Source organism: Streptomyces sp. NPDC004667 (assembly GCF_040609475.1).
Classification (GTDB): domain Bacteria; phylum Actinomycetota; class Actinomycetes; order Streptomycetales; family Streptomycetaceae; genus Streptomyces.
Genome location: NZ_JBEXKC010000007.1, coordinates 1 through 55,634, shown reverse-complemented (window position 1 = coordinate 55,634; position 55,634 = coordinate 1). Strand labels below are relative to the sequence as shown.

General features: G+C 73.6%; 55 protein-coding genes (1 of these 55 running past the window's edge). 37 read left to right on the top strand and 18 right to left on the bottom strand.

Annotated elements, in window-relative coordinates; translation table 11 throughout:
- The 14 genes from ABZW32_RS06035 to ABZW32_RS05970 form a co-directional block, all read left to right on the top strand.
- Window positions 1–115, top strand: the 3' end of a protein-coding gene (locus ABZW32_RS06035; protein WP_356211735.1) for a hydrogenase expression protein HypE. It extends 944 nt beyond the left edge of the window; only the last 115 of its 1,059 coding nucleotides appear in the window; the start codon falls outside the window, past its left edge; its stop codon occupies window positions 113–115.
- A gap of 67 nt (window positions 116–182) precedes the next feature.
- Window positions 183–1,967 (top strand): nickel-dependent hydrogenase large subunit, encoded by a 1,785-nt coding sequence (locus tag ABZW32_RS06030; protein ID WP_280915524.1) that lies wholly within the window; start codon window positions 183–185, stop codon window positions 1,965–1,967.
- Window positions 1,964–2,485: a hypothetical protein gene (locus ABZW32_RS06025; RefSeq protein WP_356211732.1), complete on the top strand. Its 522-nt coding sequence runs from the start codon at window positions 1,964–1,966 to the stop codon at window positions 2,483–2,485. Before ABZW32_RS06030 ends, ABZW32_RS06025 begins: the two co-directional genes overlap by 4 nt.
- A complete protein-coding gene (locus tag ABZW32_RS06020) occupies window positions 2,482–3,132 on the top strand; it encodes a DUF5947 family protein (protein ID WP_356211730.1) in 651 nt (216 codons plus the stop codon). The genes ABZW32_RS06025 and ABZW32_RS06020 overlap by 4 nt, the downstream gene beginning before the upstream one ends.
- Window positions 3,129–3,845, top strand: coding sequence for a DUF6084 family protein (locus ABZW32_RS06015; protein WP_356211728.1), 717 nt, complete (start codon window positions 3,129–3,131; stop codon window positions 3,843–3,845). Before ABZW32_RS06020 ends, ABZW32_RS06015 begins: the two co-directional genes overlap by 4 nt.
- Window positions 3,842–5,272 (top strand): hypothetical protein, encoded by a 1,431-nt coding sequence (locus ABZW32_RS06010; RefSeq protein WP_356211725.1) that lies wholly within the window; start codon window positions 3,842–3,844, stop codon window positions 5,270–5,272. The genes ABZW32_RS06015 and ABZW32_RS06010 overlap by 4 nt, the downstream gene beginning before the upstream one ends.
- Window positions 5,269–5,865 carry a hydrogenase maturation protease gene (locus tag ABZW32_RS06005; protein WP_356211723.1) on the top strand — a complete coding sequence of 199 codons (597 nt, stop codon included), beginning with the start codon at window positions 5,269–5,271 and terminating at the stop codon, window positions 5,863–5,865. The genes ABZW32_RS06010 and ABZW32_RS06005 overlap by 4 nt, the downstream gene beginning before the upstream one ends.
- A gap of 214 nt (window positions 5,866–6,079) precedes the next feature.
- Window positions 6,080–6,475 (top strand): hydrogenase maturation nickel metallochaperone HypA, encoded by a 396-nt coding sequence (locus tag ABZW32_RS06000; protein WP_356211720.1) that lies wholly within the window; start codon window positions 6,080–6,082, stop codon window positions 6,473–6,475.
- Between the two features lie 3 nt (window positions 6,476–6,478).
- On the top strand, window positions 6,479–7,354 hold the full coding sequence (gene hypB, locus ABZW32_RS05995) for a hydrogenase nickel incorporation protein HypB (protein ID WP_356211718.1): 876 nt from the start codon (window positions 6,479–6,481) through the stop codon (window positions 7,352–7,354).
- Window positions 7,354–9,726 (top strand): carbamoyltransferase HypF, encoded by a 2,373-nt coding sequence (gene hypF / locus ABZW32_RS05990; RefSeq protein WP_356211716.1) that lies wholly within the window; start codon window positions 7,354–7,356, stop codon window positions 9,724–9,726. Before hypB ends, hypF begins: the two co-directional genes overlap by 1 nt.
- Entirely contained in the window at window positions 9,695–10,063 is a 369-nt protein-coding gene (locus ABZW32_RS05985; protein ID WP_356211713.1) for a HypC/HybG/HupF family hydrogenase formation chaperone, read from the top strand. The genes hypF and ABZW32_RS05985 overlap by 32 nt, the downstream gene beginning before the upstream one ends.
- Window positions 10,060–11,328, top strand: a complete 1,269-nt coding sequence (gene hypD / locus ABZW32_RS05980; protein WP_356211710.1) for a hydrogenase formation protein HypD — start codon at window positions 10,060–10,062, stop codon at window positions 11,326–11,328. The genes ABZW32_RS05985 and hypD overlap by 4 nt, the downstream gene beginning before the upstream one ends.
- Before the next feature lie 79 nt (window positions 11,329–11,407).
- Window positions 11,408–12,397 carry a hydrogenase expression/formation protein HypE gene (hypE, locus tag ABZW32_RS05975; RefSeq protein ID WP_356211936.1) on the top strand — a complete coding sequence of 330 codons (990 nt, stop codon included), beginning with the start codon at window positions 11,408–11,410 and terminating at the stop codon, window positions 12,395–12,397.
- Window positions 12,398–12,584: 187 nt separating this feature from the next.
- The gene (locus ABZW32_RS05970; RefSeq protein WP_356211708.1) at window positions 12,585–13,040 is read left to right on the top strand and encodes a GNAT family N-acetyltransferase; all 456 of its coding nucleotides are present in this window, start codon (window positions 12,585–12,587) and stop codon (window positions 13,038–13,040) included.
- Between the two features lie 37 nt (window positions 13,041–13,077).
- On the opposite strand, the gene ABZW32_RS05965 is transcribed toward ABZW32_RS05970, so the two are convergent.
- Window positions 13,078–13,350, bottom strand: coding sequence for a hypothetical protein (locus ABZW32_RS05965; RefSeq protein WP_356211706.1), 273 nt, complete (start codon window positions 13,348–13,350; stop codon window positions 13,078–13,080).
- Window positions 13,347–14,600 carry an MFS transporter gene (locus ABZW32_RS05960; RefSeq protein WP_356211703.1) on the bottom strand — a complete coding sequence of 418 codons (1,254 nt, stop codon included), beginning with the start codon at window positions 14,598–14,600 and terminating at the stop codon, window positions 13,347–13,349. Before ABZW32_RS05960 ends, ABZW32_RS05965 begins: the two co-directional genes overlap by 4 nt.
- A 368-nt stretch (window positions 14,601–14,968) precedes the next feature.
- Here ABZW32_RS05960 and ABZW32_RS05955 point away from each other — a divergent pair, with 368 nt between their 5' ends.
- Together ABZW32_RS05955 and ABZW32_RS05950 are read left to right on the top strand one after the other, a co-directional pair.
- On the top strand, window positions 14,969–16,960 hold the full coding sequence (locus ABZW32_RS05955; RefSeq protein WP_356211933.1) for a discoidin domain-containing protein: 1,992 nt from the start codon (window positions 14,969–14,971) through the stop codon (window positions 16,958–16,960).
- A 151-nt stretch (window positions 16,961–17,111) separates the two neighbouring features.
- The gene (locus ABZW32_RS05950) at window positions 17,112–17,771 is read left to right on the top strand and encodes a TetR/AcrR family transcriptional regulator (RefSeq protein WP_356211701.1); all 660 of its coding nucleotides are present in this window, start codon (window positions 17,112–17,114) and stop codon (window positions 17,769–17,771) included.
- Here ABZW32_RS05950 and ABZW32_RS05945 read toward each other — a convergent pair.
- From ABZW32_RS05945 to ABZW32_RS05925, 5 genes are all read right to left on the bottom strand, one after another.
- Entirely contained in the window at window positions 17,737–19,137 is a 1,401-nt protein-coding gene (locus tag ABZW32_RS05945; RefSeq protein WP_356211699.1) for an NADP-dependent succinic semialdehyde dehydrogenase, read from the bottom strand. The genes ABZW32_RS05950 and ABZW32_RS05945 overlap by 35 nt on opposite strands.
- Before the next feature lie 110 nt (window positions 19,138–19,247).
- Entirely contained in the window at window positions 19,248–20,765 is a 1,518-nt protein-coding gene (locus ABZW32_RS05940; RefSeq protein ID WP_356211697.1) for an ATP-binding cassette domain-containing protein, read from the bottom strand.
- Entirely contained in the window at window positions 20,762–21,571 is an 810-nt protein-coding gene (locus ABZW32_RS05935; protein WP_356211930.1) for an ABC transporter permease subunit, read from the bottom strand. The genes ABZW32_RS05940 and ABZW32_RS05935 overlap by 4 nt, the downstream gene beginning before the upstream one ends.
- A gap of 200 nt (window positions 21,572–21,771) precedes the next feature.
- Entirely contained in the window at window positions 21,772–22,791 is a 1,020-nt protein-coding gene (locus ABZW32_RS05930; protein ID WP_356211694.1) for an ABC transporter permease, read from the bottom strand.
- Window positions 22,779–24,335: an ABC transporter substrate-binding protein gene (locus tag ABZW32_RS05925; protein ID WP_356211692.1), complete on the bottom strand. Its 1,557-nt coding sequence runs from the start codon at window positions 24,333–24,335 to the stop codon at window positions 22,779–22,781. Before ABZW32_RS05925 ends, ABZW32_RS05930 begins: the two co-directional genes overlap by 13 nt.
- Window positions 24,336–24,648: 313 nt before the next feature.
- Here ABZW32_RS05925 and ABZW32_RS05920 point away from each other — a divergent pair, with 313 nt between their 5' ends.
- The 6 genes from ABZW32_RS05920 to ABZW32_RS05895 all read left to right on the top strand — a co-directional run bounded on the left by ABZW32_RS05920 (window position 24,649) and on the right by ABZW32_RS05895 (window position 31,348).
- A complete protein-coding gene (locus ABZW32_RS05920) occupies window positions 24,649–25,644 on the top strand; it encodes a TauD/TfdA family dioxygenase (RefSeq protein ID WP_356211689.1) in 996 nt (331 codons plus the stop codon).
- Between the two features lie 31 nt (window positions 25,645–25,675).
- Window positions 25,676–26,707: an ornithine cyclodeaminase family protein gene (locus tag ABZW32_RS05915; protein WP_356211687.1), complete on the top strand. Its 1,032-nt coding sequence runs from the start codon at window positions 25,676–25,678 to the stop codon at window positions 26,705–26,707.
- A gap of 128 nt (window positions 26,708–26,835) precedes the next feature.
- A complete protein-coding gene (locus ABZW32_RS05910) occupies window positions 26,836–28,194 on the top strand; it encodes a Y4yA family PLP-dependent enzyme (RefSeq protein ID WP_356211927.1) in 1,359 nt (452 codons plus the stop codon).
- A 30-nt stretch (window positions 28,195–28,224) separates the two neighbouring features.
- The gene (locus tag ABZW32_RS05905) at window positions 28,225–29,253 is read left to right on the top strand and encodes a cysteine synthase family protein (RefSeq protein WP_356211685.1); all 1,029 of its coding nucleotides are present in this window, start codon (window positions 28,225–28,227) and stop codon (window positions 29,251–29,253) included.
- Between the two features lie 3 nt (window positions 29,254–29,256).
- Window positions 29,257–30,672: an MATE family efflux transporter gene (locus ABZW32_RS05900; RefSeq protein WP_356211683.1), complete on the top strand. Its 1,416-nt coding sequence runs from the start codon at window positions 29,257–29,259 to the stop codon at window positions 30,670–30,672.
- A gap of 85 nt (window positions 30,673–30,757) precedes the next feature.
- Window positions 30,758–31,348, top strand: a complete 591-nt coding sequence (locus ABZW32_RS05895; RefSeq protein WP_356211681.1) for a hypothetical protein — start codon at window positions 30,758–30,760, stop codon at window positions 31,346–31,348.
- Window positions 31,349–31,390: 42 nt separating this feature from the next.
- Here the strand turns inward: ABZW32_RS05895 and ABZW32_RS05890 are convergent, their stop codons facing one another.
- On the bottom strand, window positions 31,391–32,200 hold the full coding sequence (locus ABZW32_RS05890; RefSeq protein WP_356211678.1) for a LysR family substrate-binding domain-containing protein: 810 nt from the start codon (window positions 32,198–32,200) through the stop codon (window positions 31,391–31,393).
- A gap of 58 nt (window positions 32,201–32,258) precedes the next feature.
- Here ABZW32_RS05890 and ABZW32_RS05885 point away from each other — a divergent pair, with 58 nt between their 5' ends.
- Window positions 32,259–32,663: a DUF5997 family protein gene (locus ABZW32_RS05885; RefSeq protein WP_356211676.1), complete on the top strand. Its 405-nt coding sequence runs from the start codon at window positions 32,259–32,261 to the stop codon at window positions 32,661–32,663.
- A 95-nt stretch (window positions 32,664–32,758) separates the two neighbouring features.
- Window positions 32,759–33,358: a DinB family protein gene (locus ABZW32_RS05880; protein WP_356211673.1), complete on the top strand. Its 600-nt coding sequence runs from the start codon at window positions 32,759–32,761 to the stop codon at window positions 33,356–33,358.
- 85 nt (window positions 33,359–33,443) lie between these two features.
- On the opposite strand, the gene ABZW32_RS05875 is transcribed toward ABZW32_RS05880, so the two are convergent.
- Together ABZW32_RS05875 and ABZW32_RS05870 are read right to left on the bottom strand one after the other, a co-directional pair.
- On the bottom strand, window positions 33,444–34,133 hold the full coding sequence (locus ABZW32_RS05875) for a response regulator transcription factor (RefSeq protein WP_356211670.1): 690 nt from the start codon (window positions 34,131–34,133) through the stop codon (window positions 33,444–33,446).
- Window positions 34,130–35,326 carry a sensor histidine kinase gene (locus ABZW32_RS05870; RefSeq protein ID WP_356211667.1) on the bottom strand — a complete coding sequence of 399 codons (1,197 nt, stop codon included), beginning with the start codon at window positions 35,324–35,326 and terminating at the stop codon, window positions 34,130–34,132. The genes ABZW32_RS05875 and ABZW32_RS05870 overlap by 4 nt, the downstream gene beginning before the upstream one ends.
- A gap of 186 nt (window positions 35,327–35,512) precedes the next feature.
- Between ABZW32_RS05870 and ABZW32_RS05865 the strand changes: the two genes are divergently transcribed.
- From ABZW32_RS05865 to ABZW32_RS05855, 3 genes are all read left to right on the top strand, one after another.
- Window positions 35,513–36,430 carry an ion transporter gene (locus tag ABZW32_RS05865; RefSeq protein WP_356211665.1) on the top strand — a complete coding sequence of 306 codons (918 nt, stop codon included), beginning with the start codon at window positions 35,513–35,515 and terminating at the stop codon, window positions 36,428–36,430.
- Window positions 36,431–36,517: 87 nt separating this feature from the next.
- The gene (locus ABZW32_RS05860) at window positions 36,518–37,255 is read left to right on the top strand and encodes a molybdopterin-dependent oxidoreductase (RefSeq protein WP_356211663.1); all 738 of its coding nucleotides are present in this window, start codon (window positions 36,518–36,520) and stop codon (window positions 37,253–37,255) included.
- Window positions 37,239–37,865, top strand: a complete 627-nt coding sequence (locus tag ABZW32_RS05855) for a cytochrome b/b6 domain-containing protein (protein WP_356211660.1) — start codon at window positions 37,239–37,241, stop codon at window positions 37,863–37,865. Before ABZW32_RS05860 ends, ABZW32_RS05855 begins: the two co-directional genes overlap by 17 nt.
- Window positions 37,866–37,907: 42 nt before the next feature.
- Here ABZW32_RS05855 and ABZW32_RS05850 read toward each other — a convergent pair whose 3' ends face one another.
- A complete protein-coding gene (locus ABZW32_RS05850; protein ID WP_356211658.1) occupies window positions 37,908–39,476 on the bottom strand; it encodes a hypothetical protein in 1,569 nt (522 codons plus the stop codon).
- 265 nt (window positions 39,477–39,741) lie between these two features.
- Between ABZW32_RS05850 and ABZW32_RS05845 the strand changes: the two genes are divergently transcribed.
- Both ABZW32_RS05845 and ABZW32_RS05840 read left to right on the top strand, forming a co-directional pair.
- Window positions 39,742–40,707 (top strand): fibronectin type III domain-containing protein, encoded by a 966-nt coding sequence (locus ABZW32_RS05845; RefSeq protein WP_356211656.1) that lies wholly within the window; start codon window positions 39,742–39,744, stop codon window positions 40,705–40,707.
- 172 nt (window positions 40,708–40,879) lie between these two features.
- The gene (locus ABZW32_RS05840; protein WP_356211654.1) at window positions 40,880–42,901 is read left to right on the top strand and encodes an NB-ARC domain-containing protein; all 2,022 of its coding nucleotides are present in this window, start codon (window positions 40,880–40,882) and stop codon (window positions 42,899–42,901) included.
- A gap of 143 nt (window positions 42,902–43,044) precedes the next feature.
- Here ABZW32_RS05840 and ABZW32_RS05835 read toward each other — a convergent pair whose 3' ends face one another.
- Entirely contained in the window at window positions 43,045–43,230 is a 186-nt protein-coding gene (locus tag ABZW32_RS05835; RefSeq protein ID WP_100661028.1) for a DUF5999 family protein, read from the bottom strand.
- A 155-nt stretch (window positions 43,231–43,385) separates the two neighbouring features.
- On the opposite strand from ABZW32_RS05835, the gene ABZW32_RS05830 reads away from it, so the two are divergent.
- A complete protein-coding gene (locus ABZW32_RS05830) occupies window positions 43,386–43,808 on the top strand; it encodes an SRPBCC family protein (RefSeq protein ID WP_356211651.1) in 423 nt (140 codons plus the stop codon).
- 109 nt (window positions 43,809–43,917) lie between these two features.
- Here ABZW32_RS05830 and ABZW32_RS05825 read toward each other — a convergent pair whose 3' ends face one another.
- A complete protein-coding gene (locus ABZW32_RS05825) occupies window positions 43,918–45,147 on the bottom strand; it encodes an acyl-CoA dehydrogenase family protein (protein WP_356211649.1) in 1,230 nt (409 codons plus the stop codon).
- Window positions 45,148–45,343: 196 nt separating this feature from the next.
- On the opposite strand from ABZW32_RS05825, the gene ABZW32_RS05820 reads away from it, so the two are divergent.
- Complete coding sequence (locus ABZW32_RS05820; protein WP_356211646.1) at window positions 45,344–45,988, top strand: TetR family transcriptional regulator; 645 nt, start codon at window positions 45,344–45,346, stop codon at window positions 45,986–45,988.
- Here the strand turns inward: ABZW32_RS05820 and def are convergent.
- Window positions 45,985–46,542 (bottom strand): peptide deformylase, encoded by a 558-nt coding sequence (gene def, locus ABZW32_RS05815; RefSeq protein ID WP_356211643.1) that lies wholly within the window; start codon window positions 46,540–46,542, stop codon window positions 45,985–45,987. The genes ABZW32_RS05820 and def overlap by 4 nt on opposite strands.
- Before the next feature lie 123 nt (window positions 46,543–46,665).
- Here def and ABZW32_RS05810 point away from each other — a divergent pair, with 123 nt between their 5' ends.
- From ABZW32_RS05810 to ABZW32_RS05785, 6 genes are all read left to right on the top strand, one after another.
- Entirely contained in the window at window positions 46,666–47,904 is a 1,239-nt protein-coding gene (locus tag ABZW32_RS05810) for a MurT ligase domain-containing protein (protein WP_266837476.1), read from the top strand.
- Between the two features lie 30 nt (window positions 47,905–47,934).
- Window positions 47,935–48,663 carry a glutamine amidotransferase gene (locus ABZW32_RS05805; RefSeq protein ID WP_100661023.1) on the top strand — a complete coding sequence of 243 codons (729 nt, stop codon included), beginning with the start codon at window positions 47,935–47,937 and terminating at the stop codon, window positions 48,661–48,663.
- Between the two features lie 198 nt (window positions 48,664–48,861).
- Window positions 48,862–49,890, top strand: a complete 1,029-nt coding sequence (locus ABZW32_RS05800) for a 6-phosphofructokinase (RefSeq protein ID WP_356211640.1) — start codon at window positions 48,862–48,864, stop codon at window positions 49,888–49,890.
- Between the two features lie 92 nt (window positions 49,891–49,982).
- Window positions 49,983–50,951, top strand: coding sequence for a cytochrome c oxidase assembly protein (locus ABZW32_RS05795; RefSeq protein WP_356211637.1), 969 nt, complete (start codon window positions 49,983–49,985; stop codon window positions 50,949–50,951).
- A gap of 32 nt (window positions 50,952–50,983) precedes the next feature.
- Window positions 50,984–51,142: a hypothetical protein gene (locus tag ABZW32_RS05790; protein ID WP_167456808.1), complete on the top strand. Its 159-nt coding sequence runs from the start codon at window positions 50,984–50,986 to the stop codon at window positions 51,140–51,142.
- Between the two features lie 65 nt (window positions 51,143–51,207).
- On the top strand, window positions 51,208–51,918 hold the full coding sequence (locus ABZW32_RS05785) for a lysophospholipid acyltransferase family protein (RefSeq protein WP_356211636.1): 711 nt from the start codon (window positions 51,208–51,210) through the stop codon (window positions 51,916–51,918).
- A 29-nt stretch (window positions 51,919–51,947) separates the two neighbouring features.
- Here the strand turns inward: ABZW32_RS05785 and ABZW32_RS05780 are convergent, their stop codons facing one another.
- From ABZW32_RS05780 to ABZW32_RS05765, 4 genes are all read right to left on the bottom strand, one after another.
- Window positions 51,948–53,612, bottom strand: coding sequence for an alpha/beta hydrolase (locus ABZW32_RS05780; protein WP_356211633.1), 1,665 nt, complete (start codon window positions 53,610–53,612; stop codon window positions 51,948–51,950).
- Between the two features lie 193 nt (window positions 53,613–53,805).
- Complete coding sequence (locus tag ABZW32_RS05775; protein WP_356211631.1) at window positions 53,806–54,597, bottom strand: urease accessory protein UreD; 792 nt, start codon at window positions 54,595–54,597, stop codon at window positions 53,806–53,808.
- Window positions 54,594–55,280 carry an urease accessory protein UreG gene (gene ureG, locus ABZW32_RS05770; protein WP_356211628.1) on the bottom strand — a complete coding sequence of 229 codons (687 nt, stop codon included), beginning with the start codon at window positions 55,278–55,280 and terminating at the stop codon, window positions 54,594–54,596. The genes ABZW32_RS05775 and ureG overlap by 4 nt, the downstream gene beginning before the upstream one ends.
- A gap of 48 nt (window positions 55,281–55,328) precedes the next feature.
- On the bottom strand, window positions 55,329–55,634 hold a 306-nt coding region (locus tag ABZW32_RS05765), incomplete at its 5' end, for an urease accessory UreF family protein (protein WP_356211626.1).

Sequence of the window (55,634 nt, the reverse complement as noted above, 5' to 3'; positions counted from 1 at the left end):
GTACGGAGCGGTGGTCCGCCGGCTCCGCGCGATCACGGAGCACACCGTCGACCAGGAGCCGAAGTGGCGCCAGAGCGGCCGGACGCTGACCACGGGCTACCGCCCGCCCTGGTGAGATCCGCCGTCTCCCCCCGCACCCAGCGCACCAACCCCCGCACCGAAGAAGGGTCACGGCAGAAACGATGACACCGAAGACGAAGGCGGCCGGAGACGGCAGCGGCCTGGTCGAGATGGCCTGGGATCCGATCACCCGGATCGTGGGCAGCCTCGGCATCCACACGAAGATCGACTTCAAGCAGAAGCGGGTCGCGGAGTGCTACAGCACCTCGTCGGTCTTCCGCGGCTACAGCGTCTTCATGCGCGGCAAGGACCCCCGCGACGCGCACTTCATCACCAGCCGGATCTGCGGGATCTGCGGTGACAACCACGCCACGTGTTCCGTGTACGCGCAGAACATGGCCTACGGGGTGAAGCCTCCGCACCTCGCCGAGTGGATCATCAACCTCGGCGAGTCGGCGGAGTACATGTTCGACCACAACATCTTCCAGGAGAACCTGGTCGGGGTCGACTACTGCGAGAAGATGGTCCGCGAGACCAACCCGGGCGTCCTGGAGAAGGCGGAGCGCACCCCAGCCCCGCACGCCGGCGAGCACGGTTTCAAGACCATCGCCGACATCATGCGCTCCCTCAACCCCATCGAGGGCGAGTTCTACCGCGAGGCCCTCCAGGTCAGCCGGTACACGCGCGAGATGTTCTGTCTGATGGAGGGGCGCCACGTGCACCCCTCCACCCTCTACCCGGGCGGCGTCGGCACCATCGCCTCCGTGCAGCTCTTCACGGACTACATGAGCCGCCTGATGCGGTACTGCGAGTTCATGAAGCGGGTCGTGCCGCTCCACGACGACCTGTTCGACTTCTTCTACGAGGCCCTGCCCGGGTACGAGGAGGTCGGCCGCCGGCGCGTGCTGCTGGGCTGCTGGGGCGCGCTCAACGACCCCGAGCACTGCGACTTCACGTACGCCAACATGACCGACTGGGGACGGAAGATGTTCGTCACCCCGGGCGTGGTGGTGGACGGCAAGCTGGTCACCAACGACCTCACCGAGATCAACCTCGGCATCCGCATCCTGCTGGGCAGCTCGTACTACGACGACTGGGAGGGCCGGGAGCAGTTCGTCACGCACGACCCGCTCGGCAACCCGGTCGACCCGCGGCACCCGTGGAACCAGCACACCATCCCGGCCCCGCAGAAGCGGAACTTCGACGACAAGTACAGCTGGGTGATGTCGCCGCGCTGGTTCGACGGCAAGGACCACCTCGCGCTGGACACCGGCGGCGGCCCCATCGCCCGCCTGTGGTCCACCGCCCTGTCCGGGCTGGTGCAGACGGACTACGTGCAGGCCACCGGCCACAGCGTGGTGATCACCCTGCCGCGCACGATGACCAAGCCCGAGACCCGCTTCGAGTGGAAGATCCCGAAGTGGTCCAACGCGCTGGAGCGCAACCGCGCCCGCACGTACTTCCAGGCGTACGCCGCCGCGATCGCGCTGCACTGCGCCGAGAAGGGCCTGGCGGAGGTCCGCGCCGGACGCACCCAGACCTGGGAGAAGTTCGAGGTCCCGGACGAGGGCCTGGGCGTCGGCTTCACCGAGGCCGTGCGCGGGGTGCTCTCGCACCACATGGTGATCCGCGACGGCAAGATCGCCAACTACCACCCGTACCCGCCGACCCCGTGGAACGCCAGCACCCGCGACACCTTCGGCACCCCGGGACCGTACGAGGACGCGGTGCAGAACACCCCGATCTTCGAGGAGAACTCCCCGGAGAACTTCAAGGGCATCGACATCATGCGCGCGGTGCGCAGCTTCGACCCGTGCCTGCCCTGCGGCGTGCACATGTACGTGGGCGGCGGCAAGACGGTCAAGACGATGCACGTGCCCACCGGTCTGAGCGGACTGGGCGGATGAGCGCCGCCCTGGACGCCCGGCAGGCGGGCGCACGGGTGGAGGAGGTCCTGGAGGGCCTGGCCTCCGACGGGGACCGGCGGGCGTGCGCGGCCGCCGAGGAACTGGTGCGCGTCCTCATGGACTTCTACGGCGCCGGGCTCGCCCGGATCGTGGAGCGGCTCGGCGGGCAGGCGCTCTCCCCGGTGCTGGACGACGAGCTCGTGGCGAGCCTGCTCTCGCTGCACGACCTGCACCCCGAGGACGTGGAGACGCGGATCGGGCGGGCCCTGCTCGCCGCCGGGGACACGGTGGAGCGGGTCGCCTTCGACGGGACCACCGGGCTGCTGCGGGTACGCCCCCGGGCGGCGGCCTCCGGCTGCGGGTGCGGCTCCCCGGAGGACTCCGCCCGGGTCCTGGAGGAGGCGCTGGCCTGCTTCGCGCCCGAGGTGACGGCGGTGGAGACGGAGGCCGCCCCGGCCCCGCAGCAGCCCCTGCTGCAGATCTCCGTCCGGCCGCACGCCCCGGTGCGGGTGCCGTGACGGGGCCCGGCCTCCTGACGGGCGGCCCCCGCGGCCTGCGCCGGTTCACGGGCCCCCGTCCGCCCCGCCCCGAGAGCTGCGAGCTGTGCGGGACCGCGGTGGCCGGGGACGGCCACCGCCACCTCGTGGAGACCGAGAAGCGGTCGCTGGTGTGCGCCTGCACCGGCTGCGCGCTGCTGTTCGACCGGCCGGGGATCGTGACGGGCCGGTTCCGCGCCGTCCCCGTCCGGTACCTGGCCGATCCCGCGCACCGGCTCGACGACGGGGCCTGGGAACGCCTCCAGATCCCGGTCGGCGTGGCGTTCTTCTTCCGCAACGCCGCTCTCGACCGGCTGGTCGCCCTCTACCCGAGCCCGGCGGGGGCCACCGAGAGCGAGCTCGACCCGCAGACCTGGCAGGACGTGCTGGGCTCCGGCCGGCTGTCCGCGCTCCTCGAACCCGACGTGGAGGCGCTGCTGCTGCGCCGCACGGAGGGCCGCACCAGCTGCCATCTGGTGCCGATCGACATCTGCTACGAGCTGGTGGGGCGGATGCGGCTGCTGTGGCAGGGCTTCGACGGCGGCGCCGAGGCCCGGACCGCGCTGGACGCGTTCTTCGCCGAGGTCGAACGGCGCGCCAGGGTGCTCGCTCCGGGGCCGGTGTCATGACGGCCGCCACGGAGTTCGCCTTCACCTGCACCGGGGTGCGCGCCGACCCGTACGCCGCGGGCCCCACCCTCGTCTTCCGGCTGCGCGTCGACGCGGGGGCGGGGGTGCGGGTGCACGCGCTGGCCCTGCGGGTCCAGTTGCGGATCGAGCCGGCGCGGCGCGGCTACTCGGACGCCGAGGCCGAGGGACTCGCCGACCTCTTCGGGGAACGTTCCCGCTGGGGCAACACCCTCCAGCCGGTGCAGTTCGCCCAGGTGTCGGTGATGGTGCCGAGCTTCACCGGGGAGACCGAGACCGACCTGGTCGTCCCCTGCACCTACGACATGGACATCGCGGCCACCCGCTACTTCAGTGCCCTGGAGGACGGCGAGGCGCCGCTCCTGATGCTCTTCTCCGGCACCGCCTTCACCGGCGCGGGCGGTTTCCGGGTCGAGCCGGTGCCCTGGGACCGGGAGGCCCCGTACCGGATGCCGGCCACGGTGTGGCGGGAGATGGTCGAGCAGCACTTCCCGGGCTGCGGATGGCTGCGGCTGCCCCGCGACACGATGGCGGAGCTGCTCGCCTACCGCTCCCGGCACGCGCTCGCCTCCTGGGAGGCGACGGTGCGCTCGCTGCTCGACTCGGCCGCCGGGGCCGTCCCGGCCGCCACCCCGCCCCCGCCGCTGCGGCTGGGGACCGTACTGCCGCGCGTCACCGAGAGGACCGCTCCGTGACCACCACCACCGAGCGGGACACCCGCTTCGACACCGCCCGGCACGTGGCGGACGCCGTCCTCTTCGAGGGCTACGTGCTCTACCCGTACCGGGCCTCGGCGGCCAAGAACCGGCTGCGCTGGCAGTTCGGGGTCCTGGTACCGCCCGCCTGGGCCCCCGCGCACGGCGAACACGCCTTCCAGCGGACCGAGGTCCTGATGGAGCCCCGCGGCGAGGCGACGCTCCACCTGGAGCTGCGCTTCCTGCACGGCCGGCGCCGCACCGTCCAGCGGCTCCACCTCGACGGCACCTACGCCGACGTCGGCGAACTGCACCTGCCCGACCGGATCCTGGTCCCCTGGGACGAGGGCACCGAGGAACGGGTCGTCCTGGCCGTCCCCGTGGCCTCGCTGGCCGGTGAGGGGGTCGTGCTCCCCTTCGCCCGGCCGGCCCGCGAGGAGAGCGAACCGGTGCTGGACGGCTCGGGGCGCGCCGTCGGCCGCCTGCTGCTGCGCACCGAGGAGGCCGAGGGCCGGGTACGGCTCTCGGCGACCGAACTCGACGGCCCCTACCGGGTGCTGAAGCTCACCGCAGTCGTGGAGAACACCAGTGCCTGGACCCCCGCCGACGGGGACGGGGCCACCCGCGAGGCGGCCCTGCCGCGCTCGCTCGTCGCCACCCACCTCCTGCTGGGGCTGGACGCCGGCTCCTTCCTGTCGATGACCGACCCGCCCGAGTGGGCCCGGGAGGCCGTCGCCGCGTGCGACAACCGGCACACCTGGCCGGTGCTGGCGGGCGGCGACGGCCGCTGCGACGTGGTCCTGTCCTCCCCGATCATCCTGGAGGACCATCCCGCGATCGCGCCGGAGAGCGCCGGGGCGATGTACGACGCCCTGGAGATCGACGAGATCCTCGCGCTGCGCACCGCGACCCTCACCGAGGAGGAGAAGCGCGAGGCGCGCGGTACGGACGCCCGCGCGGCCGCCGTGATCGAGCTCGCCGATTCGATGCCGCCCGAGGTCCTGGAACGGCTGCACGGCGCGGTGCGCGGGCTGCGGGAGGTCACCGGCCCGGACGCCTTCGACGGGCTCTCCGACGGGCCGTCCACCCTGACGGAGATCCCGGACGGGGAGGCCGTGTTCCGGCCGGAGGCCCCCTGGTGGGACCCGGCGGGTACGGATCCGGCGCCGGAGCGGATCCCGGTCGAGGGGGTCCTCGTGGGACCCGGCAGCCGGGTGCTGCTGCGGCCGGGCCTGCGGCGCACCGACGCCCAGGACCTGTTCCTCCAGGGCCGCCGCGCCCTGGTCGAGGCCGTCCTGCACGACGTGGACGGCGGGGTGCACCTCGCCGTCACGGTGGAGGGGGACCCGGGCGCCGACATCCGCCGGGAGCAGGGCCGGTTCCTGTACTTCCGGCCCGACGAGGTCACCCCGCTGGAGGAGGCGTGAGCGGCGCGGTCCTGATCGCCGGCATCGGCAACGTCTTCCTCGGCGACGACGGCTTCGGCGTCGAGGCGGTGCGCGCCCTGTCGGCGCACCCGCTGCCGGCGCACGTGGAGGCGGTGGACTTCGGGGTGCGCGGGGTCCACCTGGCCTACCAGCTACTGGACGGCTACGACACGCTCGTCCTGGTCGACGCCACCGCGCGCGGCGGCGCCCCCGGCACGCTCTACCTGATCGACGCGTCCGCCGGGGAGGCGGGCCCCCTGTCCCCGGGACCCGACTCCCCCGGCTCCCCCGGCGCCGCCGTCCTCGACGGCCACCACATGTCCCCCGACACCGTCCTGGCCCTGCTGGGCACGCTGTGCGCGGGCACCGGAGCCACCCCGCCCCGGCGGACCCTCGTCGTCGGCTGCGAACCCGCCCTCGTCGAGGAGGGCATCGGGCTGAGCGACCCGGTGGCCGCCGCGGTGCCGCAGGCCGTACGGATGCTCCTGGACCTGCTCCGGGAGGAGGAACCGCAGGGGGCGGCGGCCGAAGCCGTCGGCACCGCCACCGCCACCGCCCACCCGAACCGCCGTGAACTGAGGAGAACCCCATGAAGAAGGCCGTCATCGGCGGAGCCGCCGCCGTGGCCCTGGTCGCCGTCCTCGCGCAGGTCCTCCCCGACCTCAAGCGCTATCTGCGCATGCGCTGCATGTGAGCCCCGCTCCGCCCCGGCGCCCGAATGGCGTACGGGGCGTGCGGCGCACCGGCGTGCCCGCCCGTGCCTCCCGCGTCCGGCCGGTGTAATGAGCCCCGGCAGGACGGAGTCCGATGCACGAGATGTCGATCGCCATGGCCGTCGTGGGCCAGGTGGAAGAGGCGGCCCGGGCGGGCGCGGCGAGCGCCGTGCGCCGCGTGGAGCTCCAGGTCGGGGAGCTGGCCGGTGTGGTGCCGGACTCCCTGGCCTTCTGTTTCGAACTGGCCTGTGCCGGCACGGTCCTCGAAGGCGCCGAACTCGTCACGCGGTCCGTGACGGCCAGCGCCCGCTGCGCGGACTGCGCCGGAGCGTGGGCGGTGGGCATGCCTCCCGACCTGTGCTGCCCCGTCTGCGGACGGGCCACCGAGGTGGAACTGCTCACCGGGCGCGAACTGCGCATCCTCAACGTGACCTGGGAGGACGCCCCGGGCGCGGCCTCCTGCCGCGAACCGATCCCCGAGGAGGCCTGAACCATGTGCCGAGTGGTCGATCTGCAACAGGCGGTGCTCGCCAAGAACGACGGGGCGGCGCGCGCCCTGCGCACCGAACTCGCCTCACGGGGAACGGCGGTCGTCAACCTGCTGTCCAGCCCCGGCAGCGGGAAGACGGCCCTGCTGGAGCGGGAGCTGTTCCTGGCCCGGGAACGGGGCGTGCCCGTGGCGGCCCTGACGGCCGATCTCGCCACCGAGAACGACGCGCTGCGCCTGGCCCGTTCGGGCGTACCCGTCAAGCAGGTGCTCACGGACGGGCTCTGCCACCTGGAGGCCTCGATGCTCGGGCGCCACCTGGACGGGTGGCTGCCGGAGGAGACGCGGCTGCTGTTCGTGGAGAACGTGGGGAACCTGGTCTGCCCGGCCTCGTACGACCTCGGGGAGTCGCTGCGCGTGGTCCTCGCGTCGGTCACCGAGGGCGAGGACAAGCCGCTGAAGTACCCGACCGCCTTCGGGCTGGCCCAGCTGGTCGTGGTCACCAAGACCGACATCGCGGCGGCCGTCGAGTTCGACGAGGCGGCCTTCCGCGCCAACGTCCAGCGGGTCAACCCGGGGGTGGAGGTGCTGTTCACCTCGGTCCGCGCGGACGAGGGGACGGGCCTCCTGCTGGACCGGGCCCTGGCGGTCGGGGCGGGGGCGCGGGCGCACGCTCCGGTGATGGCCCGGCAGCGGATCGAGGCCGGCCACCACGGCCACGGACACGAGCACGGGCCGGGGCACACCCACGACCACGACCACGACCACGACCACGACGATCACGATCACGATCACGGTGACCACGGCCAGGGTCACGATCACGGACACGGACCCGGACACGGACACGGTCAGCCCGGCCCCGCCGTGGCCCAGACCCGCTGATGGAGTCCCCGGAACGCCGGAGGGTCACCGTACGGGGCGTGGTCCAGGGAGTCGGCTTCCGGCCCTACGTCTACACCCGCGCCACCGGCCTCGGCCTCGCCGGTCACGTCACCAACACCCCGGAGGGCGTGGTCGCCGAGGTGGAGGGCTCCGCCGCCGCCGTGTCGCAGTTCTGCGAGCGGCTCGCGGCGGACGCCCCGCCGCTGGCCGTGGTGGACGCCGTCGACCACCGCCCGGTCCCCCTCACCGGCGGCGCCGGCTTCACCATCATCGCCTCCCGCTCCGGCGGCCCGGCCCGGACCCTGGTCTCCCCCGACGTCGCCACCTGCGCGGACTGCCTCGCCGAGCTCGCGGACCCGGCCGACCGCCGCCACCGCCACCCCTTCATCACCTGCACGCACTGCGGGCCCCGCTTCACCATCGTCACCGGGCTGCCCTACGACCGGGCCCACACCACGATGGACCGCTTCCCGATGTGCGCCGACTGCGCCCGCGAGTACGCCGACCCGGCCGACCGCCGCTTCCACGCGCAGCCCGTCGCCTGCCCGGCCTGCGGGCCCCGGCTGCGGCTGCTGACCGGGCGGCCGCCGGGCGGGGAGACCACCGCCGATCCCGTCGCGGGCGCCCGCGCGCTGCTGGCCGCGGGGGCGGTCCTGGCCGTGAAGGGGCTCGGCGGCTACCACCTGGCCTGCGACGCCACCCTGCCCGGTGCCGTCGCCGAGCTGCGCCGCCGCAAGGACCGCGGGGACAAGCCCTTCGCGCTGATGGCCCGGGACCTCGCCGACGTCGAGGCCCTCGCCCACCTCGGCCCCGAGGAGCGCGAGCTGCTCACCGGCGGCGTGCGGCCCATCGTGCTGCTGCGCCGCCGCCCCGACGGCGCCCCGCTGCCGGGCGTCGCCCCCGGCAGCCCCGACCTGGGCGTGATGCTCCCGTACACCCCCCTGCACCACCTGCTGCTCGGCCTGGCCGGGGACCCGGAGGGACCGCGCCTGCTGGTGATGACCAGCGGGAACCTCTCGGGCGAGCCCATCGTCACCGACGACGCCGAGGCACTGGAGCGGCTCTCCGGCCTCGCCGACGCCTGGCTGACCCACGACCGGCCGATCCACGTGCCCTGCGACGACTCCGTCGTCCGGGTCTGCGACGGCGAGCCCCTGGTCCTGCGCCGCTCGCGCGGGTACGCGCCGCTGCCCCTGGCCCTGCCGCTGCCGGTCCCCGCCACCCTCGCCGTGGGCGGCGACCTCAAGAACGCCTTCTGCCTCGGCGAAGGACGGCGGGCCTGGCTGTCGGCCCACACCGGCGACATGGACGACCTGGCCACCCGGTACGCCTTCGAGCGGGCGGAGCGGCAGCTGGAATCCCTCACCGGGGTGACCCCCGCGCTGCTCGCCGCGGACCGGCATCCCGGTTACCGCTCCGGCCGCTGGGCCCGCGAGCAGGCCGGCGACCGCCCGCTGGTCCCCGTACAGCACCACCACGCGCACGTCGCCTCCGCGCTCGCCGAACACGGCCTCGACGGCTCCCGGCGGGTGATCGGCGTCGCCTTCGACGGCACCGGGTACGGGGACGACGGCGCCGTCTGGGGCGGGGAGGTCCTCCTCGCCGACTACGCCGGATACACCCGCTTCGCGCACCTGGCCTACGTACCGCTGCCCGGCGGCGACGCGGCCGTGCGGCGGCCCTACCGGATGGCCCTGGCCCACCTGTGGGCCGCCGGCCTGGACCGGGCTGCGGACCTGCCCTGCACCGCGGCCTGCCCGCCCACCGAACTGCGGGTCCTGGAAACCCAGTTGGAGCGCGGCCTGAACTGCGCCCCCACCTCCAGCATGGGACGGCTCTTCGACGCCGTGTCGTCGCTGGCGGGCGTCTGCCAGCACGCCGGGTACGAGGCGCAGGCCGCCATCGAGCTGGAGGGCGCCGCGTTCGGGGCGCCCTCCTCCGGTCCCGGCTACGCCTTCGGCGTGCGGGTGCCCGGGGCCGGTGCGACCGGCCCGGTCATCGCCGATCCGGCTCCCGTACTGGCGGCGGTGGCGGCCGACGTACGGGCGGGGACCGGCAGGCCGGTGATCGCGGCCCGCTTCCACGCCGGCGTCGCGGACCTCGTCGGCACGCTCTGCGGACTCGCCCGCGACCGGCACGGGCTGGACACGGTGGCCCTCACCGGCGGGGTCTTCGCCAACACCCTGCTCTCCTGCGCCTGCGCCCGACTGCTGCGCGGACGGGGGTTCACCGTCCTGCGGCACCGCATGGTCCCGCCGGGCGACGGCGGGCTGGCGCTGGGCCAGCTCATGGTGGCGGCGGCCGGACACGTCACGCAACACCCACAACGAGGAGAAGCCCATGTGCCTGGCGGTACCCGGCAGAGTGCTTGAGATCGGGGAGAGGGACGGCACGCGCATGGCGACCGTCGACTTCGGCGGCGTGCAGAAGGAGGTCTGCCTGGAGTACCTGCCGGACCTGCGGGTCGGCGAGTACGCCATCGTCCACGTGGGGTTCGCCCTCCAGCGGCTGGACGAGGAGTCCGCCCTCCAGACCCTCGAACTTTTCGCGCAACTCGGAATGCTCCAGGAGGAGTTCGGCGACCCCTGGGAGCAGGCGGCCCAGGCGGGTGAGGGCGACTGGCCCTTCGCCGACGACCCGGCGGCGCCCGTCGCACGGCAGGCCACGGCCCACGGGACCGACGTACGGCAGGAGGAGGCACCGCGGTGAAGTACATCGACGAGTTCCAGGACCCGGCACTGGCCCGCCGGCTCCTCGACGAGATCCGCTCCACGGTGACCCGGCCCTGGGCGCTGATGGAGGTCTGCGGCGGCCAGACCCACACCATCATCCGGCACGGCATCGACCAACTCCTGCCCGATGAAGTCGAGTTGATCCACGGGCCCGGCTGTCCCGTGTGCGTCACGCCGTTGGAGGTCATCGACAAGGCGCTGGAGATCGCCTCCCGCCCCGGGGTGATCTTCTGCTCCTTCGGGGACATGCTCCGCGTCCCCGGCACCGGCCGGGACCTGTTCCGGGTGCGCGGCGAGGGCGGCGACGTACGGGTCGTCTACTCACCGCTGGACGCCCTGCGGATCGCGCGGGAGAACCCGGGGCGGGAGGTGGTCTTCTTCGGCATCGGCTTCGAGACCACCGCCCCGCCCAACGCCATGACCGTGTACCAGGCGCGCAGGCTCGGCATCCGCAACTTCAGCCTCCTGGTCTCCCACGTGCGGGTGCCCCCCGCGATCGAGGCGATCATGCAGTCGCCGAGCTGCCGGGTGCAGGGCTTCCTGGCCGCCGGACACGTGTGCAGCGTGATGGGGACGGGCGAGTACCCGGAGCTGGCGGCGCGCCACCGGGTGCCGATCGTGGTCACCGGCTTCGAGCCGCTGGACATCCTCGAAGGCGTGCGCAGGACCGTGCTGCAGCTGGAGCGGGGCGAGCACACCGTCGACAACGCCTACGCCCGCGCGGTGCGCCCGGAAGGCAACCCGGCCGCGCTCGCCATGCTGGAGGACGTCTTCGAGGTCACCGACCGGGCCTGGCGGGGCATCGGGGTCATCCCGCGCAGCGGCTGGCGGCTGTCGCCGCGCTACCGGGAGTTCGACGCCGAGCACCGTTTCTCGGTCACCGGCATCACCACCCGGGAGCCGGCCGAGTGCCGCAGCGGGGAGGTGCTCCAGGGGCTGCTGAAGCCGCACGAGTGCGAGGCCTTCGGCGGTGCGTGCACCCCGCGCAACCCGCTGGGCGCCACCATGGTCTCCAGCGAGGGCGCCTGCGCGGCGTACTACCTCTACCGCCGCCTCGACCTGCCCGCCGCCGTACCGCGGGCGGCCTCTGGCGACGCACCGGCCACCGCGCCCGGCGACGCGCCGGATCCCGCGCCGGATTCCGTGCCCGATCCGGCCCCGGACACGCGGCCGGACCCCGCGCCGCAGGCCGTGCCGGCCGCCGCTTCGAAGACCTCGCTGGAGGCGAGCCCCGTTGCCTGAGACCGCACCGTCCGAGACCGTCCTCGACGTCACCGGCTGGACCTGTCCCGCCCCCCTGCGCGACCACCCCCGGGTGGTGATGGGGCACGGCGGGGGCGGCGCGCTCTCCGCGGAACTGGTCCAGCACCTGTTCGCCCCCGCCTTCGGCGGCGAGGCGCTGGACCGGCTCGGGGACTCGGCGGCCGTCTCGCTGGGCGGCGTACGCCTGGCCTTCTCCACCGACTCCTACGTCGTGCGCCCGCTGTTCTTCCCGGGCGGGAGCATCGGGGACCTGGCGGTCAACGGCACGGTCAACGACCTGGCCATGAGCGGCGCCCGCGCGGCCTACCTGTCCTGCGGGTTCATCCTGGAGGAGGGGGTCGAGATGTCCGTGGTGGCGCGCGTGGCCGAGGCCATGGGCGCGGCCGCGCGGACCGCGGGCGTGGAGATCGTCACCGGGGACACCAAGGTCGTCGAGGCGGGCCACGGGGACGGGATCTACGTCAACACCGCGGGGATCGGGCTGATCCCGCAGGGGGTGGACCTGCGCCCGCAGCGGGTGGTCCCCGGCGACGTGGTGATCGTCAGCGGCGAGATCGGCCTGCACGGCGTCGCGATCATGAGCGTCCGCGAGGGCCTGGAGTTCGGCGTCGACATCGAGAGCGACTGCGCGGCCCTGGGCGGGCTCGTACAGAGCATGCTCGCGGTCACCCCGGACCTGCACGTCCTGCGCGACCCCACCCGGGGCGGCCTGGCGGCCTCCCTGAACGAGATCGCGGCCGCCTCCGGCACCGGGGTCGTCCTCCACGAGGGCCGCGTCCCGGTCCCGGAGGCCGTCGCGAACGCCTGCGCGATCCTCGGACTCGACCCGCTCTACGTGGCCAACGAGGGCAAGCTCGTCGCGTTCGTGCCCCGCGAGCACGCCGACGCCGTCCTCGACGCCCTGCGCGCCCATCCGCTGGGCCGGAACGCGGCGGTGATCGGCGAGGTCGTCGCCGATCACCCGGGCCTGGTCGTGGCGCGGACCGGACTCGGCGGCACCCGGGTGGTCGACCTGCCGGTCGGGGAGCAGCTGCCGCGGATCTGCTGAGGGATCCCGTGCGCCCCGCGCACCCCCTGCGGGCCCCGCCGACCTGTCCACGGCGGCGGGCTCGCGGCCGGCGTTTCGACACGGTGGCAGGCCCGCGCGGCGCGCGGCTCCCGCATGATCGGTTGCCTCGGCGGAGGAGGACCCCTCCGCCCGCGCACCCGCCCCCGATCACAGGAGCCGCACCGCCATGTCCGACATCACCGTCCGCGCCGTCCGTCCCGGGGACTTCGACCAGTGGCGTGCCCTCTACCGCGGCTACGCCGACTTCTACCGCGTGGAGCAGACCGAGGAGGCGGCCGAGACGGTGTGGGCGTGGGTGAACGACCCCGGGCACGAGGTCGGCGCGCTGGTCGCCGAGGACGCCTCGGGCCGCCTCCTGGGGCTGGCCCACTACCGGCCCTTCGCCCGGCCGCTGTCCGCGACGGTGGGCTGCTTCCTGGACGACCTGTTCGTGGCCCCGGAGCACCGGGGCTCCGGGGCCGCCGACCTGCTGCTGGGGGCGCTGCGCGCGCTGGCCGGGGAGCGCGGGTGGAGCGTGGTGCGCTGGATCACCGCCGACGACAACCACCGGGCGCGCGCCAAGTACGACCAGGTGGCCACGCGGACGATGTGGGTCACGTACGACATGGCTCCCGGCAACTGACCCGCCTCTGCGCGGCCGCGTGTCGGCGCGGTCGGCGCTAGCCGGCCGCGTCGTCGCAGGCGGGGCAGACCCGGTCGGCGTACCGCGGCGGGTACCAGGGGGCGTCCGGGTGTTCGGCGGGCCGCCAGGGGGCCGTCTCCATGGCGAAGGTGTCCCGGCCGCACAGGGTCCTCGGCCCGCGGACGGAGGTCCGGCCCGGGGCCGCGGGCGCCGCGTGCACCCGCAGCGGGGGGCGTTCGTCCCCGGAGGCGGAGTCCCCGGGCGGGGAGTCCCCGGAGGGGTACTCGTACACCACGACCGTCTCGCTCATGACTCGACGATAGGCGGTCCCGCCCCGGCCCGCGTGCCCGCGCCGGGGGCGGGGTCCGGGACGGCCTCCGGGCCGGGCCACCGCGCGCCGCGGTCGGCCGCCGGGAGCAGCGCCACGGCCAGCAGGGGGAAGGCCGCCGCCAGGGCGAACGCGGCGACGTAGCCGTGGCCCGCGACCAGGGCTCCCGCCAGCGGCGGTACGAGCACCACCGCGGCGTGCTGCGCCATCCCGTGCACCCCCAGGACGCGGCCCGCCCAGTCGGGGCCCGCGTATTCGGCGACCGCCGTGTTGTGCAGCCCGTTGGTGCTCACCGTGAGCCCACAGGCCAGCAGCAGCGCCACCGGCGCGGCGGGCGAGTCCCAGGCGGTACCCGCCGCGAGCAGGCCGAGGTCGACGACGGTGGCCGCGGCCAGGGCGCGCATCGGAGCGATCCGGCTGCCGGACCGGTCGGACCACCAGCCGGCGAACAGCCGCACTCCGGCCCCGGCCAGGTTGGCCACGGCCAGCACGCCGGCGGCCGCGCCGACGGACCAGCCGCGCGCCTGCGTCAGGAACAGCAGGGAGAACCCGGTGACCACGAACTGCGGCACGCACAGCAGTCCGGCCGCCGCGTGGATCCGCCAAAGGTAGCCGCCCCGGTAGGGCGCGGGCGTCCGGGTGCCCTCCCGCTTCACGGGGCGCGGCGGATCGACGGCGCGCAGGGCGATCGCCGCCCCGGCCGCCCCGCACAGCGCCGCGCAGAACCCGAAGGCCCCGGCCAGGCCCGCGAGGTGGGCCAGCGGTGGGAAGACCGCGGCGGCCAGCGCGGTGCCGAGCGGCTGCGAGGCCTGCCGCACCCCCATCGCGATACCGCGCCGGGCGGGCGGGAACCAGCCGATGACCAGGCGGCCGGAGGCGGAGTTGACGGAGCATCCGGCGGCGCCCGCCAGGACCAGCAGCGCGCCCAGCGGGACCGCTCCCCGGACGGCGGCGGCGCCGGCCAGGGCCCCGGCGGCGGCGAGCAACCCGGCGGTCAGGGCCAGCCGCTCGCCGTACCGGTCGGCGACGGCTCCCCAGCCGATCAGGCCGAGGAGGATCCCGAAGACCGGGCAGGAGACGAGCAGCCCGGCGCCGGCCAGGGAGAGCCCCAGCTCCTCCTGGAGGGCGGGGAGCAGGTAGGGCAGCCCGTAGAGCGCGGTGGTACCGGCGGTCTGACCACCGGTACCCAGGGCGAGCATCCTCCAACTGCGGGGTATTCGCTGGGCGTTCATGCGGCCACATTACGTTCGTGTCGGCATTCGAGACAGATCGTTTCGAATGCCGGGACGCTGGCGGAACCCCCGAGCTCCGCGCCGTGCCGGGGCCGGCGGTCCCGTCCGCACCGGCCTGGAGGGTGGCCGGAGCCTCATCAGGTCATCTGTCCCGGACTCTTGACTCCTCTCGCGCCACTCGCGATTCTCGACGCACCGTTGTGCGGGGCATGACAATTCATGCCCGGAATTCGACCGCGCCCCACCGCCGACCGAAGACACGAGTGATGACCTTGACCCCTCACCCTCGCTCTCCACGCCCGCCGCGGCCCCGCCGCAGGCGCCGCCCCTTCGCACTCCTGTCGCTGCTCCTCGCCGCCGTACTGGCCATGGTGCTGGGGCCCGTGCCCAGCTCCTCGGCCGACGCCGGCTGGTGGACCCCGACCGCACGCCCGCAACCCGACGCCGACATCAACGTCACCGGCGAGCCCTTCAAGGGCACCGACGACCAGGGACGGGTCCGCGGCTTCGTCGACGCCCACGACCACATCATGGCCAACGAGGGCTTCGGCGGCCGCCTGATCTGCGGCAAGGCCTTCTCCGAACTCGGGGTCGCCGACGCGCTCAAGGACTGCCCCGAGCACTACCCCGACGGCTCCCTCGCCGTCTTCGACATGATCACCAAGGGCGGGGACGGCAAGCACGACCCCGTCGGCTGGCCCACCTTCAAGGACTGGCCCGCCCACGACTCGCTCACCCACCAGCAGAACTACTACGCCTGGATCGAGCGCGCCTGGCGCGGCGGCGAGCGCGTCCTCGTCAACGACCTCGTCACCAACGGCGTGATCTGCTCGGTCTACTTCTTCAAGGACCGCGGCTGCGACGAGATGACGGCCATCCGCCTGGAGGCCCAGAAGACGTACGACATGCAGGCCTACATCGACAAGATGTACGGCGGCCCCGGAAAGGGCTGGTTCCGGATCGTCACCGACTCCGCCCAGGCCCGTGAGGTGGTCAAGCAGGGCAAGCTGGCCGTCGTCCTCGGGGTGGAGACCTCCGAGCCCTTCGGCTGCAAGCAGATCCTGGACGTCGCCCAGTGCAGCAAGGCGGACATCGACCGCGGCCTGGACGAGCTGTACGGACTCGGCGTGCGCAGCATGTTCCTGTGCCACAAGTTCGACAACGCCCTGTGCGGCGTCCGCTTCGACGAGGGCGCGCTCGGCACCGCGATCAACGTGGGGCAGTTCCTGTCCACCGGCACCTTCTGGAAGACCGAGCAGTGCACCGGCCCCCAGCACGACAACCCCATCGGCCTCGCACCGGCTCCACAGGCCCAGAAGGAGCTCCCGGCGGGCGTCTCGGTGCCCTCCTACGCCGACGGCGCGCAGTGCAACTCGCGCGGGCTGACCGACCTCGGCGCCTACGCGGTGCGCGGCATGATGAAGCGCAACATGATGCTGGAGATCGACCACATGGGCGTCAAGGCCGCGGGCCAGGCCTTCGACATCATGGAGTCCGAGTCCTACCCCGGCGTGATCTCCTCGCACAGCTGGATGGACCTGGGCTGGACCGAGCGGCTGTACAAGCTCGGCGGGTTCGCCGCCCAGTACATGAGCGGATCCGAGGGCTTCACCGCCGAGGCGGCCCGGACCAAGGCCCTGCGGGACAAGTACAACGTGGGCTACGGGTACGGCACCGACATGAACGGGGTCGGCGGCTGGCCGGGTCCCCGCGGCGCGAACACCCCCAACCCGGTCCGCTACCCCTTCCGCACCGCCGACGGCGGCTCGGTCGTCGACCGGCAGACCGCCGGCTCGCGGACCTGGGACATCAACACCGACGGGGCCGCGCAGTACGGCATGGTCCCCGACTGGATCGAGGACATCAAGCAGGTCGGCGGCCAGGGCGTGGTCGACGACCTGATGCGGGGCGCCGAGTCCTACCTGCACACCTGGGGGGCCACGGAGAGCCACCGGGCCGAGGTCAACCTCGCCTCCCGGACCCCCGCCTCGGCCAGCTCCACCGAGTGGTGGAACCCCTTCGTCGACTACTCGCCGGGCAAGGCCGTCGACGGGGACACCGGCACCCGCTGGGCCAGCGAGTGGAACGACGACCAGTGGGTGCAGTTCGACCTCGGGTCGACGCACACGATCCGGCGCGTCACCCTCGACTGGGAGGCCGCGTACGCGAAGTCGTACCGCATCGAGGTCTCGCCCGACGGCAGCAACTGGCAGACGGCCTGGTCCACCACGACCGGCGACGGCGGGGTGGACACCGCCCGGTTCGCCGCCACCCCGGCCCGCTACGTGCGCGTCCACGGCGTGCAGCGCGGCACCCAGTGGGGCTACTCGCTCCATGAGGTGGGCGTCTACGGCGGCTGACGCCAGGCGGGGCCGGACGGCCGGGTCCTCCCGGCCGTCCGGCCCCGCCGCGTTCCCCGCCGCGTTCCCCGCCGCGTTCCCCGCCCCGCAGCCGTATCCGTAGTCGTAGCCGTAGCCGAACCCGCACGCGTACAGCACCGAAAGGACCCCCATGGCCCGGATGCCCTCGGCCGAGCGGCGCCGCCAGCTGACCGAAGCGGCGATCCGCGCGATGACCCGCGACGGCGTCGCCCGGACCACGACCCGCTCCATCGCCGCCGAGGCGGGGGTGTCCCTGAGCGTCTTCCACTACTGCTTCGCGTCCAAGCAGGCCCTCCTCGAATCCGTCATCGAGGCGATCACGGCCCACTACATCACGGTGGTGCGGGAGGCGATCCGCCCGAAGCCCACCCTGCGCGAGACGGTCCGGGCCGGCTTCCAGGCGTACTGGGACCACGTCTGCGACCGGCCCGGCGAGCACATGCTGACCTACGAGCTCACCCAGTACGCCCTGCGCCGGCCCGGGTTCGAGCACCTGGCGCGCCGCCAGTACGAGCTGTACTGCGAGACGTACGAGGAGCTGCTGGGGCAGCTGGGCCGCGACATGCGGCTCGCACCGCGCGTGCCGGTCACCGTGCTGGCCCGCTACCTGGCCGCCATGACCGACGGAATGACCCTGAACGCCCTCGTGCTCGGGGACGCCAGGGCCACGGCCGACCTCCTCGACCTGGTCACCGACCACGTCGTCGGCCTGATGGAACCGGTGGACGCGCCGCCGGGCGGCGCCGACCACCCGCTCAGCGCGGATCCGCTGCCCGCCACACGGTGGTGATGTTGCAGAACTCCCGGATGCCGTGCCCGGACAGCTCCCGCCCGTACCCGGAGCGCTTGACCCCGCCGAAGGGCAGCGCCGGGTGGGAGGCGGTCATACCGTTGACGAAGACACCGCCGGCCTCCAGATCGCGGGCGAAGCGTTCGAGCTCGGCCTCGTCGCGGGTCCACACGTTGGAGCTCAGGCCGAAGGGCGTGTGGTTGGCCCGCTCCACCGCCTCGTCCAGGCTGCCCACCCGGTACAGGGTGGCCACGGGGCCGAAGGTCTCCTCCAGGTCGATCCGCATGGCCGGGGTGACGTCGGCCAGGACCGTGGGCTCGTAGAACCAGCCGTTCGGCAGACCGGAGGGGCGTCCGCCGCCGCACAACACCGTGGCCCCCTGCCGGACGGCGTCCTCGACGAGCTCCTCCACGTCCGCGCGCCCCGCCTCGGTGGCCAGCGGGCCGACGTCGGTGGACGCGAGCATCGGGTCGCCGACGGTCAGGGCGGCCATGCCGGCCGTGAAGAGCCGGGCGAACTCGTCGTAGACGTCGGTGTGGACGATGAACCGCTTGGCGGCGATGCAGGACTGGCCGTTGTTCTGCACCCGGGCGGTCACGGCGGTGCGGGCCGCGCGGGCCACGTCGGCCGAGGGCATCACGATGTACGGGTCGCTGCCGCCGAGTTCCAGGACGGTCTTCTTCACCTCGTCCCCCGCGACGGAGGCGACCGCGCGGCCGGCCGGTTCGCTGCCGGTCAGCGTGGCGGCGGCCACCCGAGGGTCGCGCAGGACCGCCTCGACCGCGGCCGAACCGATCAGCAGGGTCTGGAAGCAGCCGCGCGGGAAGCCCGCCCGTTCGAAGAGGTCCCCGAGGTACAGGGCCGTCTGGGGGACGTTCGAGGAGTGTTTGAGCAGACCGACGTTGCCTGCCATCAGGGCGGGCGCGGCGAAGCGCACGACCTGCCAGAGCGGGAAGTTCCAGGGCATCACGGCGAGGACGACGCCGATCGGCCGGTAGCTCACCCGGACGGCCGCGGCTCCCGCGTCGGCCACGTCACCGTCGGCGGGCCGCTCGTCGGCGAGGAGGGACTCGGCGCGGTCGGCGTACCAGCGCATCGCCTTCACGCACTTGAGGGCCTCGGCGCGGGCCGCGGCGAGGGGCTTGCCCATCTCGATGGTCATGGTGCGGGCGATGTCCTCCGCCTCGGCCTCCAGGAGGTCGGCGGCGCGGACGAGCAGCGCGGAGCGTTCGGCGAAGGTGGTGCGGCGGTAGGAGGCGGCGGTCCGTGCGGCCTCGGCCAGGGCGAGCTCGATGCCGTCGGCGTCGAGCTCGTCGAAGGTCAGCAGCGTGATGCCGGTGGTGGGGTTGACGGTGGCGATGGGCATGGTCCGGCCTTCCTGCGAGGGAACCCCCACCGACCCTCCCCCGCGGCCGGCCGCCGCGCAACGCGTGGATCGGCCGGCCGGCCCAGGCGGGGAGGTCGGCAGGAGGGACGTCACCGCCCGGCCAGGACCACCTCCGTGGGACCGGCCGCGGACAGCCTGCCCGCCTCCAGCAGGTGTGCGGTCCGCGTGTAGGCGGCGACCAGGTCCGGCTCGTGGCTGACCAGGACCACCGTCATCCGCCGTTCGGCCCGCAGGCGACGCAGCAGCTCCATGACCGCGACGGAGGTGTCCGGGTCCAGGGCCGAGGTGATCTCGTCGCACAGCAGCACGTCCGGCTCGGTGGCCAGGGCGCGGGCGAGGGAGACCCGCTGGCGCTGCCCACCGGACAGCTCGGCCGGGTAGCGGGCCGCGAACTCGGCGGGCAGTTCCACCTGTTCGAGGAGCCGGGCGACCGCCGCGGTGCTACGGGGACCCCGCGGCGGCCCCCCGTGCAGCCGCAGGGGCCGCGCCAGGGCGGAGCCCACCGTGCGGGCCGGGTTCAGCGCGTCCAGCGGGTTCTGCGGGACCAGCTGCACCCTGCGGCGGTGCTCCCGGGCACGTCGGCGGGCCGTGGCGGCGAGCGGGGCACCGTCCAGGGTGAGCGTGCCGGAGTCGGGGGCGTGGAGCCCGGCCAGTACGCGCAGCAGGGTGGTCTTGCCGGAGCCGGAGGGGCCGACGACGGCCGTGGCCGTGCCGGGTTCCGCGTCGAAGTCCACGGCGTCCAGGGCCCGGTGGCGCCCGGCCCGGTGTGCGAAGGCCACGCCGACCCCGCGGGCGCGGAGCCCGCCCGCGGGCCCGGCGGGCACCGGGGCGGCGGACGGGGCGGACCTCGGGGGCGTCACAGGGGATCGTACGGACGGGGGCCGGGGCCGGGAGCCCGGCTGCGGCTGCGGCGGGCCCGGGAGCCGGACCACCCGGTCGGCGCAGGCTTCGACCAGTTCGGGGTCGTGGCAGGCCATCACGACGGTCAGCCCGCGGGCGGCGGCCAGTTGCCTCAGCAGCACGCCGATCTCGTCGCGCAGGGCGGGGTCCAGCCCGGCCGTGGGCTCGTCCAGCAGCAGCAGCTCCGGCTCGCGGGCCAGCGCCCTGGCCAGGGCCACGCGCCGCTGCTGCCCGCCGGAGACGGCGGTGGGCCGGCGCTCGGGCAGGCCGTCGTCGACGGGGAGCCGGCATTCGCGCAGCAGGGCGAGGACGGCCGCCGCGCCCGGGTCGACGGCGGTCTCCGCGACGATCCGGCGGATCCGCATGCGGGGGTTGAGGGCGGAGCCGGGGTCCTGGCCGACGTAGGCGATCCGGGTACGGCGCAGCAGGCGCAGTTCCCCGGCGCCGAGGGAGACCGGCTCGGTCCCCAGCACCTCCAGGGTTCCCGCGGTGACGGCGGCGCCCTCGGGGAGGTGGCCGGTCAGCGCGCGCAGCAAGGTGGTCTTCCCGGACCCGGAGGGGCCGGTCAGGGCGGTGATCCGGCCCGCCGGAACGGTCAGGGAGACCGGCCGCAACAGGACCGGCCCGCCCGGGACGCCGATCTCCAGGCCGCGGACCACGGCGGCGGGGGCTTCGGAGGTGTCGGGGCTCTGGTCGAGGTCGCTCACGAGGTGGTGACCGCCTTGCGGGAGGAGCGGGAAGGACGGGAGGCACGGGAGGAGAGGGAGGCCGAGGCGAGGTTGAAGCTGATGGCGAGGACGGCGATGGCGAGGCTGGGGGCGAGCACGGCCCAGGGGTTGAGCAGGATGCCGGGCGCGTTCTCACGGACCATCAGGGCCCAGTCCGCGGCGGGGGGCTGCGGGCCGATCTGGAGGAAGCCGGCCATCGAGATGACGTACACGGCCTCCACGAACCGCAGGCCGAACAGGGCGAGCACGGTGGAGCGCAGGTTGGGCAGCAGCTCGCGCAGGGCGATGTAGGACAGCCGCTCTCCGCGGGCGGTGGCGGCCTCCACGTAGCCGGCGCGGGCCAGGGGCGCCGCGGCGGAGGCGACGATGCGCACGGCGTACGGGGTGCCGAGGACCACCGCGGCCGCTATGACGGCCCACCGGCCGCCGCCCGGCCAGGCCAGGGCGATGAGCATGATGCCGAGGACCGGCGGGAGCAGGATGAGGACGTCGGCGGCGCGTTCCACGGCGCGGCCGAGCGTGGGGTGCAGGACCGCGAAGCAGCCGAGCACGGTGGCGAGCAGGGTGACGACGACGGCGATGAGGAGGGCGCCGCCGATCAGGGCGCCGCCCCCGTGGAGCAGCCGGCTCAGCACGTCGCGCCCGAGCTGGTCCCCGCCCAGTACGGCTCCGTCCCCTGCGGCGGCGTAGGGGGCGGTGATCGGGCTGTCGAGGGGGTGCGCGGCGAGCCACGGCCCGGTGAGGGCCAGCAGCACCAGGAGCAGGCCGGGGGCGATCCGGCGCAGGGTCCGGCCGCGGGCCCCGCCACCGGCCGGGCGCCCGCCCGGATCGCCGACGGCACCGTCCCGGAAGCCCACGGGAACACCTGGGGCGGGGGCGGGGGACACGTCGGCGGAGGTGCCGGCAGGCGGATCGGCGGGCACACCGGCGGCGGTACCGGCCGGCACGTCGGCTGGGGTGTCGGCGGGGGTGTCGGCGGCTGCGGTCACGGGCGGTCTCCCAGGATGCGGTCCCGCAGCAGGTCGGCGGCCAGCAGGACGAGGCTGATGGCGGCGCCCGCGCAGGCGACGACGCCCGCGATGAGCGGGGTGTCGCGGCTGCTGACCGCCGAGGCCAGGACGCTGCCGACGCCCGGGTAGTTGAAGAGGGTCTCCACCACGACGGCGCCGCCGAGCAGCATGCCGGTGGAGGTCGCGATGCCCGTGGCGATCGCGGGGACCGCGCCGGGCAGCGCGTGGCGCAGGACGACCCGGTGCACGGGCAGCCCGTCGAGGTGGGCCGCCTCCACGTGCGGGGTGCGGGCCTGGTCGGCGAGGGCCCCTCGGACGATCCGGGTGTTCCAGCCGGTCTGCGGGATCACCAGCGCCAGGACCGGCATGACCAGCATGGTCCAAGAGCCGGGCGCTCCGTCGGCGCCGGTGACGGTGACGGCGGGCAGCCAGCCGGTCCACAGGGCCAGGACGAGGAGGAGCCCGACGGCGACGACGAACTCGGGTACGGCGAAGGCGGCGGTGGCGGCGTGCGAGACGATCCGGTCGGTGAGCCGGCCGGGGCGGCAGGCGGCCCAGCAGCCCAGGGCGAGCGAGGCGAGGACGGTGAGGAGGAAGGCCGTGCCGCCGAGCAGGAGGGTGTTGGGGAGCGGGTCGGCGAGGAGGTCGGTGACCTTCTGCCCGCGCGCGCTGGTGCCGAGGTCCCCGGTGGGCAGGGCGGTCATCCAGTCGGCGAAGCGCTCCCAGACCGGGCGGTCGAGGCCGAGCAGGTGCCGGCGGGCCGCGACGTCGGCGGCGCTGTCCCCCCGCTCGGAGCTCGCGCTCGCCGCGTCGCCGGGCAGCAGCTCGACCGCGGCGAACACCAGGGCCAGCAGGAGGACCAGCATCAGGGCCCGGCGGGCCACCGCGGCCGCGAGGCGCAGCAGGGGGCGGACGCGGCGCGCCGCACCTGCCTCCCCCGGGGTTCGGGGGGAGGCAGGTGCGGGGTCCGGGGCCGGGCGGCTCAGGCCAGCCACGCGTTCTCCAGCTGGACGCGGCCGTAACCGGGCAGCGTGGGCAGGCCCTTGACCTTGGCGGCGGCGAGGTCGATGCCGTCGGCCATGCCCCACAGGAGGTAGCCGGAGCGCTCGTGCTCGATCTGCTGGAGCTCCTTGAGGGCGGCGGCCCGCTCCTTCTCGTCGACGGTGGCGGTCGCCTTGCGGTAGGCGGCGTCGAAGGCGGGGTCGTTCCAGCCGGCCTCGTTCTGCCCGGCCTCGGAGACCATGGTCTTGGAGGCGAAGAAGACCACGGAGTCGTTGGTGCCCCAGTAGGTCGTGTAGAAGTCGCCGGTCTTCCAGGTCTTGTCCCAGAAGGCCCCGGACTCCTGCTTGACGACCTCGACCTTGATTCCGGCCTCGCGGGCCTGGTTGGCGAACAGGGTCGCGGACTCGGCGAGTCCGGAGACGTCCTCGGTCGTGACGAGGGAGTAGGTCTTCGAGAGGTCGAAGTTCGCCTCGGCGAGGAGCTTCTTGGCCTTCTCCAGGTCCCGCTTGCGCTGCGGGACGTCCTTGGCGTAGGCGGGGTCTCCGGTGCCCATGATGTCGTTGGCGACGGTGCCGTAGCCGGAGAGGACCTGCTTGACCATGGCCTCGCGGTCGACGACCAGGCGCACGGCCTCGCGTACGCGCGGGTCGGCGAAGGGGCTGCCCGGCGCGGCGCGCATGACGATCGGCATCGCCATGTCGTTGGGGCGGCGCAGGACCTGGATGTCCTTGCGGGTCGCGGCGGTGCGGGCGGCGACGGCGCCGGCGTTGGAGGCCACGTCGATCTGACCGGCAAGCAGGGCGTTGGCCATGGCCTGCGGGGTCTCGAACATGGTGACCTCGATGGCGTCGAGGCGCACGGTCCCGCCGTACCACTTGTCGTTGCGGACCAGGCGGGCGTTGCCGCCCCGGTACCAGTCGAGCTTGAACGGGCCGGTGCCGGGGGCCTTGTCGAGGGCGTTGTCCGGGGTGTCCTTCTTCATCACGAAGGTGGCCAGGCGCGTCAGCAGCGGGAAGTCGGCGTTGGCGTAGTCGGAGACGATGACGACCGTGTCCGCGCCGTCGGCGGTGATGCTCTCGGGACCCTTGACCCCGGGCAGGCGGGCCGCGCCGGAGGGGGTGGCGCGCAGCCGGCGCAGCGACCAGACGACGTCCTCGGCGGTGACCGGGGTGCCGTCGTGGAAGGTGGCGCCCCGGGCGAGCTTGAAGCGCCAGGTCTTGAGGTCGGCGGAGGGCTCCCAGGAGGCGGCGAGGCGGGGCACCGTGTTGGTCTTCGCGCCCGGCATGGCGAGGGTGTCGAAGACGAGGGCGATGACGAGGTAGTCGCTCTCGTTGGCCTGGGTGCCGTGGGGGTCGCGGGTGATGGCTCCGGCGCGGCCGAGCGCGCCGATACGGAGCGTGCCGCCGCTCTTGGGCGCGGCGTCCCCGCCGGCCTTCCCGTCCGTGGTACCGCCGTCTCCCGAGGAGCAGGCGGCGAGCAGGGCCGCCGCGCCCATCGCCCCGCCGGCCCACAGCACTTGACGCCTGTTGATGTCCACGTACGCCCTCGTTCCGCTGAAGCAACTGAGTGAATGCTTAGGTTTGCCTACCCTAATAACAACCACCCCCGCAAGTTACGGTCCGCGATGGGATGCATGTCCGAATATCGATCCCAGGTGACCAGCAAGTAAGGTTTGCCTTACCTCACTTCGGTGCTAGCGTTCGAAGCGTTCCCCGGTTCCGCAGGTTTCCGAACGGGCTCCAACTCCCTTTCATTTCTTGCCAGTTGACGCTCCCCGCCATCCCTTCGGGAGAGAGCGCACCCAGAGAACCGGGCTCCCCCTGCCATCCGAAGAAACGGATCTTCTCGCCATGAGCACGGCAGCCGCCCCCGTCCGTCAGCTCGATGCCCCCACCGTGGCCGAACTCCGTCGGGCCGCGGAGGAACTCCTCGCCGAGTTCGGTACCTCCGCCACCAGCCCCCGGCTCCTGGCCCGCGTCCGCGAAGTGGCCGACGGCTTCGGCGAGGACCTGCGCCACCAGTGCCGCCCCGTCGACACCGCCGACGGACTGTTCGTCCTGCGCGGCCTCGACGTCGACGACGCGGCCATCGGCCCCACTCCCCCGGGATGGGCGAGCGCCGGTGACAGCGGAGCCGTGTACGACCTCGCCCTCCTGCTGCTCGCCACCGTGATGGGCAACCCCATCGCCTGGGAGGGCCAGCAGGACGGCCGCTTCGTCCACAACATCGTTCCCTCACCCGGCCACGAGAGCGAACAGACCGGCGCCAGCAGCTCGGTCCTGCTCAGCCCGCACACCGAGGACGCCTTCCACCCCGGCCGCGCCCACCTGCTGATGCTCGGCTGCATGCGCAACCACGACCACATCGCCACCACCGCGGCGAGCGTCCGCCTCACCCGTCTCACCGACGCCGACGTCGACGTCCTCACCCGGCCCGTGGTGCCGATCCTGCCCGACGACGCCTACGCCGAGGCCCAGGGCTACGCCGACCAGGCACCACCGCCCGTCCCCGCGCTCTTCGCCACCGAGGACGGCATGACCCTGCGCTTCGACCCGGCGTACACCCCGCTGGAGGAGGCCGACGAGGCGTACCGGTCCTCGTACGGCCGGCTCTCCGAGGAACTGGCCCGGGTCTCGGTCGCCGTCAGCCTCAGTCCCGGCGAGGTCCTGGTCGTCGACAACGACCTCGTCGTGCACGGCCGCGTCCCCTTCCGGGCCCGCTACGACGGCACCGACCGCTGGCTCAAGCGCGCCTCGGTACGCGTACCCGGCCGCCACACCCGTCCCGACGCCGAGGCCGGCGAGCACGGCTACGGCCAGAGCGCCCTGGAAGCACACGCGAACTGACCACCCGCCCCGCACCCGGAGGACCGACCCCATGACCGACACCAACCCCGGCACCGCTTCCGCACCCGCCCCGGCCACCGCGGACGACCGGCACCTGCGCGTCCTGTCCACCACCGACCTCGCCGGGATCGACATATCCCTGGCCGACGTGGTGGAGACGGTGGAAGGCGCCTACCGCACCCTCGACGCCGGCCTGTCCGACAACCCCCGCAAGCTCACGGTCAAACCGACGGACGGGCACTCCGTCTCCTACGCGATGCTCGGCCGCGACGGCTCCCGCGACGTCGTCGCCGTCAAGACCTCCTACAAGCACGGCCTCGACAAGGGCCGCGAGGAGCAGCACTACTACACCGCGCTGACGCTCTACGACGACGCCACCGGCCTGCCCGTCGCGATGATGGACTGCTCCCGCATCGGCTCCCTGCGCACCCCCGCCGTCTCCGCGCTGCTGGCCCGCGAACTCGCCGCTCCGGCGGCCCGCAGCGCCCTGGTCATCGGCACCGGCACCCAGGGCCGCCTCGCCCTGCCGTTCCTGCTGACCACCCTCCCGGACCTGGACCGGCTGATGCTGTCCGGCACGCACCCCGAGGGCATCGCCGCCGTCCGCGAGCGGCTGCGCGCCCACTTCCCCGACCGGGACGTGGAACTGGTCACCGACCTGAAGGCGGCCGCCGCCGACGCCGACGTCATCGTCGCCACCGCGGGCGGCCACACCCCGGCCGCGGTGGAGGCGGGCTGGCTCCGGCCCGGCGCGCTGGCGGTCCTCGTCGGCCACGGGCTGGCGCCGTCCACCCTGCACGAGGCCGACCGGGTGATCGCCACGAGCGAGGCGCAGATGAACGTCACCGGCACGGACATGGCCGACGCCGACGGCGGACTCCCGCCGGTGGACGGCGAGTTCCCTGCCGTGCTCGCCGGGCGGAGCAGGGGACGGACCGGCGCCGACGAGCGGATCTTCGCCTACAACAGCGGTCTCGTCGTCACCGACATCGCCCTCGGACACCGCTTCGCACAGCTCGCGCTCGCCCAGGGCCTGGGCACGGAGGTCGCGCTGTGGGCGTGAACGGCACGACGGCGACGGACGGTTCCGCCACGGGGAGCGGTTCGGCCACGGAAACCGGTCCCGCGACGGGTCCCGATCCCGCCGCCGGGGCGGCCGGTCCCGCCGCGACCGGCGCCGCCCCGCCCACCCTGCCGGTCCTGCCCGACGCGGCCACCGAGCGGGTGCTGGCGAGCGGACTGCTGCCCGAGCTCGCCCACGCCTTCGGCGGCCCGTTCCACTTCCTGCTGCCCGAGGCCTTCGACACCAACCTGCGGGGCATGCGGGAGGCCCTGGCCTCGGCCGGGGTCGACGGGTTCGTGTACTTCGCGAAGAAGGCCAACAAGGCCGCCGTCTTCGCCGAACGCGCCGCGGCCGGCGGGGCCGGCGTGGACGTGGCCTCCGTCGGCGAGCTGCGCGAGGCCCTCGGCCACGGCGTGCGGGGCGAGCACCTCGTGGTCACCGGGCCCGCGAAGGACCCGGCGCTGCTGGACCTGGCCGTCCGGCACGGAGCGCTGATCGCCGTCGACGCCCTGGACGAACTCGACGCGCTCGTCGCCCTCGTCGCCCTCGTCGACGGACAGCCCGCCGGGCGGATCCGCCCGGCCCGGATCCTGCTGCGCTGTCTGCCGCCCGGTCAGCCCCACAGCCGCTTCGGGCTCTCCGAGCCGGAACTGGCCACGGCCCTGGACCGCTGCGTACGGGCCGGGGGCGCCCTGCGCATGGAGGGGTTCTCCTTCCACCTCTCCGGCTACGCCCTCCAGCCCCGGGCCGACCTCGCGGCCCGGCTGGTCGGCCTGTGCCTCGCGGCGCGGGTACGGGGCCTGGAGGCGAGCCGGATCAGCATCGGCGGCGGCCTGCCGGTCAGTTACACCGACGCCGACAGCTGGCACGGCTTCCTCGCGGAACAGCACAGCGGTCACTACCACGCCGCGAAGACCTTCCGCACCGGCGACTTCTACCCCTACCACTCCCCCGTCGCGGGCCCCGAGGCACTGGCCGCGCTCCTGGCCACCCGCCCCGAGGGCCACGGGCAGCCGCTGTCCCGGCTCCTCTCCGACTCCGGCGTCCTGCTGCTCCTGGAGCCCGGACGGGCCCTGCTCCACCAGGCCGGAGCCACGGTCTTCCGCGTCCAGGGCGTCAAGGAACGCGCGGGCTACCGGATCCTGACCGTCGACGGCACCAGCCTGAGCCTGTCCGAACAGTGGTTCAACAGCGAGTACCTGCCCGACCCCGTCCTCCTCCCCCAGACCCCCCGGGCCGAGCGGGGGACGTTCCCGGCGAGCGTCGGCGCGGCCACCTGTCTGGAGTCGGACCTGCTCACCTGGCGCAAGATCCCCTTCCCTAGCCGCCCCCGCACCGGTGACCTGCTCGTCTACCCCAACACGGCCGGCTACCAGATGGACTCCAACGAGTCCCCCTTCCACGACCTGCCGCTGCCCCCGAAGGTCGTCATGGAACGGACCGGTCCGCCGCGCCCGCGCTGGCGCCTGGACCGCCACTTCACCTGACGTCCCCACCCCCACCCACTGGAGTCACCGATGCCCGGAGCCCTTCAGCGCCCCGCCGTGGTATCCCGCGTATCCGACCTCGTCGGGTACACCCCCCTGCTGGAACTGGCCTCCACCGGGACCGGCAGCCGCCTGCTGCTGAAACTGGAGATGTTCAACCCGACCGGCACGGCCAAGATCCGCATGGCCCGCGCCATGGTCGACGCCGCCGAGGCGGCGGGCGAACTCCGGCCCGGCGGCAGGATCGTCGAGTCCACCTCGGGCAACACCGGCCTGGGCCTGGCGGTCATCGCCGCCGAGCGCGGCTACGCCTTCACCGCCGTCGTGGACCACCACGCCTGCCCCGACAAACTGCGGGGCATGAAGGCACTGGGCACCGAGCTCGTCTACGTCGTCGACGACGGCACCGAGGAACTCGCCACCGCGGCCCGCGAGGAACTCGCCGAGGACATGGCCCGCGGGCAGGACAACACCGTCTTCACCGAACAGCACAACAACCCGGCGAACGGTGTCGGATACTTTCCCGTGGCCCACGAACTCCACGAGGCGCTCGGCGGACGGATCGACGTCCTGATCGGCGCGGTCGGCACCGGCGGCGCCCTCTGCGGCACGGGCCGGGAGCTGCGCACCCTCATGTCCGGCTTCACCGTCATCGGCGTCGAGCCCAAGGGCTCCATCGCCTTCGGCGGCCCGGCCCACGACTACTACCAGTCGGGTACCGGCACCCCGGAGGGGGCCGAGATAGGCGCCCTCGTGGACTTCGACCTCATCGACGAGGGGGTCAAGGTCGGCGACGTCGAGGCCTTCGCGACCTGCCGCGCCGTCGCCCGTACCGGGCTCCTCATCGGCGGCTCCGCCGGAGGCGTGGTCCACGAGGCCCTCAGCCGGCTGCCCTCCCTGCCCCCGGGCACGACGATGGTCGCCCTCGTCAACGACGGCGGAGAGAAGTACATGGACACCGTCTTCAACGACGACTGGATGCGGGCCCGCGGCCTCCTCGACCCCGAGGCCGAACGGGAAATCGAAGAGCTCCTCACCAAACTCCGCGGGAACCGGTAAACCATGCTCACCACGCTCCTCCGCGACAGCCGCGCCCTCGGGGTCCTCGCCGTCCCCCTGATCCTCACCCAGCTCGCCCAGGTGGCGCTGACCACGACCGACACCGTGATGATGGGGCTCCTGGGCACCCGGGAGCTCGCGGCCGGCGGTCTGGCCATCGTCATCTTCAACCAGCTCCGCACCATGGGCGTCGGCCTCGTCACCTCCGTCGGCAACCGGATAGCCGCCGCGGACGCGCGGGCCGAACGGGCGGCCGAGGGGGGCGACGACACCGCGCGGGGAAAGGCCGCGGACGACGAGGTGCGGGACATCGTCCGGGCGAGCCTGGCCGTCGCCACGCTCGCCGGCGTCATCGGCGCCGTCCTCATGATCCTCATCGGACAGGCCCTCGGCCTGCTCGGCCAGGACGCGGACGTCGTCGGCCCCGCCCGGACGATGCTCCTCGCCCTCGCGCCCGGGCTGCTGCCCTGCCTGTGGTTCCAGGCCGTACGCCAGTTCACCGTCGGCATGCGCCGCCCGCAGGCCCTGCTGCGGATCACCATCGCCTCGGTCGCGGTCAACGCGGGCCTCAACTGGGTGCTGATCCACGGCACGTTCGGTCTGCCGCGGCTCGGACTCACCGGTATCGGCATCGCCACCTCGACCGTGTACCTGCTGTCCTTCCTCGCCCTCTTCGCCTCGGCGAAGCGGGACCAACGGCTGGCACCCCTCCTGACCCTCGACCTCACCAGGGCGAACCTGGCCACCGTCAGGCAGCTGGTCGCCCTGGGCGTCCCCATCGCCGCCACCTACGGCTCCGAGGCCGGGTTCTTCTCGCTCACCGCGCTCATGGCCGGCTCCTTCGGACCCGAGGCCCTGGCCGCGCACACCGCCGTCAACCAGCTCGTCTACATCGTCTTCCAGGTCGCCGTCGGCCTCTCCCACGCGGCCTCCCTCAACGTCAGCCGCGAGCTCGCCCTCGGCCACCACGACGACGCCCGGCGCATCAAGAACACGGCGCTGGCCTGCGCCGCCGCCGTCATGGCCGTCGTCGGACTGCTCTACCTGACGGTTCCCCGGCTGGTCCTGGCGCCCTTCCTGGACTCCGGTTCCGACGCCGGTCAGGCGTCGGCCATCGCCGCCCAGCTCCTCGTCGTCACCGCCTTCCTGCAGTTCTTCGACTGTGCGCAGAACATCGGCGTGGGGCTGCTGCGGGGCCTCGACGACACCCGGAGCGGCTTCCGCATCACCCTCGTCGGCTACTGGGCCGTCGGACTGCCGGCCTCCTGGATCCTCGCGTACGCACTGGATCTGGACACCCTCGGCATCTGGCTCGGCCTGCTCACCGGCCTCGCCACCACGGCCGTCCTGCTGCTGCGCCGCTACTCCCGCTCCCTCACCGCCCATGCCCTGGCCCACCCCGCACCGGCCACCTGCTGAGACCGGGGTCCCCCGGGACCTCTCCCGGTCGCACAATGGGAACGGGGGACCAGGCCGGACGGACACGGCGGGAGGCACGCACCCGGTGGACGAACAAGAACAGCACGCGTCGGGCGACCGCAGGCAATGGGCGGCGGCCGTGCTGGCGGGCCTGGGCACGGCCGAGGACATCGACCGCACGCTCACCACGGCGCTCGACCCGCACCCGGACCTGGGCGCCGAGAACAGCGTCCGCAGGGCCCGCGCCGTCCACGCGGCGGCCCTGGGCCTGGGGCCCGCCGGATGCGCCGCCGCGGCGGGGATCCCGGAGCCGATGCTGGCCGGCTGGCGCGCCCATGACCCGGCCTTCGACGCGGCCCTCGCCGCGGCTTCCGCCCTGGCCGAGGCGCACCGGGTCGGGGCGCCCGGCAAGGTCGGCGGTTTCGGCCTGCGCCTGCTGCTCCAGTCCGTGGCCAAGGGGGTGCACGCGGGGACCGCCGCGGCGATCGTCGGCCTGCGTTCCGACCAGCTGCTGCGGCTGCGCCGGGCCAACCCGCAGGTGTCTGCGCTCCTCGACGCGGCCGTCCAGCAGGCGAGGGGCCTGCGCGGGAACGACCGCCGGCCCCGGCGCGGGCACGCCTACCGGCTGGTGCACGTCAGCGACGCCGCACCCCCGGAGGAGACGGCGCGGCACTGAGGAGACGGCGCGGCGCTGAGGAGACGGCCGGACGGCCCGGCGTCAGGGACGGCGGCGCGGCTTGCCGCGCTTGGCGGCCTTGGGTGCGGCGGAGCCGCCGCGGGGGTTCTTGCCGGACGTCTTCCCCGTCGGCTTGCCCGCCGCGCCGCCCGGCTTCCCGCCGGTCCGGCCCGCGCCCGACTTGCCCGCGCCCGACTTGGCCGCACCGGCCTTGCGCTGCTTGGGCTGGGGCGGCGTCGGCGGACGCCCGCGGGTGCTGTTCACCGTCCGTCCCCGGACGATGCCGATGAACTCTTCCACCAGATCGGTGGTCCGCTCCTCGGGCCAGGACAGCGCGATGCGCGACTCGGGGGCGTCGGTGACCGTCCGGTAGGTGAGGTCCTTGCGGTGGTGCAGGCGGGCGAGGGACTGCGGAACGACGAGGACGCCGATGCCCGCGGCGACCAGCTCGATCGCGTCGGCCGTCGTGGCGGGGCGTTCGAAGGCGGGACGGCCCGGGAGGGTCTCCCAGCCGAGGACGTCGTCGAGGGGGTGCAGCACGATCTCGTCGGCCAGGTCCGCGGTCGACACCTCCTCCACGGCGGCCACCAGGTGGTCCTTCGGGATCACCACCACGGTCGTCTCGGTGTAGAGGGGGATCGCGCTGAGGTCGGCCCGGTCCACGGGCAGCCGCACGAATCCGGCGTCGGCGCCGCTGCCGCGCAGCGTGTCGAACGCCTCGGCGGCGGACACGCCCACGAGGGTCAGCGGGACGTCGGGCAGCCGCTCGTTCCAGATCCGCACCCACTTCGTGGGCGTCACTCCCGGGACGTAGGCGAGCCGGAACGAAGGGGGTACATCCGAGCCTGTCACTCCGCCAGGTTACCGGTCGTGGTCGGAGGTGGCGCACACGCTCGATACCCTTGACATCATGACCTCGCACCAGAGCACCCAGACGATGAAGCCCGCGACCGCGGCGAAGAAGCTGGGTGTGTACCTCGAAGCCACCCCCGCAGAGTTCCAGGAGGGTGTGGTTTCGCGCTCCGAGCTGAACGCACTCCAGTCCGAGCCGCCCGCGTGGCTGGTGGAGCTGCGCCGCAACGGCCCGCACCCGCGTCCCGTCGTCGCGTCGAAGCTCGGCGTGTCCATCGCCGGTCTCGCGCGCGGCGGGGTCACCGAGGCCCTGACCACGGAGCAGATCGAGGCCATCAAGCAGGACAACCCCGAGTGGCTGCAGAAGGAGCGCGCCACCCAGGCCGACGTGCGCAAGGAAGCCGTGCGCATCAAGGAGAAGAACGCCCAGAAGGCGCAGAAGCAGGCGGGCGACTCCCAGTAGGCCCCGCGGCCCCGGGAGCCCCCGGGGCGCGGGACGTCGGCGGCACCCGCCGATATTCCGGTGCCCGCCGGGCCCCCCGCCGCAAGACTGGCCCGATGATCACATCGGATGCCAAGAAGGACCTGCAGACCTACCTCCAGGACGCCCGCGAGGTCCTGCTGTGGAAGCTCGACGGACTGTCCGAGTACGACGTCCGTCGGCCCGTGACCCCGACCGGCACCAACCTGCTGGGCCTGGTCAAGCACGCGGCCGGCGCCGAGGCCCTGTACTTCGGCGCCACCTTCGGGCGGCCCTTCGAGGCGACGGGCCTGTGGATCACCGGCGACGCCGAACCCAACGCCGACCTGTGGGCCACGGCCGACGAGACCCGCGAGCAGATCACCGGCCTCTACCGCGCGGCCTGCGCGCACGCGGACGAGACGATCGGGGCGCTCGGCCTCGACGCCGTGGGCCGGGTGCCCTGGGGTGCCCGCGGCGAGGTGACGCTCCACCACAGCCTCGTCCACATGATCGCCGAGACCGACCGGCACGCCGGGCACGCGGACGTCCTGCGGGAGCTCATCGACGGCACCACCGGTCTGCGGACCGGGAGCGAGAGCCTGCCGGAGCGCGACGCGGCCTGGTGGGAGGCCCACCGGGCCCGGGTCGAGCGGGCGGCCCGGGAGGCCGGCCGCCGGGACGGCTCGGCGCGCTGAGCAGGGCCCGCCCCGAGCACGGCCCGCCCTGAGCACGGCCCACCCGCGAGCACGGCCCGCCCGTGGCCCCGCCGGGCGCGGCGGCTCAGCCGGGCGGTGCGACCAGCCCCGCCTCGTAGGCCGTGATCACCAGCTGGACCCGGTCCCGGGCGGCCAGTTTGCTGAACAGCCGTGCCACGTGGGCCTTGGCCGTGGCCACGGAGATGAACAGTTCCTCGGCTATCTCGGTGTTCGACAGGCCCCGCCCGACCAGGACGAGCACCTCCCGCTCCCGGTCGGTGACCCCCGTGAGCGGGTGCTCCGGCCTACGCGGAGGCCGCTCCCCCGCGCCGGCCCCCGGCTGCGGGGTCCGGACGAAGTCCGCGATCAGCCTGCGCGTGACCCCGGGGGCGATCAGGGAGTCCCCGGCGGCCACGACCCGGATGGCGGCGAGGATGTCGTCCAGGGCCATGTCCTTGACCGCGAACCCGCTCGCACCGGCGCGCAGCGCCCCGTAGACGTGTTCGTCCTCGTCGAAGGTGGTCAGGACGAGGATCCTGGGCGCGCCCGGCCGCGCGGTGATCCGCCGGGTGGCCTCGATGCCGTCCATGCCGGGCATCCTGATGTCCATCACCACCACGTCGGGGACGTGTTCGGCCGCGAGGGCGACGGCGTCCGCGCCGGTACCGGCCTCGGCCACCACCTCCAGATCGGCGGTGTCGGCGATGAGCACGCGCAGCCCGGAGCGCACCAGCGGCTGGTCGTCGACGAGCAGCACGCGTACGGGAGCGGTCATCGGGCCGCCTCCGTCGCCAGGGCGGGCAGCGGCAGCTCGGCCGCGACGCGGAAGCCGCCCTCGGGGCGGGGGCCGGCGCTGAAGCGGCCGTGGAGCAGGCTGACCCGTTCGTACATGCCGGTGATGCCGAAGCCGGTCTTCCCGGCGCGCGCGGACGTCCCGCGGCCGTCGTCGAGGACCTCCACGCGCAGTTCCTCCGCCGAGAAGTCGAGGCCCACCCGGGCCCGGGCACCGTCGCCCGCGTGCCGGACCACGTTCGTCAGCGCCTCCTGCACGATGCGGTACACCGACAGGTCGATGTCCGGCGGGAGGTCGCGCCGCTCGCCCGTGGTGCGTACGTCGACCCGCACCCCGGAGTCGGCCAGCGAGGCCGCGAGGGCGTCGAGGTCGGCCAGGCCGGGCGCGGGCCCCGTCGGGACGTGGCCGCCGCCCCCGTCGGACTGGGCCCGGCGCAGGGCGACCAGGGTCCGGCGCAGGCCCGCCAGGGTCTCCCGGCTGGTGGCCTCGATGGCGTCCAGGGCCTTGCGGGCCTCGGCCGGCTGGGTCTCGATGACCCGGCTTCCGACTCCCGCCTGGATGGCGATCACGCCGATGCTGTGGGCGACCATGTCGTGCAACTCCCGCGCTATGCGCAACCGTTCGGCGGTCAGGGCCTCCACCACCGCCGACTCGCGCAGTTCGGCGCGGTGTTCGCGGCGCTGGCGCAGCAGCAGGCCGGCCAGGGCGCAGGCGCCCAGCGTCAGGACGGTGACGAGCAGGTTGCCGGTCATCTCGTACGGGCCGTGGGACAGGCCTTGGACCGCGGCCAGTTCCAGGAGGGCCACGACGGCTCCGGCGACGGCCGCGGCCCGGCGGGAGCGGGTGGCCACGACGATCCCGAAGACGATGGCCACGGGAACGTAGACCAGGTGGCGGTCGGGCATCAGGTCGCCCCGCTGGGCGCCGTAGGCCACGAAAGTGGCGGCGGTCAGGGTGAGGGCCAGGGCCGCGAGGGGCCGGCGCCGCAGCAGGCCCGCGAGCAGGCTGAGCGCCAGGGTCAGGACGCTCGCCCTGAGCAGTCCGCCGGCGTAGGGGGTCCCGCCGATGAGCAGCAGCGCGGTGAACGCGTAGAGGAGCGCCCCGCCCCAGTCCAGGAGGGCCGAGCCGGGTGCGCGGCCCGTCGTCGGGGGCGCGCTCTGCGTTGTTCTGTCCATGTCGCGACAGTAACGGCGGCTTCCCGCCGGGGCATCGGCCCCCGGACGTACGCCCCCGGGCGGGGCCCGCTTCGTTGAAACCCGTTCGGCCGTGGGGCGTTAGAAGGGCGGAGCGGCGCGGGCGCACGCCCCGCGCCGGTCGGGCCCCTGCCCATTCGAGTGCGACGAACGAGTACGAGGAGCGAGATGAACCAGCCGACGCCGGCCGGACCCGGCCGCAGGAGACTGGCGGCCCACTGCCGGAGGATCGCCGAGGACCCGTCCTTCGGGATGGCCGTCTTCGCCGTGATCCTGCTCAACGCGGGACTGATGGGCGCCGAGACCTACAGCGGGCTGGCCGACGCGCACCGCCAGGTCCTGCAACTGGCGGAGACCGGCTGCCTGACCCTGTTCACCCTGGAGATGCTGCTGCGCCTGGGCGCGTACGCGGACCGGCCGAAAGCATTCTTCCGGGACCCCTGGAACATCTTCGACCTGCTGATCGTCGCCTCGGCCTTCCTGCCGTTCCTGCGCGAGAACACCACCGTACTGCGGCTGCTGCGGCTGGCCCGCGTGCTGCGCACCGCCCGGTTCCTGCCCCACCTGCGGATCCTGCTGCTGGCCGTCGGGCGCAGTCTGCCGGGCACGGCCAGCTTCCTGTTCGTCGGGGCGCTGGTGCTCTACGTGTACGCGATGGTCGGCTGGGTCTGCTTCGCGCAGTCCGACCCGGGCCACTACGGGTCGATCGGGCGGGCCATGCTCACCCTGTTCCTGCTGACCACCCTGGACGGCCTGACCGATGCCGTCCGGGCCGGTCTGGAGATCTCCCGGTTCAGCATCGTCTACTACGCCTCCTACGCGCTGCTCGCCTCCTTCGTGCTGGTCAACGTCCTGATCGGTGTGGTGCTCAACTCGCTCGACGAGGCGCGGGAGATGGAGGAGGCCGAAGCCCGGGCCCGGGAGCGCGCGGCGAACGGCACGGATCCGGCCGACGAGGTCCGCGACCGGATCGCCGCGGCCCGCCTCGCCCTGGACGACCTGGAGGCGAGCCTCTCCCGGATCGGCGCCACCCCCGAACCCCTCCCGGAACGCGAGCGGGAACGCCGGCTCGAATCGGCCGTCTAGCGCCGGGGCCCGCCGGGATGTGACGGAAGTCTGACGGACGGCCGCCGCGCCTGGCGTCCGGACCCGTGCCGGTGGTCGAATCGTCGGGTGAGCACGGATACGCGTACGCAGGACCCCGACGGGCACGGTGCCCCCGTCGGGCGGCGGCTGCTCCTCGGCACCGTCGCGGCCGGCGCCGCCGCGCTGGTCGCCGCGCCCGCCCTGCGCCGGGGTGTGGAGGCCGGGCTGGGGGCGGCGGCCGACCGGGATCCGACCGGGCTGACCGGGCTGCTGCCGAACGGGGGCGGGTTCCGGTACTACTCGGTGGCCGCGTCCGTGCCGGAGCGCGGGGCGGCCGACTACCGGCTGCGCGTCGACGGCCTGGTGGAGCGGCCGATGACCTACGACCTGGCGGCGCTGCGCCGGCTGCCGCAGACCCGGGTGGTCCGCGACGTGCAGTGCGTGACCGGCTGGCGGGTCCCCGGCACCTCCTTCGAGGGGGTCCCGGTGATGCGCCTGCTCGACGCGGCGGGGGTGCGGCCCGAGGGCCGGGCCATCCGGTTCACCTGCTTCGACGGGACGTACACCGAGAGCCTCACCCTCCCGCAGGCGCGGCGCGACGACGTCATGGTGGCCCTGAGCATGCAGGACCGTCCGCTGGAGCACAGCCACGGCGGGCCGGCCCGGCTGTACGTGGCGCCCATGTACTTCTACAAGTCGGCGAAGTGGCTCTCGGGCATCACCGTGACCCGCGAGGCCGAACCCGGCTACTGGGAGGAGCTCGGTTATGACGTGGACGCCTGGGTCGGCCGGTCGAACGGACGCGACGATGCCCCGACCGTCTGAGGCCGGGCCGTCCGGCCCGCACGGGCGAGTGCGGCGGTTCACCCCGGCCGAGCGCTGGGTGCACCGGGTCACGGCCGCCCTCATGGGGCTCTGCCTGGTCACCGCCGGCTGCCTGTACCTGCCGCCGCTCGCCGAGCTGGTGGGGCGCCGGCACCTGGTGGTCACGGTCCACGAGTGGGCCGGTCTGGCGCTGCCCGTGCCCGTCCTGCTGGGGCTCGCCTCGCGCGCCTTCCGCAGCGACCTGCGGGTGCTGAACCGCTTCGGCCCGCACGACCGGGTCTGGCTGCGCTCCGCGCTGCGCCGCCGGGGACCGCGTCCGGCCGGGAAGTTCAACGCCGGGCAGAAGCTCTGGGCGGCCTGGCTCGCCGGGGCGGTGCTGGTGATGCTGGGCACCGGGCTGCTGATGTGGTTCACCCGCCTCGCACCGCTGCTGTGGCGGACCGGCGCCACCTTCGTGCACGACTGGCTGGCCCTGGCGCTGGGGGTCGTACTGGCCGGGCACATCGGAAAGGCCCTGGGCGATCCGGAGGCCCGGCGCGGGATGCGCACCGGTTTCGTCGGGCGGTGGTGGGCCGACGCCGCGCATCCGCTGTGGCGGCCCGGGGACTGAGCCCCCGCCGTTCGGGCGGGGGCCGGTCCGGGCGGCTCCGGGTCAGCCGCCGTCGCGGACGGCGACGATGCCGTTGAACACGCCGACGTAGGCGGTGCCGTCGGGGCCGAGGGTGATCGGCGCCCAGTTGTTGTCGTACAGCGGCCCGGTTCCGGTCAGCTGCCGCCAGCGGCGCTCACCGGTGCGGAAGTCCACCGCGGTGAGGTACCAGGCGTCGATGCCCCAGAAGTTGGGCTCCTTCTCGTAGAAGTAGAGCAGCCCGTTGCCGGTGGAGAGCTTGGGGACGACGGAGGGCGAGCGGATCGCGCTCTGCCACACCGTGTCGCAGCCGCTGCCGTCGGCGCGGACGTCGATGCGGCTGACGCCGCCGGTGACCGACTTGCCGAGGAGCAGCGAGGTGGGGTTCTCGTAGCCGTAGTTGTTCTCGACGACGATGCTGTTGCCCCAGGTGATCAGGGAGTTGTCGGTGGTCGAGGCGCCGGAGCCGAAGACGGGCACCTTGCAGACCAGCCGCCGGTCGGCGGGGACGTCCGCGCCCCGCCGGTAGACGAGGACGTTCATCCGGTCGTCGGCGTTGTCGGTGATGGCGACGTAGCCGTTGCCGAAGAGGTCCGGGGTGGTGCCCGAACCCTGGTTCACGGAGCCGGGCTTGGTGCCGGTCCCCCGGTCGTACGTCTGGCGCCACTGTGCCTCGGGGGTGCCGTCGGCGGTGGCGCGGAAGCTGTAGAGCGCGTGGTCGGTGACGATGGAGACCCCGTCCTCGGCGACCGAGAAGGAGTTCTGGATCTCCTCGTCCTCCAGGCGGATCGAGCGGATCGCGCCCGTGCCCGGGTCGACCGTGCCGACGCGACCCTGGCGGGTGACCCACCAGATGCGGCCGTTCCAGTCGGGCATGACGGAGGTGACCGGGTCACAGGTGCCGCTGGGCCACAGGTTGGTCCAGCTGACGCAGTCGTGGGGCACCTGGCCGGTGAGGTCCCAGTCGTTCTCGACGGTGAACTTCCAGCTGCCGTCGGGGTTCTGGCTGTGGGCGAGGCGCAGGACGTGCTGGCGGGAGTCGGCCAGCACGGCCCGGTCCTGGTTGTCCAGGTAGAAGTAGGCGCCGCCGGAGGTGTCCTTGAAGATCTTCGCGAAGTCGAGGGAGGTGACCGCCTCGACCGTGGAAGAACGCTGCGGGAGCTGGTACTCCGCGAGCGTGGCGAGCGTACGGGGCTCCAGGAGCTTGACCTTGAAGCCGGAGAAGGTGCCGCAGACGGTGACGAGGCGGCCGCCCGCGTCGAAGGTGGCGGTGGCGCACTCACCGCCGAGGGCGGCGATCTTCTCGCTGGTGACCTGCGGGTTCTTGCCGAGCGGGCCGGACCAGGGAGAGGTGGCGCTGCCGGCCGCGTCGGAGTGCATGCCGCTGCGGCCGTTGGGCGCGAGGAAGGGATGCTGCGGCGGTGCTTCGCCGGGCAGCGGCGCCGCGGCGGCGGGGCTCCCCTCGTAGTGGCTGACCAGGCGGTGGCCGGGGGCCTGGGGGATCTCCTCGGCATGGGCCGGGGAGATCCCGCCGATCACCGTCAGGGCGGCGATGGCGGGGACCACGGCGCAGTTCAGCGCTCTTCGGAACATCCGGTCATCCTCCTTTTTCCACAGTGTTGTTGACATTGCGTCTGACATCGCGCCGCGGCCAGACGCTAGATCGCACTGCCCGAGGAGTCCATGGAAGAGCCGGATGATTCACGAAGGCGCAACAGTCGATCATCTGGCCGCGCTCTCGCCCCGGGGGGGGGCCGTTCGGCCACGGCACGGGTCTTGCCCGGTCGGGGCCGCGCATGCCATATATGTCTAGACCTTTACGAGGTCACCGTGGCAAGGAAGCGCAGGAAGGCCCCCCGTGCGACGCACCGCTCCCCCGCACCCCCTCCCCCTGACCCTCGCGCTGTGCCTGGCGGCCGGCGCGCTGGCCGGGTGCGGCTCCGGCGACACCCGCCCCCCGCACTCACCCGCCGGGCTCACCGCCCAGGCGGGCAGCGCCACTTCGGTCCATGTGATGTGGGAGTCGGCCGCGCCCGCCGACGGGGTCACCGGCTACCAGGTCTTCCAGGCCGGGCAGCTGGTCAAGGAACTGCCGGCCGACCGGACGATGGTGGACGTGACCGGGCTCGCCCCGCGGACGGCCTACGACTTCACCGTCCGCGCCCGGGACGCCGCCGGGAACCGCTCCGCCCCCAGCGCGCCCGTACGGGCCACCACCCCGGCGGCCCGGCCCGAGGACCGCGTGCCCCCCACCGCCCCGCCCACCACCACCGGCCGCGCCGAGGGCCCCCGGACGGTCCGGCTCGACTGGACCCCGGCCACGGACGACACGGGCGTGACCGGCTACGACGTCTACCAGGGCGGCGTCCGCATCCACACGGCCGGCCCCGCCGAGCGGGGCACCTCGCTGACCGGCCTGCAGCCGGGCACCGCCTACTCCTTCACCGTCCGCGCCCGCGACGGCGCCGACAACTCCTCGCCCGACGGCCCCGCCGTCGCCGTGACCACCCCGGCCGACCCCGACCGGGCCCCGGACACCGCGCCCGGCGACCTCACCGCGACCGCCTCCCCCGGCGCGGTCGACCTGAGCTGGAACCCGCCGGACACGGGGCGCCCCACGAGCGAGTACCAGCTCTACGTCAACGACCGGCCCGTCACCGTCATCCAGTTCGGGGCGGGAGCCGTACCGGCCGGCCGCGCCTCCTACCGGATCGACACGGCCGAACCGGCCGGGACCTCCTGGACCCTGAAACTCCGCGCCCGCCTGCCCGACGGCAACTGGGGAGCCTTCTGCGAAGAGCGCCGGATCACCCTCGCCGGCTGAGGCGGCCGACGTCGGCCGGCCCGCCGTCACCCGCACGGCGCACGGCGATCCGAAGCGAACGGCCGTGCCGTGAAAGAAGATCGCGCACAATACATCCGTGTTCGGTGAGTACTCGGTCAACGACAATCAGGCAGACTCCGCGGGTGTCGGCCCTGCGCCAGACTCTTGCGCCGTGCCGGGAAATCTGCCGCCGGACGTGGCGAGCTTCGTCGGTCGCGAGGGTGAACTCACCCTGCTCGACCGTCTGTTGGGCGAACGAAGACTGATCACCCTGACCGGGGTCGGCGGCGTGGGCAAGTCCCGCCTCGCCCGCCGGGCCGTCGGCCGGGCCGCGGACCGGCGCGACGGGGTCTGGTGGGTACAGCTCTCGCCGCTGCGCGACCCCAGACTGCTCACCACCACGGTGGCCCACGCCGTCGGTCTCGCCGACCACTCCGCGCAGCCCCTCGACGAGGAACTGTGCGCGTGGATGGCGGACAAGGAGATCCTCCTCGTCCTCGACACCTGCGAACACCTCGTCTCCGAGGTGCGGCACCTGGCGGGCGAACTCCTGCAGTCCGCCCCGGGCCTGACCGTGCTGACCACCTCCCGGGAGCGGCTGGGCTCCCCCGGCGAGCGGGTCGTCGAGGTCCGCCCGCTGCCCTCCGAGGGCCCCGACAGCGACGCCCTGGCCCTCTTCCGGGCCCGCGCCCTGGCCGCCGCCCCCGAGGCCGCCGCCGCCGTCTTCGCCGACCCGGACCGCACCCGCACCGCCGCCGAGGTCTGCCGCCGCCTGGACGGCATCCCGCTCGCCCTGGAACTGGCGGGCGCCCGGCTGCGGTTGTGGACGCTGGAGCAGATGGCGCAGCGTCTGGGCGCCCGCTTCGAGGTGCTCGCCGACACCCGGGCCGCGCGCCTGCCCCGGCACCAGACCATGCGCACCGCGATCGGGTGGAGCCACGAGCTGTGCGAGCCCGTGGAGCGGCTGCTGTGGTCCCGGCTGTCGGTGTTCACCGGGGACTTCGACGTGGCGGCCGCCCGGGCCGTGTGCTCCGGCGGGCCGCTGGCCCCGGGGCGGGTGGAACGGGTCCTGGAGGGGCTGGTCGCCAAGTCCGTCGTACGCCGCTCCCGGGAACGGGGGGCGGGCGCCCGCTACCTGATGCTGGACACGATCCGCGAGTTCGGCCACGACTGGCTGGTGGAGCTGGGCGAGGTACGGTCCGTCGCCGACCGGCACGCCCACTGGTACGCCGCGCTGTCGCAGGCCGCCGACGAGGGCTGGATGGGGTCCGGCCAGGTGGACTGGTACCGCAGGATGACCGCCGAGCACGCGCAGCTGCGCACCGCCCTGGAGCACCTCCTCGCCGCCGACCCGGCCGCGGCCCTGGAGATGGCCGGAGCCCTGTGGTTCTTCTGGTTCGCCTGCGGGCACGTCCACGAGGGCCGGCGCTTCCTGGAACGGGCCCTGGACGAGGCACCGCCCGGGGGCGCCGCCCGGGCCCAGGGGCTGTGGGCCCTCGGCCTGACGATGCTGCTCCAGGGCGACCTGGACCCGGCCCGGGAGACCGGCCTGCGGTGTGCCCGCGCGGCCGCCCCGCTCGGCGACCCGGAGCCGGAGCTGCGCGCCGCCTACCTGCGGGCCGTGTCGGTCCTGATGCCGGGCGACCCGACGACGGCGATCGCGCTGGCAGGGCCCCGGGCGCGGGCGGGCCACGGCGGCCGCACCAGCGGCGCGGGCTGGCTGCTGTGCCGGCTGGCCACCGGGTACGCCCTGTGCGACCTGGGGCGCTACGAGGAGGCCGCCGAGGAGGCCCGGGGGCTGCGGGAGTCCTGTGCGGAGCTGGGCGAGCGCTGGCTGAGGGCGTACGCGGACTACGTCCTGGCCGTCGCGGCGCTGGGGCTCGGCCAGTACGGGGAGGCGGCCCGGCACGTGCGCGCGATGCTCTCCGGGAAGCGGCTGCTCGGCGACCGCTTCGGCATCGCGCTGGGCCTGGACGTGCTCGCGGCCGCGGTGGCGGCCCTGGGCGACGGGGAGCTGGCCGCGCGGCTGCTCGGCACCGGGCACGCCTGGTGGCGCACGGTCGGCCGCCCGCAGATGGGCTCGCCCTCGCTGACCGCCCTGCGGGACCAGGGCGAACGGCAGGCGCGGGCCGCGATCGGCGACGCGGCGTACGAGACCGCGTTCCTGGGCGGTACTGAGGCGTCCACCGGCTGATCGCCTTCCGGTGGACGCCGTAATGCCGGGGCTCCCGTCAGTACGGGAGGGGTCTGCCCGACGGTGTGCGCAGGTCCAGGTCTCGTGGGGCGGGCTTGGGGACGGGCTTGCGGATCAGCTGCTGGCGCATGCTGCCTCCTCGCTCAGACCAGGGCCGGCCGACGGGGTTCCACCGTCCGGCCTTCGGGGAGCAGTTCACCGGTGTCGTCGAACACCACCACGCCGTTGCAGAGCAGGCTCCAGCCCTGTTCGGGATGGGAGGCCACGACGCGCGCGGCCTCGTGGTCGGCGCTGTCGGCGGGCGGGCAGGGGGGCTGGTGGGAGCACATGGCGCACCTCCTCGCAGTGTGGGGCGGGAGGGCCGGTGGTCACCCGGTCGAATCCGCGATCCACGGTGGCGGTGAGTATTGCCGATCGCCGCCCCCGGACGGAACCCATATTCGAGGTCCAGTTCAGGGTGTGTATGCCCGCTTACCATGCGCTCATGCCCGTCATCCGGATCATTCGCCGCAGCCCGCTCGCCCCGGCCGACGCCTGGAGGCGGGTGACGGACTGGGAACGCCACGGCGCGCAGGTCCCGCTGACCCGGACGATCATCTGGACCGCGCCGCCGACGCGTGCCGGAACCCGCTTCACGGCCCGCACCGGAGTGGCCGGAATCACCTTCGACGACCCGATGGAGGTCGTGCGCTGGGAGCCGCCCCGGCTCGTCCGGCTCGAAAAGCGCGGCCGGGCGGTGACGGGCTGGGCCGAGATCGAGGTCCGGCCGGGCCCCGGCGGGGGCTCCGAGGTCCTCTGGCGGGAGGAGCTCCGCGTACGCGGCCTGCCCCGCCTCCTGGACCCCCTCACGGCCCGCGCGGCCCACGCCCTCTTCACCCGCGCCCTGACCCGCCTCCTACGCCCCTGAGCCCCGGCCGCGCCCCCGCGAACCCGGCCCCACGGGCCCGTACGCCACGGCGCCGCGGGCGCCCGGGTGCCGCCCCGCGGCCCCGGGGCGGCACCCGGGGCCGGCGCGGCTAGCGGATCGGCATGCCGGAGAGCGTGCGGGCGATCACCAGGCGCTGGATCTCGCTCGTCCCCTCGAAGATCGTGTAGATGGCCGCGTCGCGGTGCATCCGCTCCACCGGGTACTCCCGGGTGAAGCCGTTGCCGCCGAGGATCTGCACCGCCTGCGCGGTGACCTTCTTGGCCACCTCGCTCGCGTACAGCTTCGACATCGAGCCCTCCGCCGCGGTGAACGGCCTTCCGGCGACCGCCATCCAGGACGCGCGCCACACCAGCAGCCGGGCCGCGTCGATCTGCGTGCGCATGTCCGCGAGCTGGAAGGCCACGCCCTGGTTGTCGATGATCGGGCGGCCGAACTGGGTGCGGGTCTTCGCGTAGTCGAGGGCGACCTCGTACGCGGCGCGGGCCGTGCCGACCGCCATCGCCCCGACCGCGGGCCGGGAGGCCTCGAAGGTGGCCATCGCGGCGTTCTTCACCCGCTCGCCGCCGCCGGCCGCCGCCCGCTCGCGGGCCCGCGCCAGGCGCTCGTCGAGCTTCTCCTTGCCGCCGAGCAGGCAGGACCCGGGCACCCGTACGTCCTCCAGGACCACTTCCGCGGTGTGCGAGGCGCGGATGCCGTGCTTCTTGAACTTCTGGCCCTGCGAGAGGCCGGGCGTGGCCGGCGGCACGATGAAGGAGGCGTGCCCCTTGGTGCCGAGCTCCGGGTCGACCACGGCGACGACGATGTGGACGTTGGCTATGCCGCCGTTGGTCGCCCAGGTCTTGGTACCGTTGAGCACCCACTCGTCCTTGGCCTGGTCGTACACGGCCCGGGTGCGCATCGCGCCGACGTCGGATCCGGCGTCCGGCTCGGAGGAGCAGAAGGCGGCGACCTTCACGTCGTCCGGGGTGCCGTACATCTGCGGGATCCAGGTGCCGATCTGCTCCTCGGTGCCGTTGGCGACGACGCCGATGGCCGCGAGTCCGGTGCCCACGATCGACAGGGCGATGCCCGCGTCGCCCCAGAAGAGCTCCTCCATGGCCATCGGGACGCCGAGGCCGGTGGGGTCGAAGAACTGCTGGGCGTAGAAGTCCAGGGAGTAGATGCCGACCTTGGCGGCCTCCTGGATGACGGGCCAGGGAGTCTCTTCGCGCTCGTCCCATTCCGCGGCCGCGGGCCTGATCACGTCCGCGGCGAAACCGTGGATCCAGTCGCGGACCTGCTTCTGGTCCTCGTTGAGCTCCATGGTGAACTCCGCCATGTCCCCTCCAGCTGTCTCACACCGCCACCGGCAGACCCACGTCCGCGAGTTACTGCGGGTAACCTGAACAATGGCCACAGTGTGTTACCGGCCGGTAAGCACTGTCAAGCGACGCCGATTCGATCGCGAGGGTGTGCGGGGTGTTACGTTGCGTGGGCGTCACGCACCATCGCAAGGGCGGGGAGAGAAACACGTCATGCACACCACTGCGCAGGCCGGTGAGCCGGGAGCGGCCGAACGCCGTCGGCGGGAGCTTCTGGAGGCGGCGGACCGCGTCGTGCTGCGGGACGGCCCCAAGGCCTCGATGAACGCCATCGCCGCCGAGGCGGGCATCACGAAGCCCATCCTCTACCGGCACTTCGGCGACAAGGCGGGGCTCTACCAGGCCCTCGCGGTCCGGCACACCGACGCCCTGCTGGACTCGCTGCGGGCCGCCCTCGACGCGCCCGCCGAGCGGCGCCACCGGGTGGAGGCCACCCTCGACACCTATCTCGCGGCCATCGAGGCCCGGCCCCAGGTCTACCGGTTCCTGATGCACCCGGCCGAGGACTCGCAGAGCACCGAGCGCGGCTTCGACGTGGGCCTGCACTCGGCCCCGCTGCTGCGCCGCCTCGGCGAGGAACTGGCCCAGGTCATCGGCGAACGGGTCGACCTCGGACCGGGCGGCGAACGCACGGCCCGGATCTGGGGCCACGGCATCGTCGGCATGATGCACGCGGCCGGGGACTGGTGGCTCGGCGAACGCCCCTGCGGCCGGGCCGAGCTGGTGACCGGCCTCACGGACCTGCTCTGGGGCCGGCTCGCCACCGCGGGCAACCGCGTGGACGGCCCCGGGTTCTAGGCCCTGTCGTCGCCGACGGGGCCCCACGGCGCCTTGCGGATGGCCCGGCGCAGCCGGCGGGCGCGCAGCCCGGTCACCCGGTCCGCGTACACGGTGCCGTCGAGGTGGTCGCACTCGTGCTGGAGGCACCGGGCGAAGAACCCGGTGCCCTCGATCCGTACCGGGGACCCGTCCGAGGTCACCCCCTCGACGACCGCGCGGTCGAAGCGGGCGGTGCCCGCCTCCAGGCCCGGCAGGGACAGACAGCCCTCCGGGCCTAGGAACTCGTCCCCGTCGGCGAGGACCAGACGCGGATTGACGACGTGGCCGACGTGGCGGACGTCATCGTCGTCGGGGCAGTCGTAGACGAAGACCCGCTGCCCCACGCCGACCTGGTTCGCGGCGAGGCCGACGCCCTCGGCGGCGTACATCGTGGCGAACATGTCCTCGATGAGACGGTCGAGTTCGGGGCCGAAGGCGGTGACCTCCGCGCAGGCGGAACGGAGCACCGGATCACCCAGCAGGCTCATGGTGCGGACGAGTCCGGTGGTACCGGGGATGGGGCGCTGTCGCATGGCCGTAAGGGTACGACGGACGAATATATGAGGAGATCCGCGGCGTCCCTGGGGCGCCGCGGTCAAGGCCCCGGCCGGTACTGGATAGGCTGGGGCCGACCGACGCAAGGAGGACAAGGGACGATGGCAGGCAACACGGAGCCGCTTTCGCCGCGGGCCAAGCTGGCCGTGACGGCGGGCAAGGCCGCGGCGGCGGTGTCGCGGGCCGCGGGACGCGGAAGCGGATCGGTGATCGGTGGCAAGGTCGCACTCAGGCTGGACCCCGATCTTCTCGGCGCGCTGGCGCAGCATCTCGATGTCGTCCTCGTCTCCGCGACGAACGGCAAGACCACGACGACCCGCCTGATCGCGGAGGCCCTGCGGGCCAGCGGTCCGGTCGTCTCGAACGCGCTGGGCGCCAACATGCCGGCGGGCATCACCTCCGCCCTGGCCGGCGGCTCGGACGCCAAGTACGGCGTCATCGAGGTCGACGAGAAGTACCTGGCCGGGGTGGCCCGGGACGTCACCCCCAAGGTGATCGCCCTGCTGAACCTCTCCCGCGACCAGCTGGACCGCGCGGCCGAGACCCGCATGCTCGCCGAGAAGTGGCGCGAGGGCCTCCAGGGCTCCAAGGCCGTGATCGTGGCGAACTGCGACGACCCGCTGATCGTGTGGTCGGCGTCGTCCTCGCAGAACGTGGTGTGGGTGGCGGCAGGCCAGGAGTGGAAGGACGACGCCTGGTCGTGCCCCTCCTGCGGCGGCGTCATGCAGCGACCGGGCGACGACTGGTTCTGCGGCGAGTGCGGCTTCCGCCGCCCCACCCCGAGCTGGGTGCTCTCCGGCGACCACGTGCTCGACCCGCACGGCAGCGCATGGCCGATCCACCTCCAGCTGCCGGGCCGCGCGAACAAGGCCAACGCCGCCACCTCGGCCGCCGTGGCCGCTGTCTTCGGCGTGCCCCCGCAGGTCGCGCTGGAGCGCATGTACCAGGTCCAGGCCGTGGCCGGACGGTACGACGTGGTGAACTTCATGGGCCGTGAGCTGCGGCTGCTGCTCGCGAAGAACCCGGCGGGCTGGCTCGAAACGTTTTCGCTGATCGACCCGCCGCCCACGCCGGTGATCCTTTCGGTGAACGCGCGCGGCGCCGACGGCACGGACACGTCCTGGCTGTGGGACGTGGACTACCCGCGCCTCGCCGGCCACCCGATCTTCGTGATCGGCGACCGCAAGCTGGACCTCGCGGTCCGCCTGGAAGTGGCCGGTCTGGACTTCCGGGTCTGCGAGACCATCGACGAGGCCGTGCAGCTGGCGCCGCCCGGTCAGATCGAGCTGATCGCCAACTACACCGCCTTCCAGGACGTGCGCCGCCGCGTCGGCAACTAGCACCCCGTCAGAACCGCAGAGGACAAGAGCATGAGCGACAACAGCCTGCGTCTGGTGTGGGTCTACCCGGACCTGCTCAGCACGTACGGAGACCAGGGCAACGCCCTCGTGGTGGAGCGCCGGGCGCGCCAGCGCGGCCTGGACGTGCAGCGCGTGGACGTGCGCAGCGACCAGCCCATCCCCACCTCGGGCGACATCTACCTGATCGGTGGCGGCGAGGACCGGCCGCAGCGGCTGGCCGCGGAGCGGCTGCTGCGCGACGGCGGCCTGGAGCGCGCCGTCTCGAACGGGGCGATCGTCTTCTCCGTGTGCGCCGGGTACCAGATCCTCGGCAAGGAGTTCGTCAACGACATGGGCCAGCGCCAGGAGGGGCTGGGCCTGCTGGACGTCGTGACCGTGCGCGGCGAGGGCGAGCGGTGCGTCGGCGACGTGCTGGCGGACATCGACCCGCGCCTGAACCTGCCGCCGCTGACGGGCTTCGAGAACCACCAGGGCGTCACGCACCTGGGCCCGACGGCCAAGCCCTTCGCCCGGACCCGGCTGGGCCGCGGCAACGGCACCGGCGACGGCACCGAGGGCGCGTACAGCGACACCGTCTTCGGCACGTACATGCACGGACCCGTGATGGCCCGCAACCCGCTGATCGCGGACCTGCTGCTGAAGCTGGCCCTCGACGTGAACGCGCTGCCGCCCCTGGACGACCGCTGGTACGAGGCCCTGCGCAACGAGCGCATCGCGGCGGCCACGCAGCCCGCGTAGCCCCGCCCCGCGCCCGCCGTACCGTCCGTCGGCCCGGACCCCCCAGGGGGTCCGGGCCGACGTCCGTTCGTACGATTGTTCTGACCAGCATGTGGAGGATGGTTCAGTCCACCGGGAATCCGCTTGTAGGCTGGCAGCCAGTTCCAACCGGACGACGTGGTCCGGTCGTCGGCCCACGTTGCAAAGGTTCCTCCTGCCATGCGCATTGGTGTGCTCACTTCCGGCGGCGACTGCCCCGGCCTCAATGCCGTCATCCGTTCCGTCGTGCACCGCGCCGTGGTCGACCACGGCGACGAGGTCATCGGCTTCCACGACGGCTGGCGCGGCCTGCTGGAGTGCGACTACCGCAAGCTCGACCTCGACGCCGTGGCCGGCATCCTGGCCCGCGGCGGCACCATCCTCGGCTCCTCCCGCGTCCAGCCCGCGCACCTGCGCGACGGTGTGGAGCGGGCCCGGGGGCACGTCGCCGACCTCGGCCTGGACGCGATCATCCCGATCGGCGGCGAGGGCACCCTGAAGGCCGCCAACCTGCTCGCGCAGGGCGGGCTGCCGATCGTCGGCGTGCCGAAGACCATCGACAACGACATCGCCTCGACGGACGTCACCTTCGGTTTCGACACGGCCGTGGGCGTCGCCACCGAGGCCCTGGACCGGCTGAAGACCACCGCCGAGTCCCACCAGCGCGTGATGGTCGTGGAGGTCATGGGCCGCCACACCGGCTGGATCGCCCTGCACTCGGGCATGGCGGCGGGCGCGCACGCGATCGTCGTACCGGAGCGCCCCTTCGACATCGAGGAGCTGACGGCGATCGTCGGCGAGCGCTTCTCGGCGGGCAAGCGGTTCGCGATCGTCGTGGTCGCCGAGGGCGCCAAGCCCGCTCCGGGCTCCTCGATGGCCGTCGAGGAGGGCGGTACGGACATGTACGGCCACGAGCGGTTCGCCGGCATCGGCAACCGGCTCGCCGTCGAGCTGGAGGCCCGGCTCGGCAAGGAGGCCCGTCCGGTCATCCTCGGCCACGTCCAGCGCGGCGGCACCCCCACCGCCTACGACCGCGTCCTCGCCACCCGCTTCGGCTGGCACGCGGTGGAGGCGGCGCACCGGGGCGAGTTCGGGATGCTGACGGCGCTGCGCGGCACCGACATCGTGATGGTGCCGCTGGCCGAGGCCACGTCGACCCTGAAGACCGTTCCGGCGGACCGGTACGAAGAGGCACAGAACGTCCTGTGATGTTTCCCCCCTGCTGAGTGCCGCCCCCGGACGCGATCGCGTCCGGGGGCGGCACTACTGTGGTGGAGCGCCACAGTCAAGGGAGTGAACAGATGGATCACAGCGGTCACGGCATGACCATGGACATGGACATGAACATGGACCTGCCGCCGTTCACCCTCGGGCGCGGGCTGGAGTTCTCCTTCGACGCCTTCTTCCTGTTCGGCTCCCTGCTGGGGCTGGCCCTGTACGGGTGGGGCGTGCTGCGCCTGCGCCGGCGCGGGGACGCCTGGCCGGTGGGCCGGACGGTCGCCTTCGTGACGGGCGTGCTGAGCGTGGCACTGATGATGTGCACCAAGCTGAACGACTACGGCATGGTCATGTTCAGCGTCCACATGGTCCAGCACATGGTGATCAGCATGGTCAGCCCGATCCTGCTGCTGCTGGGCGCGCCGGTCACGCTGGCGCTGCGCGCGCTGCCGCCCGCCGCCCGCGGCAGCAAGGGCCCCCGCGAGCTGCTCCTGATGCTGCTGCACAGCCGGTACATGCGGATCATCACGCATCCGGCCTTCACCATCCCGATGTTCATCGCCAGCCTCTACGGCCTGTACTTCACCCCGCTCTTCGACTTCCTCATGGAGTCGAAGACCGGCCACATCGCGATGATGGTCCACTTCCTCGCGGTCGGCCTGATCTTCTTCTGGCCGATCATGGGCGTGGACCCGGGTCCGCACCGCCCCGGATACGTGATGCGGATGCTGGAGCTCTTCGCGGGCATGCCCTTCCACGCCTTCTTCGGCATCGCCCTGATGATGGCGAGCGAGCCGATGATCGGGACGTACCAGAACCCGCCGGCCTCCCTCGGCATCGATCCGCTGCTCGACCAGCAGTGGGGCGGCGGGATCGCCTGGGCGTTCAGCGAGATCCCCTCGGTGCTGGTGCTGATCGCGCTGGTCTACCAGTGGTACCACTCGGAGCAGCGCGCGGCGAAGCGCTCGGACCGGGCCGAGGAGCGCAACGGCGACCAGGAGCTGGAGGCGTACAACGCGTACCTCGCCTCGCTCCAAGGGCGCGGCCAGTAGCGCTCGGGCCGTCCCAGGCGCCACCATGGGGCATGACCGGATCCGTTAAGGCGATGGCGGTGACGACCTTCGCCGCCCTGGTGGCCGTCTCCGCGTACTCCGTGGCGCTCGGCAGCAACGGCTGGCTGTGGTTCGGCTGGGTGGTGCTGGGCCTGCTGACCCTGGGGATGGCCGCCGCCGGCAGCGCCTGAGCGGGCCGCGTACGCCTCGCTCCCGGCCGGCCGCGGGGCGACCGTCGGGCGAAGGGAAGCACCGGGTGTTCTACCACTTGCTCAAGCACGTGCTGCTCGGACCGTTGCTGCGGATGCTGTTCCGGCCGCGGATCGAGGGGCTGGAGAACATCCCCGCGGAGGGGGCGGCGATCGTCGCGGGCAACCACCTGTCCTTCTCCGACCATTTCCTGATGCCCGCGATCCTCAAGCGCCGGATCACCTTCCTGGCGAAGGCCGAGTACTTCACCGGACCGGGCCTCAAGGGCAGGCTGACCGCCGCGTTCTTCCGAAGCGCCGGCCAGATCCCGGTGGACCGCTCCGGCAAGGACGCCGGTCAGGCGGCGCTGCGCGAGGGCCTCGGGGTGCTCGCCCGGGGCGAGCTGCTCGGGATCTACCCGGAGGGCACGCGCTCGCACGACGGGCGGCTCTACAAGGGCAAGGTCGGGGTGGCGGCGATGGCGCTCGGCGCCGGGGTCCCGGTGGTTCCGTGCGCGATGGTCGGCACCTTCGAGATCCAGCCGCCCGGCCGGCGGATCCCGAAGATCCGGCGGGTCACGATCCGCTTCGGCGCACCGATGGAGTTCTCCCGCTACGCGGGCATGGAGCGGGAGCGGGCCGTCCTGCGCGCCGTCACGGACGAGATCATGTACGCGGTCCTCGGCCTCTCGGGCCAGGAGTACGTGGACCGGTACGCCGCCGAGGTCAAGGCCGAGGAGGAGGAGAAGCGGAAGAAGGCCCGGCGCGGTCCGCGCTGAGCCTTCTCCCTCGTCACTTCTCCGGGTCCTTAACGGACGGCCGGGAGCTCCTCACGCACCGCGAGCCCGTCGGCCGGGGCCTGGGCGAGCGACTTGGCGGCGGCCGGGGCCGGCGCCACCGGGGTGGCGTGCGGACCGCACTTGACGTCCTGCGCGTCTACCTTGCCGGTCAGCAGGTAGGCGTCCACGCGGGTGTTGATGCAGGGGTTGACCAGGCTGGTCACACCGTGCGAGCCGGCGTTCTGCTCGGTGATCAGGCGCGAACCGGCCAGGCGGCGGTGCAGCTCGACACCACCCTCGTACGGGGTGGCCGCGTCACGCTCGGACTGGACGATCAGGACCGGCGCGATGCCGCGCTTGGCACCGACCTCGATCGGGGTGCTCTGCTTCGACTTCCAGGTCGCGCAGGGCAGGTTCATCCAGGCGTTCGACCAGGTCAGGAAGGGGTACTTCTTGTGGAGCGCGGTGTTGTCGCGGTCCCACTTGGCCCAGCTGGTCGGCCACTTGGCGTCGGCGCACTCGACCGCGGTGTAGACGGCGTTGCCGTTCTCCGAGGCGATGTTGCCCGCGGTGTCGGACATGTCGGGGGCGACGGCGTCGATCAGCGGCTTCTCGTCACCGGCGGCCCAGGCGCTGAACGCCTGCGCGACCGGCACCCAGGAGGAGTCGTAGTACGGCGCCTTCTGGAAGAAGCCGAGCAGCTCGTTCGGACCGGCCACGCCGCCGAGCGGGTTGGCCTTGGCCTTGCCGCGCAGCTCCAGCCACTTGGCCTCGACCTTGGCGCGGGTGTCGCCGAGGTGGAAGGAGGCGTCGTTCTTGGCGACCCAGTCCTCCCAGTCGTTCCAGCGCATCTGGAAGGCGACGTCCTGCTCCAGGTTGGCCTGGTACCAGATGTTGTCCTGCTTGGGGTTGACCACGCTGTCGACGATCATGCGGCGCACGTGGGACGGGAAGAGGGTCGCGTAGACCCCGCCCAGGTAGGTGCCGTAGGAGACGCCGAGGTAGTTCAGCTTCTGCTCACCGAGGGCGGCCCGGATCACGTCCAGGTCGCGCGCGGTGTTGGGAGTGGTCATGTGCGGCAGCATCTCGCCGCTGCGCTCCTTGCAGCCGTCCGCGTACTCGGCGGCGAGCTTGCGCTGGGCGCGCTTGTCGGCCTCGTTGGACGGGACCGGGTCGGCCTTGGGAGCCTTGACGAACTCCTGCGGGTCGATGCAGGAGATCGGCGCGGAGTGGCCGACGCCGCGGGGGTCGAAGCCCACGAAGTCGTAGGCCTTCGAGGTGTTGACCCACAGCGGGCTCTTGTTCACGATCCGGAGCGGGAAGCGCATGCCGGAGCCGCCCGGGCCACCCGGGTTGTAGACGAGCGCGCCCTGGCGCTCCTCCTTGGTGCCGGTGCTCACGGCGCGGTCGACCGCGAGGTCGATGGTCTTGCCGAAGGGCTTGGTGTAGTCGAGCGGGACCTTGACCCAGCCGCACTGGACCGGCTTCGCGAAGCCCCAGTCGGCAGGACAGTCCTTCCAGTCGATGCCGGCGCGCGCGGCGCGGGCGGCGGCGATCTGGGCGCCGACCGCTTCCGCGGCCCCGTTGTCCCGGCCGGCCGAAGCCGCCGAGGCGGACGGCGCGAGCAGCAGGCCCGCCGCCAGTGCGCCGGTGATCAGAGTGGCAGCGCTCCCCAGCGCTGCAGTGCGTATCACGTGGTTGTTCCCCCTGCTCATGTGCCGCCGTGGGCGGCCGGATTCGGTCGAGTTCGGTCGTCGGCGTGCAGGGGGATCCTTTCGCCTGACCGATACCCAACAACAGAGTCAGGTCGAGTTCTTTGCCAACCCGATAACCGGAAACGGGTGTACCGCTGAGCGGTGTCCCATTCGCCCCGAGTATGACCCCCCGTCACCACCCGTATGCGCGGGCCGCCTCGTCCAGCAGCTCGCGCAGCCGCAGTGCGTCCGGGGCCAGGGCCGTCACGAGCACCGCGGGACCCGCCAGCGGGGTGGCCGCCGCGAACTCCCCGAGCACCCGCGCCCCGGGCGGGTCGGCTTCGAACCGCGGGTCCACCACCAGCAGCTGGCCGAGCGCCCGGTGGCCCGCGATCCCCGCCGGGCCGTCCCATCCCCCGGGGGCGCCGGGCCCGCAGGACAGTTCCTGGTCCAGCAGGGGCCGGCCGCCCCGGGTGACCGTGAGCCGGGCGCGCAGCGTGCCGGGGGCTTCCCCGGTACGCCCCAGGACCTGTTCCTCACGGAACATCAGCCTTGCGCCGGGCGCCAGTTCGGCCCGGGTGCGCACGCGCAGGTCGCTGCCGCGCACGGAGACGAGCTGCTCCGGGAGCCAGCGCACCGCCGCGTCCTCGGCGAGCGAGAGGCGTACGTCGTACCGCGCGGGCTCGCCGCCCCGGCCGGGCAGGGCCAGGGTGGCGGCCGCCGAGCGCAGCGCCAGCCGGGCGCCCGGCCCCGCGTCGGCCTCCACCGTGAGGTGGTCGCCGCCCAGGGGGGCGCTCATCGCGCCGACCAGCATCACCCCGGCCTCGGCGCCCTCGTCCCGGGTGCGGCGCAGGGCCAGCGGCCCCTCCCCGGCCAGCAGGGGCAGTGCGGTGCCGCCGCGCCCGTCGCGGACGGCGCCGATCCGGGCGGTGGCCCGCAGTCCGGCCGGGGGCGGCGGAGCGGTGACGGGGGCCGCGGCGGTCACCGTACGACCCAGGCGGCGATCCGCTCGCGCACCCAGGCGGCCACCGGGGCCACTCCCTCGGTACCGCGCAGGGACTGGAAGGCGACGGGCAGTTCCCCGCGCTGGGCGGCCGCGTCGCGGGCCATCCGCTCCAGGTCGGAGCCGACGTGCGGGGCGAGGTCGGTCTTGTTGACGACCAGCAGGTCCGCGGTGGTGACGCCGGGGCCGCCCTTGCGCGGGATGTCGTCACCGCCGGCCACGTCGATGACGAAGATCTGGGCGTCGACCAGGCCGCGGGAGAAGGTGGCGGTGAGGTTGTCGCCGCCGGACTCGACGAGGATCAGGTCGAGCGGACCCACACTGTCCTCCAGCTCCTCGACGGCCTCCAGGTTCGCGGAGATGTCGTCGCGGATGGCGGTGTGCGGGCAGGCCCCGGTCTCGACGGCGCTGATCCGCTCGGGCGGCAGGACCGCCTCGCGGAGCAGGAACTCGGCGTCCTCACGGGTGTAGATGTCATTGGTGACGACGGCCATGGACAGTTCGGCGCGCAGGGCCCGGCAGAGCGCGGCGACGGTCGCGGTCTTGCCGGAGCCGACGGGCCCGCCGAGTCCGATGCGCAGGGCGCGGCGGCTGCCGTCGGCACGGTGCGGGTCCGCGCTGTGGGTGTGGCGCTGGGGGTACGTCACGTCGTGGTCGAGGTGCACGGGGTCTCCTTGGAAGTGGTGTGGGTGGCCGGCCGGGGCACGGTCCGCTCAGGAGGCGAAGAGGCGGACCGGCCAGTCGGCATGGACCTGCGCCGCGATCTCCAGCAGGGGCGAGGAGGGGGCGGGCAGCGCGTCCGTGCCCTCGGTACGGGCGAGCAGGGCGGCCTCGGCGGCCCGCGCGGCCACGGCGTCGAGCTCGGGTGCCAGCCGCGCCAGCACCGCGCTGGCCTCGAAGGGGTCCAGGCCGAGCAGCCGGACCGTCGCGGTCGCCGGACCGCTGACGCTCTCGTACGCCGCCACGTGGGCGGCGTCGAGCGCCCCGAGCCCGGCCGCCCGGGCGGCGGTCCCGAGCAC

What these genes read in the sequence shown, in the direction of transcription:
- ABZW32_RS05835 (WP_100661028.1), bottom strand. Translation starts at nt 43,230, where the DNA reads ATGTGCTCCCACCAGCCCCCCTGCCCGCCCGCCGACAGCGCCGACCAC.
- ABZW32_RS05825 (WP_356211649.1), bottom strand. Translation starts at nt 45,147, where the DNA reads ATGGCGGAGTTCACCATGGAGCTCAACGAGGACCAGAAGCAGGTCCGC.
- hypB (WP_356211718.1), top strand. Translation starts at nt 6,479, where the DNA reads ATGTGCCGAGTGGTCGATCTGCAACAGGCGGTGCTCGCCAAGAACGAC.
- ABZW32_RS05810 (WP_266837476.1), top strand. Translation starts at nt 46,666, where the DNA reads ATGGCAGGCAACACGGAGCCGCTTTCGCCGCGGGCCAAGCTGGCCGTG.
- ABZW32_RS05865 (WP_356211665.1), top strand. Translation starts at nt 35,513, where the DNA reads ATGAACCAGCCGACGCCGGCCGGACCCGGCCGCAGGAGACTGGCGGCC.
- ABZW32_RS05870 (WP_356211667.1), bottom strand. Translation starts at nt 35,326, where the DNA reads ATGGACAGAACAACGCAGAGCGCGCCCCCGACGACGGGCCGCGCACCC.
- ABZW32_RS05820 (WP_356211646.1), top strand. Translation starts at nt 45,344, where the DNA reads ATGCACACCACTGCGCAGGCCGGTGAGCCGGGAGCGGCCGAACGCCGT.
- ABZW32_RS05945 (WP_356211699.1), bottom strand. Translation starts at nt 19,137, where the DNA reads ATGCCCATCGCCACCGTCAACCCCACCACCGGCATCACGCTGCTGACC.
- ABZW32_RS05985 (WP_356211713.1), top strand. Translation starts at nt 9,695, where the DNA reads ATGTGCCTGGCGGTACCCGGCAGAGTGCTTGAGATCGGGGAGAGGGAC.
- ABZW32_RS06030 (WP_280915524.1), top strand. Translation starts at nt 183, where the DNA reads ATGACACCGAAGACGAAGGCGGCCGGAGACGGCAGCGGCCTGGTCGAG.
- ABZW32_RS05905 (WP_356211685.1), top strand. Translation starts at nt 28,225, where the DNA reads ATGCCCGGAGCCCTTCAGCGCCCCGCCGTGGTATCCCGCGTATCCGAC.
- ABZW32_RS05955 (WP_356211933.1), top strand. Translation starts at nt 14,969, where the DNA reads ATGGTGCTGGGGCCCGTGCCCAGCTCCTCGGCCGACGCCGGCTGGTGG.
- ABZW32_RS05805 (WP_100661023.1), top strand. Translation starts at nt 47,935, where the DNA reads ATGAGCGACAACAGCCTGCGTCTGGTGTGGGTCTACCCGGACCTGCTC.
- ABZW32_RS05915 (WP_356211687.1), top strand. Translation starts at nt 25,676, where the DNA reads ATGACCGACACCAACCCCGGCACCGCTTCCGCACCCGCCCCGGCCACC.
- ABZW32_RS05850 (WP_356211658.1), bottom strand. Translation starts at nt 39,476, where the DNA reads ATGTTCCGAAGAGCGCTGAACTGCGCCGTGGTCCCCGCCATCGCCGCC.
- ABZW32_RS05970 (WP_356211708.1), top strand. Translation starts at nt 12,585, where the DNA reads ATGTCCGACATCACCGTCCGCGCCGTCCGTCCCGGGGACTTCGACCAG.
- ABZW32_RS05880 (WP_356211673.1), top strand. Translation starts at nt 32,759, where the DNA reads ATGATCACATCGGATGCCAAGAAGGACCTGCAGACCTACCTCCAGGAC.
- hypE (WP_356211936.1), top strand. Translation starts at nt 11,408, where the DNA reads ATGGGGCACGGCGGGGGCGGCGCGCTCTCCGCGGAACTGGTCCAGCAC.
- ABZW32_RS05920 (WP_356211689.1), top strand. Translation starts at nt 24,649, where the DNA reads ATGAGCACGGCAGCCGCCCCCGTCCGTCAGCTCGATGCCCCCACCGTG.
- ABZW32_RS05960 (WP_356211703.1), bottom strand. Translation starts at nt 14,600, where the DNA reads ATGAACGCCCAGCGAATACCCCGCAGTTGGAGGATGCTCGCCCTGGGT.
- ABZW32_RS05900 (WP_356211683.1), top strand. Translation starts at nt 29,257, where the DNA reads ATGCTCACCACGCTCCTCCGCGACAGCCGCGCCCTCGGGGTCCTCGCC.
- ABZW32_RS05885 (WP_356211676.1), top strand. Translation starts at nt 32,259, where the DNA reads ATGACCTCGCACCAGAGCACCCAGACGATGAAGCCCGCGACCGCGGCG.
- ABZW32_RS05965 (WP_356211706.1), bottom strand. Translation starts at nt 13,350, where the DNA reads ATGAGCGAGACGGTCGTGGTGTACGAGTACCCCTCCGGGGACTCCCCG.
- def (WP_356211643.1), bottom strand. Translation starts at nt 46,542, where the DNA reads ATGCGACAGCGCCCCATCCCCGGTACCACCGGACTCGTCCGCACCATG.
- ABZW32_RS05830 (WP_356211651.1), top strand. Translation starts at nt 43,386, where the DNA reads ATGCCCGTCATCCGGATCATTCGCCGCAGCCCGCTCGCCCCGGCCGAC.
- ABZW32_RS05855 (WP_356211660.1), top strand. Translation starts at nt 37,239, where the DNA reads ATGCCCCGACCGTCTGAGGCCGGGCCGTCCGGCCCGCACGGGCGAGTG.
- ABZW32_RS05800 (WP_356211640.1), top strand. Translation starts at nt 48,862, where the DNA reads ATGCGCATTGGTGTGCTCACTTCCGGCGGCGACTGCCCCGGCCTCAAT.
- ABZW32_RS06025 (WP_356211732.1), top strand. Translation starts at nt 1,964, where the DNA reads ATGAGCGCCGCCCTGGACGCCCGGCAGGCGGGCGCACGGGTGGAGGAG.
- ABZW32_RS05875 (WP_356211670.1), bottom strand. Translation starts at nt 34,133, where the DNA reads ATGACCGCTCCCGTACGCGTGCTGCTCGTCGACGACCAGCCGCTGGTG.
- ABZW32_RS05790 (WP_167456808.1), top strand. Translation starts at nt 50,984, where the DNA reads ATGACCGGATCCGTTAAGGCGATGGCGGTGACGACCTTCGCCGCCCTG.
- ABZW32_RS05795 (WP_356211637.1), top strand. Translation starts at nt 49,983, where the DNA reads ATGGATCACAGCGGTCACGGCATGACCATGGACATGGACATGAACATG.
- hypF (WP_356211716.1), top strand. Translation starts at nt 7,354, where the DNA reads ATGGAGTCCCCGGAACGCCGGAGGGTCACCGTACGGGGCGTGGTCCAG.
- ABZW32_RS06015 (WP_356211728.1), top strand. Translation starts at nt 3,129, where the DNA reads ATGACGGCCGCCACGGAGTTCGCCTTCACCTGCACCGGGGTGCGCGCC.
- ABZW32_RS06000 (WP_356211720.1), top strand. Translation starts at nt 6,080, where the DNA reads ATGCACGAGATGTCGATCGCCATGGCCGTCGTGGGCCAGGTGGAAGAG.
- ABZW32_RS05950 (WP_356211701.1), top strand. Translation starts at nt 17,112, where the DNA reads ATGGCCCGGATGCCCTCGGCCGAGCGGCGCCGCCAGCTGACCGAAGCG.